The following is a 48,667-nucleotide window of genomic DNA, read 5'->3' on the forward strand; positions in this document are numbered from 1 at the left end:
CGGCCCGAATCGCCGCGGAGTTCCTGCTCGGCGCCAGGTAGCCTGCGGCGATCTCCGGCGGCACCGGGCGCTTGGCCACCCAGCCGAAGGCGATCGGCAGCGGTTGTAGCGCCCTGATCTTCAGCAGCTCGGTGGCGGCGCGCACCACGCCGGGTACCCGGGCCAGCACGGCGAGCCCGTTGAACGGCGGTGGCGGGAAGCGGTCGTAGCAATCCACCGAGGCCAGGACGACCCGCGCGATCCGGGCCGGATTGCGGGCCAGCAGTACCTGGGTGATCGCGCCGCCGGTGTCGTTCGCCACCAGGGTGACGTCGGTGAGGTCGAGCCGCTCCAGGAAGGCCGCGATCAGGTCGGCGACGCCGGGCGGGGAGAGGTCGGCCTCCGGCACCGGGACGGTATGCGCGCCGAACGGCCAGTCCGGGGTGATGCAGCGGTACCCCGCCGCCGCGATCGCGGGCACGACCCCGCGCCACAGGTTGCCGTTGACCAGCAGGCCGTGCACGAACACGACCGGCGGGCCCTCCCCCGCCTCGTGGTAGCGGATACGTCCTCCCGGCAGCTCGATCTCGTGCTGCTCGCCCAGTGCCGCGCTGTGTGTCATCGTCTCGTCCCCTTCGTCGCCGCGATCGGTCCGCTCGATAGTTACATACATTCCGAATGTATGTCTACGGCGGCGGCCGAATCCGGCTAGCATCGGGCCATGCCGCGCAACAGACGCCCCCGGGATCGGGAGGAGAAGCGCGCGGAGATCGTCACCGCCGCGCGCACCCTCTTCGTCGACGACGGCTACGACGCGGTGTCCATGGCCCGGATCGCGCGGGCGGCCGGCGTCGTCTCCAACACCGTCTACTGGTACTTCGGGGACAAGGACGGCATCCTGATCGCGGTGCTGGACGAGGTGCTCGCCGACGCCCTCGAGCGCTCCGGCGAGCTGACCCTGCTGGAGCCTGCCGACCGGCTGCTCTGGGTGCTCACCGAGCTGGAGCAGCTGAGCCGGTTGGTCACCACGGTGCACGCGCGCAGCAAGGAGTCCGCGAGCATCCGGGAGTGGCACGAGCGGTTCCACGCGCTCACCGATGCCCTGCTCCGGCTGGAGCTGGCCGGCCTCGGCGTGCCGGACGACGGCGTGGACGAGGTGACCACCATCGCGATCTACGTGCTGGAGGGGTTGCTCATGCACCCCGTCGAGCAGGCCCGCAAGCGCGCGGTGCTGGCGACCCTGCTGCGCGGCGCGAAGGGCAGCGCGGTCAGCTGAGCCGCGCGGCCAGGAAGTCGATCTGGTCGGCGACGGCGCGCTCGAACTCGACGCCCACGTAGATGCCGAAGTGCCCGCACGGATAGTTCCGCACCTCGACGTGCGGCAGCCCGGCGGCGTACCGCTCGGTGGTGGCCGCGGGCGCGGCGACGTCGGCGTCGCAGACGCAGAGCAGCGTCGGGGTGGTGCCGCGGCGCAGATCGCGGCCGGGGCGGTAGAGCGGGAGCCGCAGTACCAGCCGCGCGGAGAGCGCGTTGGCGGCGGTGAATTCGTCGTCCGGGCCGGTCAGGACGCCCCAGATCGAGTCGCGGCCCGCGAGGCGGCCGGTGCCGGTGAGCGTCAGGACGTCGGCCAGCCGGGCGCGCACCCGGGGCAGTCTGCGCAGTGCGCCGCTGGCGCGCGCGGAGACCCTGGTGCCGGGCGGCAGCAGTGCGGAGGCCCCGGACAGGGCGTCCGGCGAGACCAGAAACGCGGGCATCCAGGCGGCGCCCGCCATCGGCACCAGCACCGGACGCGCCCCGAACCGGGCGGCGACGGCGTCGGCCAGCCCGGCCGCGGTGAGCGCGAGCGCGCTCGGGAAGCCGGTCCGCAGCCGCGACCGCAGCGAGGCGGGGCCGTCGGTGAACGGGCACTGCGCCACCACCGCGGCCACCGCGCCGTCCTCGGCCGCGATCCGCAGCACGTGGCCGCCGCCGAACGAGCTGCCCCACAGCGCGATCCGCCCGTGATCGATGCCGGGCAGGGTGCGCGCGCAGGCCAGCGCCGCGTGCCAGTCGGCGAGCTGGCGACCGATGTCGAGCAGCTGGCGCGGCTCGCCGCCGCTGGCGCCCAGGTGCCGGTAGTCGAAGACCAGCACCGCCCAGCCGCGCGCGGCGAACCGCTCGGCGTAGGCGTCGAGCCGCATCTCCCTGACCGCGCCGAGCCCGTGACCCATGATCACCAGCGGTTTCGGGGCGCCCGCCGGCTCGGCGCCGTAGAGCCAGGCGGCGCAGTCGTCGGTGCCGGAACGGAAGGTGATGTCCCGCCGCGCTGTGGTCATGGAGGCTCCTTTTTCTTGGGTGACGGCCAAGAAACTAGAGCGTTCTTGATCGTGAGTCAAGATCGCGGAGAGATTGCCCACGCCCCGCCGCGTGCCGGAAACTGGTCGCTCATGAGCGACCTCACCGACGACGGCGTGCACCTGCTCCCCGCCGCCGAGACCGCGCGCAGGCTCGGCGCGAGCCCCGGCACCTGGGACCGGTTCCGCAGGCACTGGGAGGAGCTGCGCGTTGATCGCACCCGCACCGGCGTGCACAGCAGGACGCTGCACCGCTGCGGCCACTTCCAGGTCTCGCTCACCGGCGCCTTCGAATTGCTCGCACACCGCCCGCGCGGCGCGGCACAGCCCGAGGCGCTCACCGACTCCTTCGCCACCGACCCGGTGCTCGCCGGGCTTCTCCGCCTGCTGCTCGAGTTCGCCGCCGAGCTCGACGACGCCACGCTCTGGGACGTCCACGTGCACCCGCTCCGCGAACTGGCCGCGATCGAGACCGCCGCCGCTCCCGCACGCCGACCGGACGTCACGCTGGCGGCACAGCTGCTGGTGACCCGCGACAACGCCGAAGGCGGGGCCCGCACGCTCACCACCTCCGACGGAACGCCGGTGCGCACCGTTACGCCGGACGAGCCGGGCACCCTGCTGCTCACCGACGACCGGCGGATCCTGCACGCGCAGAGCGCGATCCGCCCGGTGACGGCGAGCCGCCCCGCGCTGCGCGACCTGCTCGAGGTGACCTACTCCCCGGCCTGACCTGCCCGCCGAGAAGATAAGAGAGTGAAAGCCAACCTTTCTCACCGTCGCCGTGCTAGACATACCGCGAACGGCGAGGAGGCGGTTGTGACAGGTCCGTATCGGCTCATCATCTGGGGGCCGGGCGACATGGGCGGGCGGGCACTGCGCACCGCGCTGGAGTCGCCCGATTTCGAGGTCGTCGGGGTGAAGGTGTTCAGCCCGCACAAGCACGGAACGGATATCGGCGAGCTGGTCGGGCTGCCGCCGGTGGGGGTCGCCGCGACCACGTCGAAGGCGGAGATCCTCGCGCTCGACGCGGACTGCGTGGTGCACACCCCCACCACGCCCGCGCTGGTGCAGGGCGCCGACGCCGACGTGCTCGAGCTGCTGGAGTCCGGGAAGAACGTGGTATCGGCGGCCGCGTACCACAACCCGGCCATGCCGACCTGGCTCGACGAATCCCGCTCCGCGCTCGACGTGCTCGGCACGGTCTCCCGGATGCGGGTCACCGGCAATGCCTTCGGGCCGCAGCTGCCGAACGCCCTCGCGGCGCTGAGAACGCTCATGCGCGTCGCCGATTCGGGCCCGGCGCGCCCGGCCCGGCCGGTGCTGGAGCGGCTGGCCGGGCCGGTGGCCGACCGGGCGATCCCGCGCCGGGCCTCCGGCGCCCGGCTGCAGGCGGCCTGCCTGCAGGGCGGGGTCTCGCTGCACGGCACCGGGCTGCACCCGGGGCTCATGGTCGAGCAGCTGCTGCTGCGGCTCGCGGGGCTGCTGGACGAGGTGCGCGAGGTGCGGTTCCTGGAGGTCGGCGATCTGTCGGCGGCGCCGGACGGCATGTGGGGCGGGCTCGCCAGCCTCGGCTTCGGCATGCCGCTCAGCGCGGTCGACTCCGACCACGCCATCGCGCTCATGCAGCACTTCTACTTCGACGCGGTGCTCTCGAACGTCGGGCACGCGCTGTTCGGGGCGAGCGCCGACCAGGTGCGGGTGGAGCGGCACGTCTACCCGGTGCCCGCCCGGGTGCGGATCGAGGCGGGCGGCAGCGTGATCGAGCCGGGCTCGGTCGGCGCCATCCACATGAGCTACCGCGGGTACATCGGCGACCGGCTCTTCATGACCAATGCCGAGTGCTGGCACGTCGGGCCAGGCAACGCGCACCTCGGCCCGGACCATCCGCGCAGCCTGGCGGGCGGCCACGTGATCACGCTGGACGGCAGCCCGGCCCGGATCGAGATGCGCAACGAACTGGACGACGAGACCTACAGCGGCGACTGGTCGGCGGTCACCGACATCTCGGTCAAGGCCATGCTCGACGTGGTGCCCGCGCTCTGCGCCGCGCCGCCCGGCGTCGCCACCCCCGACCTGACCCCCCGCTACCGACTGGAGCAGGCATGACCTCCCCGATCCCGGTCGCGGTGCTCGGCACCGGGCCGCTGGCCGACCGGATCGCCGCGCATCCCGGCCTCGTCGTCACCGAGCACTCCCCCGTGGTGCTGCACCTCTCCCCCGACCCGGCCGAGCTGACCGCCCTGCTCGGCGCGGGCCGCAACGTGGTCACCGCGCTCCCGCTGCACGACCTGTCGCTGGCCGAACTCGCGGAAGCCTGCCGCGCCGGGGCGGCCACGCTGCACGCCACCGGCGGCCATCAGTCGGCGGTCGCGGCCCGCCTCACCCGCTCGCTCGCCGCCGCGACCAGGGAGATCACCCGGATCGAGCTCATCGAGGAGATCGTCGTGCCCGAGCTCGGCGCCGACGCCGACAGCGCGCGGACCGCGGCCGAAGCGGCGGCCGGCTACTACATCGACGGCCTCCGCACGCTCGCGGACGGCGCCTTCGCCCGGCACGGCACCCCCACCCCGGCCGGCACCGGCGAGCACGCCACCCCCACCGGCGAGCGCGCCACCGCTACCCCGACCGTTACCGTCGCGGTGACCACCGACGGGTCCGGCGCGGTCGAGCGGGTGACCGCGGACCACGCGCTCGGCGACCGCGTGCACTACCGCTCGGTCCGGAGCCGCAGCGGCGCCGTGCCGCTGCGCTACCGCCTGGTCAGCACCACCGCGGCCGGGACAGGCACCGCCACCGTCGACTTCCACCCGGTCGACGGGGTGCCCCCGGCCGAGCACCTCGCCCTGGTCGAGCTGCTGAACGCGGCCCGCGCGATCGACGCGAGCCCGCCCGGCATCGCGCTGCGCGACCTCGCCATCACTTACCTCGCCCGAGACGACCGCCTGGTCAGGTAGCGCACCCCTCCCGTAGTATCGTCCGGACAGCTGTCCATCAAGCTGTCCAGGACGCCGGAGAGGGGGCCATCGATGGCCTACGTCATCACCCAGCGCTGCTGCAACGACGCGAGCTGCGTCAGCGAGTGCCCGGTCGACTGCATCCGGCCGCGGCCCGACGACCCCGAGTTCGCGACCGCCGAGATGCTCTACATCGACCCGGACACCTGCATCGACTGCGGCGCCTGCTTCGAGGCCTGCCCGGTCGGCGCGGTCTACGCGGAGGAGGACCTGCCGCCCGCGCTGGCCCGCTACCCGGAGATCAACGCCGGGTACTTCCAGCGGCACCCGCTCGAAGCCGACGTCACCGCGCCCGCCCCGCAGCGGCGGCTGCCACGGGACCGGGAGCCGCTGCGGGTGGCGATCGTCGGCACCGGCCCGGCCGCCTGCTACGCCGCCGAGCACCTGCTCGGCACCGGCCGGGTCGAGGTCGAGATGTTCGACCGGCTGCCGACCCCGTGGGGGCTGGTCCGCTACGGCGTCGCCCCCGACCACAGCGAGACCCGCGGCGTCGCCGACATGTTCACCGCCGCCTTCAAGCGCGACGCGCTGCGCATGCACCTCAACACCGAGATCGGCACCCACCTCACCCACGACGACCTGCTGGCCAATTGCCACGCCGTGCTCTACGCGGTCGGCGCGAGCGCCGACCGCAGGCTCGGCATCCCCGGCGAGGAGCTGCCAGGCAGCCACGCGGGCACCGACTTCGTGGCCTGGTACAACGGCCACCCCGACCACGCCGGGCACACCTTCGACCTCTCCGGCGGGCGCGCCGTCGTGGTCGGCAACGGCAACGTCGCGCTGGACATCGCCCGGGTGCTCACCGCCGGCCCGGAGTACCTGGCCCGCACCGACATCGCCGACCACGCCCTGGCGGCGCTGCGGCACAGCGGCATCCGCGAGGTCACCGTGCTCGCCAGGCGGGGCCCGCTCGACGCCGCCTACACCGCCGCCGAGTTCCTCGCGCTGCGCCACCTCCCCGGCGTCGACGTGGTGATCGACCCGGCCGACCTCGCCGGCCTCACCGCCGACGGCCACGCCCCGGCGTGGAAACTCCGCCTGGCCCGCGAGTACGCCGAGCAGCCGCGCACCGATGGCAACCGCCGCATCCGCTTCGCCTTCCACTCCGCGCCGATCGAACTCGGCGGCACGGGCCGCGTCGAAACCCTCACCACCGCCCGCACCGAGCAGCTCGACGGCGGCACCCGGGTCACCGACCAGCGGGAAACCTTCGACACGGCACTCGTGCTGCGCGCCATCGGCTACCGCGGCAGACCCGTCCACGGGCTGCCCTTCGACGAGGCCGCCGGCATCGTCCCCAACGACGGCGGGCGGGTCGCCCCCGGCGTCTACGTGAGCGGCTGGATCAAGCGCGGCCCGCGCGGCGTGATCGGCTCGAACCGCGCCGACGCCGCCGAGACCGTCCGCGCCCTGCTCGACGACTTCACCGCGGGCAGCCTCAGCACCCCCACCGCCGACCGCGAGACCTTCGCCGAGCTCATCCGGGAGCGCAACCCGGACGTCGTCGACCGGGCCGGCTGGCAGATCCTGGACCAGGCCGAGCGCACCCGCGGCGCGGCGGCCGGACGCCCGCGGGTGAAGATCGCGAGCGTCGCGGAGCTGCTGGCCACCGCCCGCGGGCGTTAGGCGCCCACGTACTCCGCGAGGTGCGTCCCGGTCAGCGTCTTCCGGTCCGCCACCAGCTCCGCCGGCGTCCCCTCGAACACCACGAGCCCGCCGTCGTGCCCGGCCCCCGGCCCCAGGTCGATGATCCAGTCGGCGTGCGCCATCACGGCCTGGTGGTGCTCGATCACGATGACCGTCTTCCCGGAGTCGACCAGCCGGTCGAGCAGCCCGAGCAGCTGGTCCACGTCGGCCAGGTGCAGGCCGGTGGTCGGCTCGTCCAGGACGTAGACGCCGCCCTTCTCGGACATGTGCGTGGCGAGCTTGAGCCGCTGGCGCTCGCCGCCGGAGAGCGTGGTGAGCGGCTGGCCGAGCTTCAGGTAGCCGAGCCCGACGTCGGCGAGGCGGTCCAGGATCTTGTGCGCGGCGGGGGTGCGGGCGTCGCCGTCGGCGAAGAACCGCTCGGCCTCGGCGACCGACATGCCGAGCACCTCGCTGATGTCGCGGCCGCCGAGCTTGTACTCCAGCACCTCGGCCATGAAGCGCTTGCCCTCGCAGGTCTCGCAGGTGGTGGCGACGCCGGCCATCATGGCCAGGTCGGTGTAGATCACGCCCGCGCCGTTGCAGGTGGGGCAGGCGCCCTCCGAGTTCGCGCTGAAGAGCGCCGGTTTCACGCCGTTGGCCTTGGAGAAGGCCTTGCGGATGGGGTCGAGCAGCCCGGTGTAGGTGGCGGGGTTGGAGCGGCGGGAGCCCTTGATCGCGGTCTGGTCGACCACGACGACGCCCTCGCGGCGGGCCAGGTTGCCGTGGATCAGCGAGCTCTTGCCTGACCCGGCCACGCCGGTGACCACGGTGAGCACGCCGGTCGGCACGTCGACGTCGACGCCGCGCAGGTTGTTCTGCTTCGCGCCGCGGATCTCCAGCGCCCCGGTCGACTTCCGTACCGAATCGTTCAGCTCGGCCCGGTAGCCGAGGTGCTTGCCGGTGCGGGTGTCCGATCCGCGCAGCCCGGCGATGTCGCCCTCGAAGCAGACGGTGCCGCCCTCGGTGCCCGCGCCGGGACCGAGGTCGACCACGTGGTCGGCGATCACGATGGTCTCCGGCTTGTGCTCGACCACGAGCACGGTGTTGCCCTTGTCCCGCAGTCGGAGCAGGAGCTCGTTCATGCGCTGGATGTCGTGCGGGTGCAGCCCGATGGTCGGCTCGTCGAAGACGTAGGTGACGTCGGTGAGCGCGGAGCCGAGGTGCCGGATCATCTTGGTGCGCTGGGCCTCGCCGCCGGAGAGCGTGCCGGAGGAGCGGTCCAGCGAGAGGTAGCCGAGCCCGATCTCGACGAAGCCGTCCAGGGTCTGCCGCAGCGTCTCCAGCAGCGGGGCCACCGAGCGGTCGTCCAGCCCGCCCACCCACTCGGCCAGGTCGCTGATCTGCATGGCGCAGGCGTCGGCGATGCTGACGCCGCCGATCTTCGACGACCGCGCCGCCGCGCTCAGCCGGGTGCCGCCGCAGTCGGGACAGGCGCTGAAGGTGATCGCCCGGTCCACGAAGGCGCGGATGTGCGGCTGCATGGCCTCGCGGTCCTTGGACAGGAACGACTTCTGGATCTTCGGGATCAGCCCCTCGTAGGTGACGTTGATGCCGTCCACCTTGATCCGCACCGGCTCCTTGTAGAGCAGGTCGTTCAGCTCGCGCTTGGTGTACTTGCGGATCGGCTTGTCCGCGTCCAGGAACCCCGAGCCCATGAAGATCCGGCCGTACCAGCCGTCCATGCTGTAGCCGGGGATGGTGAGCGCGCCGTCGGCCAGCGACTTGCTGTCGTCGTAGAGCTGGGTCAGGTCGAAGTCGGAGACGTTGCCCATGCCCTCGCAGCGCGGGCACATGCCGCCGGTGACGCTGAACTCGCGGCGCTCGCGCACCTCCTGGCCGCCCGCCTTGGTCACCGTCACCGCGCCGGCGCCGCTGATCGAGGCGACATTGAAGGAGAACGCCTGCGAGCTGCCGATGTGCGGCTGCCCGAGCCTGCTGAACAGGATGCGCAGCATCGCGTTGGCGTCGGTCGCGGTGCCGACGGTGGAGCGCGCGTTGGCGCCCATCCGCTCCTGGTCGACGATGATGGCGGTGGTCAGCCCCTCCAGCACGTCCACGTCCGGGCGCGCCAGGTTCGGCATGAAGCCCTGCACGAAGGCGCTGTAGGTCTCGTTGATCATGCGCTGCGACTCGGCCGCGATGGTGCCGAAGACCAGCGAGCTCTTGCCGGAGCCGGAGACGCCGGTGAAGACCGTCAGCCTGCGCTTCGGGATCTCGACGCTGACGTCCTTCAGGTTGTTCTCCCGCGCCCCCCTGACCCGGATCAGGTCGTGGGTGTCGGCGGCGTGCGCGGTCGTGGCCGAGGTGGTGGCCGTGCTCATCGTTTCTCCCTGGGTCAGCGCAGCTGCTGGATGCGGACCATATTGCCCGCCGGGTCGCGAACGGCGCAGTCGCGCACGCCGTACGGCTGCTCGGTCGGCTCCTGCACGATCTCGATCTCGTCCGTCGCCGACACCTTCGCGAAGGCGCCGTCCAGGTCCTCGGTGGCGAGCAGCACGCTGGCGTAGGTGCCCTTCGCCATCATCTCGGCGATGGTGCGCTTCTCGTCCTCGGTGACGCCGGGGTCGGCCCCCGGCGGGTAGAGCACGATATTGATGCCGGGGTGCTCGGCCGGGCCGACCGTGATCCAGCGCAGGCCGTTGTAGCCGACGTCGTTGCGCACCTCGAAGCCGAGCGTGTCCCGGTAGAAGGCGAGCGAGGCCTCCGGATCGGTGTGCGGCAGGAAGCTCGAGTGGATGGTGATGGTCATGCGGTTCACGCTAGAGGGGCAGCGGGGACCGGCGCTTCTCGATTCCTGACCGGTCGGGTGACCCGCTTGGCCACGCAGGACGGCATGCCGGCGGTCGCGTCCGCTGCCTCCCTGCGATAGACGCTCGGCGGCACCCCGACCAGCTCGGTGAACCGGGTGCTGAAGGTGCCGAGCGAGGAGCAGCCGACCGCGAAGCAGACCTCGGTGACGCTCAGGTCGCCGCGGCGCAGCAGCGCCATCGCGCGCTCGATCCGCCTGGTCATCAGGTACGAGTAGGGCGACTCCCCGTACGCCTGGCGGAACGCCCGGCTCAGGTGCCCGGCCGACAGGTGCACGCCGCGCGCGAGCGCCTCGACGTCGAGCGGCCGCTCGTACTCCCGATCGATGCGATCGCGCACCCGGCGCAGCAGCGCGAGATCGCGCAGCCGCTGGTCCTCGCCTCGGGTGCCCACGGGTGCATCGTGCCACGTCAGCGGGCGCTTGCCCAGCACCGGGAAGTGGGGGCGGCCATTGTGGGCTGTCACAGAACCGGCCGGAAACCGCCCGGATATGCACCAAGGGATCACATCACGACTGGTGCTCACGCAACCGAATCGTTACCGTCGAGGTCGGTGTTTCAGAGCTAGGACGTTATCGAATGACTCTTTCCACGTGGCCCGATCAGGACCTCCCCCTGCTGCGCGAGGTCGCCGGCCGCATCGCCGTCGTGATCCAGGGCAGCACCGACAGTCGGCAGGCCCTGGCCGACTTCACCGAAGCGCTCCCGCACGCCGGGCAATTGGCGCGGGTGCTCATCGAGTACTCCAGCCGGTGGTTCGACCGCTCCAGCGGGGACTCGACCATGATGGGCCCCGAGCTCTTCTGGACCCTCACCGAGTTCGTGCCGCCCGCGCTGCCGCAGAACCGGGAGCAGGGTGGTACCGAGTACCACCACGTCGAGCGGACCAGGCATTTATTGCTCATCTGCGTGCTCGAGCAGCTGGCCGTCACCCAGTTCGCCCCCTCCCAGGGCGGCGATGCCTCGACGCGGCACCGCTACGGCGACAACGCCGTCCCGGTCCTCACCTCCCGCCTCCGCTCGGCACCCGACGTCGAGGGCACCGCTTAGGTCTTTCCCGTGCGGCGGGCTCGAGTCAGTAGTGGGGCGCCTATGCCGTGCACTACGACGCTGATCAGGACGGTTACGCCGGTCACGGTGAGGGCGTAGCCGCCCAGGTCGTCGTCGAGGGCGTTGTAGGCGAGCAGGCCGAAGACGATGGTGGCGGTGCCGCGCGGGCCGAGCGCGCCCACGAGTAGCCGCTCCCGGTGCGGGAGCGGGGAGCCGAGCAGGGCGAGCAGGACCGGGCCGAGGCGGATCACGGTCAGCGCGAGCACGGCGAAGAGGACGAGCCCCCAGTCCAGCAGCGGGGCGGCGCCGAAGACGATGACGAAGCTCGCGCCGAAGGCGAACCACAGGATCAGCCCGGCCACCAGGCTCACGTCGTCGATCAGCCCGAGCTCGCGCTCGGCCGGGCGCCGCCGCAGCATCCGCACGGCGTCGCGGGAGCGCACCGCCTTGAAGGCGAGCCCGCAGGCGAAGGCGGCGACGAAGCCGTTGGCGTGCCAGGCCACCGCGGCGCCGTAGGCGAGCAGGGGTAGCGCGACCAGCCCGATCCGGAACGCCTGCGGGTCGGTGAGCCCGCGCAGGTGCGCCCGCGTCCCGGCCCACGCGGTGACCCCGCCGAGCACCAGCCCGACGGCGACCGCCGTGCCGAAGGCCGGGATCGCGTCGCGCAGCGCCGCCAGCGGGGTCGCCTCCGCACCGGTCCCGGACGCCAGCGTCAGCGCGAAGGCGAAGACCGGGGCGACGATGCCGTCGTTGTACCCGCTCTCCACCGCGATGAGGTGCCGCACCCGGGCCGGGATCCCACGCTCCCGCACGATCTCGGCGGCGGGCGCGAAGTCGATCGGCACCACGATGCAGGCGATCAGCACCAGCACCGCCGCCGAGACCTCGGGGATCAGCAACCACCCGGCGAGCACCGCGAGCCCGATGCTCAGCGGCAGCGCCAGGAAGAGCAGCCGCGCCGCCGCCCGCGGCTCACCGCCGAAGATCCCGCCGCGCACCTCGGTGGCGTCGACGAAGAGCAGCACCGCCAGGATGATCTCGGCGGCGTGCAGCGCCACCTCGCTGTTCAGGAAGGGCGCGACATCGGTCGAGGAGAAGGTCCCGAACACCGCGCCGGCGGCGACCATGGCGAGCGGGGCGTGGATCAGCCCGCGCCGCAGCAGCGTGGCGCTCAGCGACCACAGCACGACGACGCCGGTGAAGACCACCAGCACCAGGACCATGGGGTGTGATTCTGCCCCGGCCCCCGGCTACGCGCTCGGGGCGCGCCCGGCCTCCTTGCCGACGGTGTGCAGGTGCCCGAGCGCCTCGCGGTACGAGGCGACGAAGCCGGTGGCCCGGTAGGGCAGCCCGATCTCGGCGCAGTACGCGGCGACCATGGGCTGCGCCCGGCGCAGGTGCGGCCGCGGCATGGACGGGAAGAGGTGGTGCTCCACCTGGTAGTTGAGCCCGCCGAAGGCGGTGTCGAGCAGCCGCCCGCCGAGCACGTTGCGCGAGGTGAGCACCTGCTTGCGCAGGTGGCCGGTGGTGTCGTCGGCGGAGAGCACCGCCATGCCCTTGTGGTTCGGCGCGAAGGTGGTGCCCATGTAGAGCCCGAAGAGCGCCTGGTGCACCGCGATGAAGACCAGCGCCTTCACCGGCGAGAGCACCAGGAACACCAGCAGCAGGTAGCCGAGCGCGTGGCTCGCGAGCAGCGCCGCCTCCCAGCCCCGGTTCGGGATCGGCCAGCGCAGCACCCCGCGCCAGCTGGAGATCCGCAGGCTCAGCCCCTCGAGGGTGAGCATGGGGAAGAACAGCACCCCCTGGTGCCGCACCACGAGGCGCTTCACCCCGCTCGCCATCCGGGCGCGGGCGCCGGAGTGCGCCAGGATGCCCATGATGTCCGGGTCGGCGTCCTCGGTGTTCGGGTGCGCGTGGTGCTTGTTGTGGTTGCTGGTCCACCAGCCGATGCTCACCCCGATCAGCAGGTTGCCGACGAGCGCGCCGTAGACGTGGTTGGCCTTGCGGCTCGCGAAGATCTGCTTGTGCCCGGCGTCGTGGCCGAGGAAGGCGAACTGCGCGAAGAGCGCCGCGAGCGCGACGGCGATCCCCAGCGTCCACCACGAGTCGCCGAGCCCGATCAGCAGCGCGTAGCACCCGAGCAGCAACCCGACGGTCACCGCGGTGTAGGTGATGTACTGCGGCACAGCCGGTTCCAGCAACCCGGCATCGCGCACCCGGCGCAGCAGCACCGCGAACTCACTGCCGCGGGCCGCATCGGCCCGTTTCTCCGCCACCGGTCGCATCACGTCCCGCTCTCGCCGTCGTCCCTCGGCCGTTCATGCGCCAGGGAACGACAGCGATCTGCCCGGCGGGGTGTCACGCGGCCACGAACCGGCGACCGGTACATGAACAATAGCGCGCTACCGGTCACCTCACCGCTGCGGCTCGGCACCCTCGATCAACGCGACCCGGGCCAGCACCTGTTCGGCCATCTTGACGTGCGCCGCGTCCACCAGGACGCCGCCGACGCCGACCGCGCCGCGGCCCGCCGCCTCGGCCTCCCGGTAGGCCTTCATGTTCCGCTCGGCCAGCGCGATCTCCTCCGGCGTCGGCGAGTAGACGGTGTTGGCGATCGGCACCTGCACCGGGTGGATGGCCCACTTGCCGGTGTAGCCGAGCAGCGAGGCGCGCTTGGCGTCGCGCTCGTACCCCTCGGTGTTGCCGTAGTCCGGGAAGGGGGCGTCGATGGCGTCGATGCCCGCGATCCGCGCCGCGACGATGACCTTGGCCCGCGCGTAGTGCCAGAAGTCGCCGGGGTAGTCGCCGAGCGGCTCGAAGTTGGTGTCCACCCGGGCGCCCTGGGAGAGCGAGAAGTCGCCGACGCCGAAGATGATGGCGTCCACCCGCGGGCTCGCGGTGGCGATGGCCTCCGCGTTGGCCAGCCCCTCGACCTCCTCGATCAGCACCTCGAGCCGGATCTGCCGCTCCAGCCCCAGTTTCAGCTCCAGCTGGGTGAGCAGGACATCCACCCACCAGACGTCCGCGGCGGTCTTGGCCTTGGGCACCACGATGGTGTCCAGGTTGCGCCCGGCCCTGGTGACGACCTCGATGATGTCGTCGTGGCACCACTCGGTGTCCAGCCCGTTGATCCGGATGGCGCGCGCGGTGCGTCCCCAGTCCAGCTCGTTGAGCGCGGTGATCGCCTTCTCCCGCGACCCCTCCTTGAGGCTCACCGGGGTGGCGTCCTCCAGGTCGAGGAAGACCAGGTCGGCGCCGAGCGTGACGGCCTTGGCGAACATGTGGTCGTTGCAGGCGGGCAGCGCCAGCTCCGAGCGGCGGAGCAGCTTCGTCATCGGAAAAAGTTCCCTTCGTAGGAGAGTCAGAGCACGCCGCGGGCGCGCAGCTCGGCCAGCTCGGCGTCGCCGAGCCCGAGCAGCTCGCCGTAGACGGCGGCATTGTGCTCGCCGAGCCGGGGCCCGAGGTGGGCGACCTCGCCGCGGGTTCCGGAGAACCGCGCGACCGGCGCCTGCACCGTCACGGTGCCGAGCTCGGGATCCTCGACCGGGACGAAGACCTCGCGGTGCTTCATCTGGTCGTCGGTCACCAGGTCGGCGATGTCGTAGATCGGGGCGGCGGCCACCTCGAACTCGTCGAAGACCGACATGGCCTCGGCGAGCGTGTGGGTCGAGACCCAGGCCGCCACCGCCTCGTCCACCTCGGCGGCCCTGGCGAGCCTGCGCTGCGGGTCGGAGAAGTCGGCGTCGGCCACCAGGTCGTCGCGGCCGATGGCGCGGAACACCCGCAGCGCCAGCGCGGGCGAGCTGCCGGACATGGCGAGCCAGCGGTCGTCCGAGGTGCGGTAGGTGTTGCGCGGCGCCGAGATGTCCCAGCGGTTCCCGGCCCGCTCGGGGATCAGCCCGAGCTGGTCGTAGGAGAGCAGGGTCTGCTCCAGCAGCCGGGCCAGCGGGTCGATGAGGTTGATGTCGATGAGCTGCCCCGGCCCGTCGTGCACGTCCCGGTGGTAGAGCGCCATCGCCACCGCGTAGGCCGCGTTCAGCGAGGCAACGCCGTCGGCCAGCATGAACGGCGGCAGCGTCGGCGGCCCGGCCGCCTCGCCGGTGAGGTGCGCGAACCCGCTCATGGCCTCGCCGAGCGTGCCGAAGCCGGGGCGCTCGCTCTTCGGGCCGGTGAGCCCGAAGCCGGTGATGTGCAGCATGATGATCTTCGGGTTCTCCGCGCGCAGGCTCTCGTAGTCGAGCCCCCAGCGCTCCAGCGTGCGCACCCTGGTGTTCGCGACCACCACGTCGGCGTGTCTGGCCAGCTGCCGCAGCAGCGCCTGCCCCTCGGCCACCCGCAGGTCGAGGGTGACCGACTTCTTGTTCCGCGACACCGACTTCCACATGAGCCCGACGCCGTCGCGCTGGTGCCCCCACGAGCGGATCGGGTCGCCGCCCTTCGGCTGCTCCACCTTGATCACCTCGGCGCCGAATTCGCCCAGGTAGGTGGCGGCCAGCGGCGCCGCGGCCAGCGTGGCCATGTCGAGTACCCGGATGCCGTCCAGCATGGGACGGCCCGCCGCGGTCATCTACGCGCTCGTTCCGGCGACCGAGCGGGACGAGTTCGGCACCGGCAGCCCGAGGTGCTCGCGCAGCGTGCTGCCCTCGTACTTGGTCCGGAAGAGCCCGGCGCGCTGCAGGTGCGGCACCACCATCCGGGTGACGTCCTCGAAGGCGCCCGGCATGTGTGTGGCGGCGAGCACGAAGCCGTCGCAGGCGTCGCCGTGGAACCACTCCGCCATCTGCTCGGCCACCTGCACGCCGGTGCCGACGAAGCGCGGCCCCTGCAGCAGCGTGGCCCGGTGCCCGGCCAGGTCGCGCAGCGTGACCGTGCGGCCGAGGTGCTCGCGCAGGTTCTGCACCAGGCCGCGGATGCCGGAGACCGAGGCGATCAGCTCGTCGGTGACCGGGTCGTCGATGCCGTGCTTCGAGAAGTCGTAGTTCATCAGCTCCGAGAGCAGCGTGAGCGAGGCCATCGGGTGCACCAGCTCGTGCAGCAGCATCTCCTCGCGCTCGCGGGCGTGCGACTCCGTCTCGCCGACCACGGCGTAGGCCATGGGACAGATCTTGACCGAGCGCGGGTCCCGCCCGGCCGCGTCGATCCGCGCCTTCTGGTCGGCGTAGTGCGACTTGGCGACATCCAGCCCGGGGTCGCCGGTGAAGATCAGCTCGGCCCAGCGCGAGGCGAACTCGCGGCCGCGCCCCGACGAGCCGGCCTGGATCACCACCGGGCGCCCCTGCGGGGTGCGCGGCACGGTGAGCGGGCCGCGGGCGGAGAAGAAGCGGCCGCTGTGGTTCAGCTCGTGCACCTTGGCCGGGTCGGCGAAGTCGCCGGTGCGGTCGTGCAGCAGCGCGCCCTCCTCCCAGGTGTCCCAGAGCCCGGCGACCACCTCGAGGAACTCGTCGGCGCGGTCGTAGCGCTCGTCGTGGCCGAGGTGCGCGTCGACGCCGAAGTTCTGCGCCTCGCTGTCGTTCACCGAGGTCACCACGTTCCAGGCGGCCCGGCCGCCGGAGAGGTGGTCCAGCGTGGCGAAGGTGCGGGCCACGTGGAACGGCGGGTAGTAGGTGGTGGAGTAGGTGGCGCCGAGCCCGATCTTCGAGGTGGCCTGGGCCAGCACGCCGAGCACGACGCTCAGGTCCAGCTTCACCGGGCGGGCGCCGTAGCGCACCGCCTCGGCCACCGAGCCGCCGTAGATGCCGGGCATGGCCAGCCGGTCGTCGAAGAACATGAGGTCGAAGCAGCCTTCCTCGAGCTGCCTGCCGACCTTGGCGTAGTAGGACGCGTCCAGGTATCCGTGCTCGGTGGCCGGGTGCCGCCACGACCCCGAGTAGACCGAGGTACTGCCCGCCTGCATGAATGCGACCAGCGTCATCCGGTCGTCTCGTCGTGTCGTCATGCAGGGAATTTAACATCTGATATATCAGATGCCAACCCTTACATGCGTTCGTTGCTAGACTCCGGCACATGGCAGGAAGCGTCGACATCGCGGGCACCGTGCGGGAACGGGCGGCACGGGAACTGCGTGACCGCATCCTCACCGGGGCCATGGCACCGGGGTCGCGCATCGACCTGGACGCCATCACCGAGGAGTTCGCCACCTCCCGCACGCCCGTGCGCGAGGCGCTGCTGGAGCTCTCCTTCGAGGGGCTGGTCCGGGTGGCGCCGCGCAGCGGGATCACCGTGATCGGGATCGGCGCGGACGACGTGCGGGACAGCTTCACCCTGCTCGGCGTGCTCACCGGCCAGGCGGCGGCCTGGGCCGCCGAGCGCAGCACCGACGCCGAGCTGACCCGGCTGCGCGAACTCGCCGCCGCGGTGGCGGCGCGCTCCGGCGACGACGGCATCGGCGAGGCGAACTGGAAGTTCCACCAGGCCATCCACCGGGCCGCGCACTCCCCCCGGCTGCTCACCCAGATCAAGCAGGCGTCCCGGGTGGTGCCGACCAACTTCCTGCGGCTCTTCCCCGATCACGAGAAGCACTCGCTGCACGAGCACGACGAACTGCTCGACGCGCTGGAGGCGCGGGACGCCGACGCCGCGCGGCGGATCGCCGAGCGGCACGTGCTGGAGGCGGGGATCTCGCTGGCGGCGTGGCTGGAGAACGTGGCCGCCGACGGCTGAACGCGGCAGGCCGGCGTCAGGCAGCGGGGGCCTGCAGGATGCCGAGCACCCGCTTGGCGGCGGCGTTGAAGCGGCCCAGGTTGACCGTCGGCGCGCTGGTGACCACCAGGAGCAGCGACGAGCTGAGCGGGAAGACCCCGACGCAGCCGCGATCGGCCTCGAAGACCGCGGATTGCAGCCTGCCCTGGGTCACCAGGTTGGTGAAGTGGTCACCGATGCCGATGGCCGCGGCGGCCATGGCCGAGCTGCGCATGGCGATCGAGTCACCGTCCGCCATCGTCCCCGAGACATCGTCGGCGGCGATGACGAGCCCGTCCCGGCTGGTCATCACGGCGTGCTCGACGTCGGCGATCTCCTCGCAGGCGCGCTGCAGCAGCACTCCGACGGCACGGGGGTCGCCGAGGGCGATCGCGTGCCGGTCGAACGCCCGGCTCACAGCCGGATCGCCTGCTCGATCCGGCGCAGCTGGTGGCGGGCCAGCGCCAGATTGCCGCGCGCCTTGTCCAGCGCGAGGTAGAGGAAGAGCTCCTCGCCGTCGTTCCGGATCAGCGGCATGATCAGGTGGTACTGCGCCCCGAGGGTGACCAGGATGTCCTGGACGCTGTCGCCGAGCTGCAGCGCCTCGACCGCGCGCAGCTTGGCGCGTAGCACCTCGGTGTTCAGCGCGCCCGCCATCTCCAGGTCGAAGAGCTGGTTACCGCCCTGCTTACCCAGCAGCATCCCGCTGCGCATATCGACGAGGGCGATGCCGATGGCGCCGTCCACGCTCATGCCGTCCCGCAGGGCGTCGTCGAGCTTCATATCTGGTGCACTCCTGAATCCCTGCGCCCGCGTCATCTCCGGCCGCCGATGGGACATTCTCGGTACCGCCCGGAAGGCGCGCTCGTCATCGATCATGGCTATGAACGCGTCTCCAGGTCGGCGTCATGTTTTGTGGCAGAAACTCGGAAAACCGGTCGGTTCTCGTGAGCAGCGACAGCTTAGCAACGTCCCTCAGGTTGGTCGATAGCCCAAAAACTTGACGTACGGTCTGAAATATGTCCTTTTAATTAGTTCGGAGCCCGTGATGCCGGGGTCATCCCGCAACCGTGCCAACCCGCCTACCTGGGGGTTCATCGGCGCAGGTCAATCGGTTTTCGAAAATTGCGAAGACGGTGAATCTCGGCGCAGAACGTGACGCCGATCACAAAGCTCAGCGGCGTAGCACGCGGCGAGCCAGCCAGTTGCCGAAAAATTGGATGCCCTGCACCCCGGCGATGATGAGCAGGGTGGCGACCAGCGTCACTTCCCAGTCGAACCGCTGATATCCCTGCACCAGCGCGAAATCGCCGAGCCCGCCGCCGCCGACGGTGCCCGCCATGGCCGACATGTCCACGATGGCGATCACCACGAAGGTGTAGCCGAGCACGAGCGGGCCGAGCGCCTCCGGGATGAGCAGCGTCAGGATGATCCGCAGCGGCCCGGCGCCGACCGCCCGCGCCGCCTCGATGACGCCGGGGTCGACGGTGACCAGGTTCTGCTCCACGATCCGCGCGATCCCGAAGGAGGCGGCGACGATCATCACGAAGGCGGCCGCGTCGGTGCCGATGGTGGTCCCGACCACCTGCAGCGTCACCGGGCCGAGCGCGGCGAGCAGGATGATGAACGGGATCGGCCGCACCACGTTCACCAGCACGTTCAGCAGCCAGTGCAGCGGCGCGTTGGCGAGCAGCCCGCCCCGGCGCGTGGTGTAGAGCGCGGTGCCGAGCACCAGCCCGATCAGCCCGCCCACCACGAAGGTGATCAGCACCAGGTAGACGGTGGTGCCGATGGCCTCGGTGAGCAGCGGCCGCAGCCGCTCCCAGTCGGTCTCCATGGTGTCCCTAGCGTCGTCCGAGTTCGGCGATCACCGATTCGACGGCCGGGTCGGGGCCGTCCAGTGCCAGCGTGATGCTGCCGAAGGTCTTGTCCTGCAACGTCCCGACCCCGCCGTAGACCACCTCGAACCGGACCCCGGCCCGGACGGCGGCGGCCAGCGCCTCCCCCACCCCGCGCCCGTCGTCCACGTCGACGGTGACCAGCCTGCCCGGGTGCCGCGCACCGAGGGTGCGCAGCTCGCCGTCGCCGGGGCGGTTGTGCAGCACGGTCTGCACGAATGCCCGCGCGGGCGCCGAGCGCGGTGCCGCGAAGACGTCGAAGGTGCGCGCCAGCTCGACGATCCGGCCCTCGGCGAGCACCGCGACCCGGTCGGCGACCGCGCGGATGACGTCCATCTCGTGCGTGATCACCACGATGGTGACGCCGAGCTCGGCGTTGATGGTGCGCAACAGCTTCAGCACCTCCCGGGTGGTCTCCGGGTCCAGCGCGGAGGTGGCCTCGTCGGCGAGCAGCAGCGCGGGCGAGGTGGCCAGTGCCCTGGCGATCCCGACGCGCTGCTTCTGCCCGCCGGAGAGCTGGTCCGGGTAGCTCTTGGCCTTCTCCGCGAGCCCGACGAACTCCAGCAGCTCGGCCACCCGCGCCTTGCGCTTCGCGCGCGGCCAGCCGGCCACCTTCAGCGGGTACTCGACATTGCCCGCCGCGGTGCGCGAGCGGAAGAGGTTGAACTGCTGGAAGATCATCCCGATATCGCGGCGCAGCCTGCGCACCTCGGCCTCGGCGACGCCGGTGATCGGGGTGCCCGCGATCTCGATGGTGCCGCTCGTCGGCTTCTCCAGGCCGTTCACCAGCCGCACCAGCGTGCTCTTGCCCGCGCCGGAGTAGCCGATCACGCCGAAGATCTCGCCGCGCTCGATGCGCAGGTCGATATCGGTCAGCGCGGCGTGCTCCCGCTTGCCCGCGCGGAAGACCTTGCCGACCCTGCGGAATTCGACGGCGGGTGGCTGCTCGCTCACTTCCCGTCGCGGATGGTCTGCTGCACCCGCGTCAGGATCTGCTGCAGCGCGGGGCCGTCCCGCCTGACCTCGACCGAGGTGCCCTTGGACGACTCGGTGAGTGCCTGCTGCACCTCGGGGTCGTGCCAGATCTCGACCAGCTTCAGGTACTTCTCGTTGTCCCTGTCCTCGGCCCTGGTCACGAAGGTGTTGATGTACGGCTCGGCGCCGGGGCTGTTCGGGTCGTCCTTGGCGAGCGCGGACTTCGGGTCGACGCCGGAGCGCTCCAGGAAGGTGTTGTTGATGATCGAGCCGTCCACCGAGGCCAGCGAGAGCGCGGTCTGCGCGGCGTCCACCGGGGTCACCTTCACCTTGGAGGCGTTGCGGTCGACGTCGGCGATGGAGGGCGCCCTGGTGTCCGAGGCGAGCTTGACCAGCCCGGCGGCCTGCAGCACGAAGAGCGCGCGGGCCTGGTTGGACGGGTCGTTCGGGATGGCGACCTCGCCGCCCTGCGGGATGTCGCCGACCGCCTTGTGCTTCTTCGAGTACAGCCCGAGCGGGACGATCTGGGTGGCGCCGATCGGGGTCAGGTCGGCGTTGTTGGCGACGTTGTACTGGCCGAGGAACTGCAGGTGCTGGAAGAGGTTGACGTCGATCTGCTTCTGCGCCAGCGCGATATTGGGCTGCGAGTAGTCCGAGTAGTTCTGGATCTGCAGCGTGATGCCCTGGTCCTTCGCCTTCTGCTCGAAGACGTCCCAGGCCTTGTCGCTCTCGGTGGTGCCGATCCGCACCACGTCGCCGGAGCCGTCGGCGCCGCCGCCGCACGCGGTGAGGGTGAAGGCCGTGGCCACCGCCAGGGCGGGGATCGTCAGTGCCCGGAGGATTCGCAACGCATGCTCCCAATCGTTCGTGCGGACTACGCCTCCATGCAATCCGCGCGCCGGTGCCGCGGGCAACGGTTGGGATTGTGGCGAGCGAAAGCCTGGCGGCTACGCCGGAATCGCCGGTTTCCAGCCGAGCGCGGGGCCGACCAGCTCGACCGCGTCGTGCAGGATCTGCTCGTACTCGGCGCGGTGGAACTCGTAGGGCAGCTCCAGGCGCAGCTCGGTGGTCTCGGCCAGTACCGGGTCGGCCGCCAGCCGCTGCACGATCTCCTCGGCCGGGCCGACCAGGTCGGGGGCGAAGAGCACCCGGCGCTCGCCCTGCGGGCCGAGCGTGCGCTCGTGCCTGGACTCGGCGTAGCGCCGATACCGTTCGCGGGTGGCGCGATCCGCACCGTCGGTCGGCACGATCACCCGGCCCACCGCGACCCGGCCCGGCCGCGCCTGGTCGATCCGCTCCCGGTAGGCGGCGATGAGCGCGAGCTGGCTCGTACCGAAGTCGTCGCTCTGCTCGCCGAGCACGATATTGCCGGTGAGCAGGTTCAGCCCGTGCTCGCCGGCCCAGCGCACCGAGCGGCCGCTGGAGCCGCCGTACCAGAGCCGGTCGATCAGCCCGGGATCGTGCGGTTGCAGCCGCGGCCGCTGGGTGTTGCCCGGTGAGTGGATGACGGTGTCCGGCCCGCCCAGGTACCCGCCGCGCAGGTTCTCGACGAGCCGCTCGATCCGGGTGTGCGAGAGGTCGTACGAGCGCCAGTCACCGTCGAAGACCAGGTCGCCGAGGAGCTCCGCGTGCGGCGGGGTGCCCGCGCTGAACCCCGGCTGCAACCGGCCGCGGGAGAGCACGTCGGCCAGCGCCAGATCCTCGGCCAGCCGGAACGGGCTCTCGTAGCCGATCGGGATCACCGCCGAGCCCAGCTCGATCCGCTTCGTGCGCTGCGCCGCCGCGGCCAGGAAGACCGCCGCCGAGCCGACCCCGTGCTCCAGGTGCCGCTGCCGGATCCAGCCGCCGTCGAAGCCGAGCCGCTCGCCGTACTCGAAGAGCTGGAGCGTGTCCTCCAGCCCGGTGTAGGGGTCGTCGTCGGCGAAGTTGCCCGGCGTGAGGAAGGCGAGGGTCGCGATACGAGGTGCCACCCTGCCAGGCAACCCGCCGGAGGCGGCGCGCGCCACCCTTGCGTTCGGCCGGAACGCAACCCTTCCCCGCGCGGCTGACCGGGCGTCCACGAATGTCCGCCGAACGAGTGACGACCGCGAGCGCGGTTGCGCCTACGATGCTGGGCGGACGAAGCATTCGAAATGGGAGGTTCGGGGCGATGGACGGCGGCAATTCGGCGCTGCACCTGGCGGCCGCCGGTGGCGACGGTGCCGCGCTCGGCACGCTGCTCGACCAGGTGAAACCCTTCGTGACCAGGTACTGCCGGGCCCGGCTCGGCACCGATCCCGCGGACGCCGTCGCCACCGGAATCTGCGCCGAGCTGCTCACCGCGCTGCCCCGGTTCGCCGAATCCGGCGGCTCCTTCCTCGCCTTCGCCTACCGGATGACCTCGCGCACCGTCGCCGACGTACTGCGCCGCCGCGGTACGCGCAGCCCGGAACCCCTAGGGGAACTCCCGGAATCGCAGCGCGAGGTGCTCGTGCTGCGGCTGGTGCTCGGGCTCTCCGCCGACGAGACCGCCAGCGCGCTGCACACCACCATCGGCGCGGTCCGGGTCACCCAGCATCGGGCGCTGGACACGCTCCGGACCACGCTGGCGGCCTGAGCCGCCTCAGCGCCGCTCGAACGGGATCTGCTCGCCCGCCTCCACCGCGACCGCGAGCCGATTGCGCGCGGGCGGTAGCGGGCAGGTCGCCAGGTCGGTGTAGGCGCAGGGAAGGTTGGCGGCCCGGTTGAAGTCGAGCACGACGCTGCCGTCGGCGGCGGGTGCGGGCACCTGCAGCGCCCGGTTCGCCGCGTAGGTGGTGACGCCCGAGGTGGCGTCGGTGAAGAGCACCGTCAGCGAGCCGGGCGCTTTGCCGGGGAAGGCCGTGAGCCGCTGCTCCGCGCCCGCCAGCTCGAAGGTGATCTCGCCGGGTGCGTCGTAGACGTGCTCCAGCCCCTCCACCGAGGCGCCGACGGTGGTCGGCTCCGGCTCGGCGAAGGCCCGGTACTGCCCGGTGACCACCCACTCCCGGCTCGGCGGGTAGGCCGGGGTGCCGCGGAAGGCGGTGCGCAGGGCATTGCCCGGGTGCCTCGGCCGCACGATGTCGAAGCCACCGCGCTTGGCCACCTCGATCACCGCGTCGCCCCAGACCGCGTTCACCCCGCCGCGCTCCGGGATCGGTGCGAACCGGTACGTCCCGGTCACCGGCTCGCCCTCGATCACCAGCTCCTCGCCCGCGTCGAGCACGACGGTGACGCCGTCCGGCCCCGCCGACCACGCACCGGGCGCGTCGTCGAACCGCTCCGGCTCCGGGCCGAGCCAGTGCAGCGCGGTGATCGCCAGGAACCCGTGCGGGTCGGCCAGCCGCGCCTCCTGCCCGCGGTGCCACTCCGCCCAGTCCGCTTCGAATGCCGTCCCGATCGCCGACGTCGTCATTTCCGCTCCTCGCGCTCGCCGGGCAAAGAATCATCGTCGCAGCGCGCGGGGACGGCGGCCGAGGGTTGGGCTCAGCGGGAACCGAACTCGGGCGGCTGGAAGGCGCGGACCGGGGGCGGGGCGCCGTCGAACTTCTCGACCTGGACCAGGCAGCTGTTCGGTGACGGCCCCTGGGCCAGCGGGCTGGTGCCGATGTCGGGGGTGACGACATTCGGGTTGCCGTGCCGCTCCAGGCCGAGCTCGTCGTCCGGGTCGTACCAGGCGCCGGTGGCGATCTGGGCGACGCCGGGGAGCAGGGCGTCGGAGGTGGCGACGCCGGCCAGGAAGGCGCCGCGGTCGTTGAAGACGCGGGCGAGGTCGCCGTCGCGGAGGCCGCGGGCGGCGGCGTCGGCGGGGTGCAGGCGCAGCGGCTCGCGGTCGGCGATCTTGGCGTCGCGGCTGGTGGCGCCGTTGTCGAGCTGGCTGTGCAGGCGGGTGGCAGGCTGGTTGGAGAGCAGGTGCAGCGGAAAGCGTTCGGCGCGGGGGTCGCCGAGCCATTCGCGGTCCGGGTACCAGGCGGGGTGGCCGAGGAGGTCGCCGGCCTCGGCGATGGTCTGCGAGTAGATCTCGATCCGGCCGGAGGGGGTGCGCAGCGGGTGCCGCTCCGGGGCGGCACGGAAGCGTTCGAGGTCGTGTTCGCGCTCGGGGAGCAGGGGGCGCAGGTCGAGCGGCGGGCCGGCGCGGAAGGCGCGGTAGGCGGGGAGTTCGACGCCTACCGCCGCGGCGTCGGATCGGGTTGTCTCCCAGACGTGTTCGACCCACTCGGCGGTCGAGCGCCGCTCGGTGAAGGCGGCGCCGAAGCCGAGCCGCTCGGCCAGCGCGGCCAGGACGGCGTGGTCGTCGCGGGCCTCGCCGTACGGCTCGAAGACGCGGTGCATGGGGGTGAGCCAGTGGTCGCTGCTGCTGCCGGCGAAATCCTCGCGCTCCAGGGCGGTGGTGACCGGGAAGACGATGTCGGCGTGTCTGGCGGTGGCGGTCCAGCTGTGCTCGTTGACGATCACCGTGCCGGGGCGGGTCCAGGCGCGGCGCAGCCGGTTCAGGTCCTGGTGATGGTGGAAGGGGTTGCCGCCGGCCCAGTAGACGAGGTCGATCTGCGGGTAGACGCGGTCGGCGCCGTTGTAGCGGTAGGGCTCGCCGGGGCGCTCGAGCAGCTCGGCGATCCGGGAGACCGGGACGGCGTCCGAGACCGGGTTCGGGCCCTGCGGGATGGTGCCGATCCGGAACGGCGGCACCCGGCGCTGCAACGTGGTCCCCTTGCCGACGCCGGACCCCATCTGCACGCCGCCGCCGGGCAGCCCGATGTACCCGAGCGCGGCGGCGAGCGCCCACGCGGCCCAGTACGGCTGCTCGCCGTACCTGGCGCGCTGCACCGCGTAGGAGAGGCCGATCAGGCTGCGTCCGGAGGCGAGTTTCCTTGCCAGCGCGCGGATCTCGGCCGCGGGGACGCCGGAGAGCCCGGCCGCCCACTCCGGCGTCTTCGGCACGCCGTCGCCGCCGCGGACATAGCGCGCGAACTCGTCGAAGCCGACAGTGTAGCGGGCCAGGAAATCGTCGTCCTGCCAGTTCTCGGCAAGCACCGTGTGCACCAGCGCGAGCAGCACCGGGACGTCGGCGTTCGGGCGGCAGGGCAGCCAGCGGGCGCCGACCGCGGCGTCCACGTCGTCCCGGAGCGGGCCGACGTGCACGATCTCCACCCCGGCCGCGCTCAGCTCGGCCAGGTGCCCGCGGTCGTCGTGCGCGCCGATGCCGCCCGGGTTCACCTGGGTGTTGCGGCTCGGCGCGCCGCCGAAGAGGACCAGGCAGCGGCAGTGCTCGGCCACCTCGGCGGTGGTCGGCGCCTGCTTGCCCGCGTAGTAGGCGTTCAGCCCGATGATGTGCGGCACGATCACCTCGGCCGCGGCGAAGGAGTAGGTGTCGACCGAGTCGGTGTAGCCGCCCGCCAGCCGCAGGAAGCGGTGCAGCTGGCCCTGCGCGTGGTGGAAGCGGCCCGCGCTGGCCCAGCCGTACGAGCCGCCGTAGATCGCGCTGTTGCCGTGCGCGGCGATGGTGTCGCGCAGGGCGCCTGCCGCGAGGTCGAGCGCCTCGTCCCAGCCGACCTCGACGAACGGCTCGCGGCCGCGGCCGGAGCGGTCCCGGTCGCGCAGGTAGCCGCGGCGCACCGCGGGCCGGGCGATCCGCACGCCCGGATCCCGCGCGGCGGCGAGCGACCGGCCGATCGGCGACGGTTCGGGGTCACCGGCGGCGGGCCGCACCGCGATGCTGCCGTCCGGCGCGGCGCCGACCAGGTAGTTCCCCCAGTGCGTCGCGGTGAGCCGCGGCTCCGACATGTGCTCCCCCTCGGGTTACGGCGAAACCCAGAGGTTACCGGCGCTCAGGGCAGGACCAGGCAGGTGATCCCCAGGTCGATGCCGGTACCGACCTCGACCCGCACCGATCGCTCGCCGCCGATCTGCACGGCGTGCAGGGTGTGCGCACCGCGCTCCTGCGGGGTCCAGATCGCGGTGGCGATCCCGCTCGGCCCGACCGGGATGGCCCACGGCGGGTCGAACGAGCCGCGCTGGCTGTCGTAGAAGCTCACGTACTCGCCGGGCGCCGCGTTCGCGGTGACGGTGTAGGCGCAGCCGGTGCCGTACGGGGACGAGCTGCCGCTGGAGATTCCCGGTTCCACGGTGATGCCGGTGATCTCCGCTCCCGCGGGTGCGGCCGCGATCGCCAATACCGCCGCCACCGCTACCCCGGTCGTGCACAGTGCCCTCATTGCTGTCCCTTCCGTCGCGCTCTCCCCCAGGGTGCCCGCGCACACCCCCACCCGAAACGCCGCTACCCCAACCGGACCGGAACGTGCGTCCAGCCCGCGACGCTGGTCTCCCGCGACCGGCGCAGACCACTCGGGTCGACGGAGAACGCGGGCATGGCGTCGAGCATGGCGTCCAGCCCGATCCGCCCCTCCAGCCGGGCCAGCGCGGCGCCGAGGCAGCGGTGGATGCCGTAGCCGAAGCCGAGGTTGTTGCCGCTGAACGCGCGGGTGATGTCGAAGCGCTCGGCCTCCGGGATCGAGCGCGGGTCCCTGGTCGCCGCGGCCAGCAGCATCAATACGGGGCTGTGCGCCGGGATCGTGCGGCCGTGCAGTTCGACGTCGCGCAGCGTGTAGCGCACGTCGTACTGCACCGGCCCCTCGTACCGCAGCACCTCCTCGAAGGCGCCCGCCAGCAGCGAGCGGTCCGCGCGCAGCGCCAGCCACTGCTCGGGGTGCGCGCCGAAGAGCACCGCCGCGCTGCCGAGCAGTTTGGCGACGGTCTCCGCGCCCGCCCCGGCGAGCAGCGAGATGAAGCCGAGGATCTCGCGGTCGGTGAGCCGGGTGGCGGCGCCGTCCTCGCGATCCACCTCGACCTCGATCAACCTGCTGATCATGTCGTCGAGCGGCCGCGCCCTGCGCTCGGCGATCAGCGCGGCGTAGTACCCGGTGCTGGCCTGCGCCGCCGCCCGCCCCGCCTCGCTCATCCCCATCTGCCCCGGCTCGCGCTCCAGCGGGGTCGCCAGCCACTGCCGCAGCTGCTGCCTGTCCTCCGGCGGCACCCCGAGCATGGTGGTGATCACCTCGATCGGGAAGAGGTTCGAGTAGTCGGCCACCACGTCGAAGGAATCCCCGCGCAACCGCTCGGCGAAGGCGCGCACGGTCTCCCGGATCATGGGTTCGAGTCCCGTGATGGCGCGCGGCGTGAAGACCGCGCTGACCAGCTTGCGCATCCGGGTGTGCTCCGGCGGGTCTATCATGATGATCATGGGAATCCGCTGCTCCGGCGGCTCGGGGGCGAGCACCTGCTCCAGGGTGACCCCGCGGCCCGAGGAGAAGGTGTCGAAGTCCTTCATCCCCGGGACCACGTCGGCGTAGCGGGAGAGCGCCCAGAAGCCGTAGCGGGCACTGTGATAGACCGGCGCGTCGTCGCGCAGCCGGCGGTAGACGGCCTGCGGGTCGTCGTGGAATTCGGCGGAGAAGGGATCGAAATCGATGGCGTCGTCGGCAACGAGCGAGTGATTCATGGCATACCTCTTGTCTATCCGGCCGTCGCCAGGATTACACTTCTTACAGAATCCGTAAAGGTTGTAAAGTGCCCTCGATTTCCTCCGCCGACCACGGCACCCGTACCCGCATCCTCCGGGCAACCTTCGAGGTGCTCGCCCGCAAGGGCCACGGCAAGCTGAGCCTCTCCGAGGTCGCCGTGCAGGCCAAGGTCTCGCGCCCGACGCTGTACCGCTTCTTCGCCTCCAAGGCCGAGCTGCTCGCCGCCTTCGGCGCCTACGAGACGGCGAATATCGAGGCCGGGCTGCGCGCCGTCACCGAGGGGCTGGAAGGGCATGCCCGGCTGGACGCGGTGCTGCGCTACATGGTCGAGCACCAGGGGTCGTACTCGCTGAGCCGCGTGGTCGACATCGAGCCGGACTACGTGCTCGTCCAGCTGGAACGGGTCATCCCGATCATGCGGCGGCTGCTCGAACCGGCTGTCACGCAGGGCGATCCGCGCGTCGTCGCGGGCACGCTGGTCCGGGTGGCGGTCGCGCACTACCTGGTCGGCGGGGACGACCGGGCTGAGTTCCTGGCGCAGCTGCGGCAGGCGGCGGGCATCGCCGCGCCCTGACCCCGCCTATCGGCCGATCGAAAGCGGGAATGCAGCGGCTCGGCGCCGCCCGCGGTTCACCCGCCGCTGGTCGAATGGGGTGGCATCGTCCGCGACGAAGGAAGAGGCCATGACCAGCACCGATACCCACGCCGGTGAGACCGTCGGCAAGCGCGTGCACGAGTTGACCACGATCTTCGAGCGGGGGCTGACCGAGAATCTCGGCGTCGGCGCGTCGCTCGGCATCCGGCTGGAGACGGCGGGCGAGGGGTACACCCGCTACTACCTCGACCCGAACCCGGCCACCATCAACGCCATGTTCACGGTGCACGGCGGCGTGCTCGCCACGCTCATGGACACCGCCATGGGCAGCGCGGTCTTCACCAAGCTCGGCGACGGCGTCGCCTACACCACGCTGGAGCTCAAGCTGAACTTCATCCGCTCGGTGACGCTGGACGGGTCGCGGCTCACCTGCGAGGCGAATGCCGTGCACCTCGGGCGCCGCACCGCGACCGCGGAGGGCAAGATCACCGACGCCGCGGGCAAGCTGATCGCGCACGGCAGCACCACGATCCTGGTCCTGCAGCCGGAGGGGTGACCCGACGCCGACGGCCCCCGCCCGGAAGGGGCGGGGGCCGTCTGCTTCTGAAAGATCAGGCCACGGTGCGGCATTCGGCGATGAAGCGCGCCAGTTCGTCCACCCGATCGGTCCTGGCGTCCACCGCGCGGTCGATCACCCTGATCAGGTGCTCGTACGCCTCGGTGTGGTCGTAGGACGCCACGTCCGCGATCTCCAGCGCCCAGCGCCAGTATCCGCGCATCGTATCCGCCAGCGGCATGCGGAAATTGGCGATCACGTCGCGCAGCGGGTCGACCACGTCGTCGCCGTGCACGCGCAGGTAGCGGCTCACCACGTCCGCCATGAAGCTGAAGTGCCGCGCCTCGTCGCGGGCCAGCCTGCCGAGCACGGCGGCCAGCACCGGCTCGTCGACCACGTCGCGCAGGTGCTGGTAGTACATCTGCGTCGCCTTCTCCTGCACCAGGGCGTAGGCGAAGAACTGCACCGGGTGGTCGTAGGGCAGGCCGAAGGGTTTCCGCCCCTCGATCGCGAGTTCGTCGCGCAGGGCGCCGCGCTCGGCGATGCCGGCGGCGTCCTGGTAGCGGGCGAGCGCCCTGGCGTGCGTGTCCTCCTCCAGTGCCCAGCGCACGGTGAAGTGGTAGAGCTCGCGGTTGTGCGTGAAGGTGGCGAGGTCGACGGTGTCGTCCACCGGGAAGTGCCGATGGTAGACGTCGAAGTAGCCGGGCAGGTGGTCCTCGATCAGGGTGACGAAGCGGACCGCGGAGCGCTGCCCGCCGGTGAGCCGGTCCGCGTCGGCGCGGGCCCAGTCGAAGGCGGTCTCCACGTCCCAGGCGCGGGCGGCGGGCGAGGCGGCGAGGAAGCCGTCCACCGCCGCCGCCACCTCGGTGACCGGGATGAGCGCCGTCATCGGGCGTTCCGGCAGGTCAGGGCGTAGTGCTTGGTGGTGTAGCCCCACCCGGCGTTGGCGATCTCCAGGTAGTGCCGCAGCTGGGCGGCGAGGCCGGGGCGGTGTGCGTCGATGCGCTCGGCGGCCGCGTCCACGTTGCCGATCCAGTCCTCGATGGTGCGGTGGTAGTGCGCGGTGAGGTCGTCGACGGCGGTGATCGAGAAGCCGGCGTTCTCGGCGGCGGTGAGCAGGTCGGAGAGCGGGCGCAGGTCGCCCCAGCCGAAGATGTCCGCGCGCACGAACTCGGTGCCTGCCCTGGTGTCGAAGGCATCGCGGGCGGCGGCGTTGCGGAAACAGCTCTCCGAGACATAGAGCGAACCACCGCGGCGCAGTACCGTTTTCGCGCGGCGGAAGACGGCGTCCAGGTCCGGCATGTGCACGATCGAGCCGAGCAGCGTCACCGCGTCGAAGCTCTTCGCGGGCAGGTCGAGCTGCTCGAAGTGCCCGACCCGGGTGTGCACCCGGTCGGCGACGCCGCGCGCGGCGGCCTGCTCGGCGATGTACCCGTGCTGGCGCGGCGCCGGGCTGATCCCCGTTGTCGCACAGCCGAATTCCGCCGCCATGAACAGGATCAGCGACCCCCACCCGCAGCCGACGTCGAGCAGTCGCTCCCCGCCGGTGAGCCCGAGCCGGTCCGCCACGAACCGCAGCTTGGTGCGCTGCGCCTGCTCGAGCGTGTCGGACTCCGACTCGTACAGCGCCGAGCTGTACTTGCGCAGCGGGTCGAGGAACTGCCCGAAGATGTCCGGGTCGAGGTCGTAGTGCTGATTGGTATCGGCGGTGACGGTCACGCGGCTTCCTCACGCAGGGCGCGGTCCACCACGGTCACGACGTCGTCCAGGCTGGAGAGGCCGAAGACCTCCTCGTCCTCCATCTCGATGTCGAAGGCGCGCTCGATCTTGGCGACCATGCGCAGCACCCGCACCGAGTCGACGCCCTCCATGCCGCGCAGGTCGGCGTCGGGGCGCAGCTCGGTGCCGGGGATCCCGGTCTCGGCGGTGGCGATCTCGGTGACGGTACGCAGGATGTCGGCGGTGCTGGTCATGGCTGGACTCCGTTCGCGAGGGCGGTGGCGAGCAGGGCGACCTCGTCGTCGCCGAGGGTGAGCTGGTGCCGCACGGCGGCCAGCTCGAAGGGCTGGTAGCTGGCGGTCGAGGTGGCGCAGACCGCGCCGTCGGCGTCCCGCACCTCGGCCGATGCCCGGATCGGGCCGGGCGCGGTCGCGGCGAGCGACGCGACGCAGTGGTAGTCGCGGTCGATCAGCAGCGGGGTGAGGAAGCGGGTCCGCTGGCTGACGGTGAAGGCAGGCCGCTGCCCGGCGAGCACGATGAGGTTGCCCATCAGCTCGTCCGCGATCACCCCGATCATGCCGCCGTGCACCACGCCGGGGTACGACTCGAAGGCGCGGCCGAGCCGGAAGTCGGTGCGCAGCCCCTCCGGGTCCGGGGTGAAGCGCAGCCGCAGCCCGCCCGCGTTGTGCGGGGAGCAGCCGAAGCAGTGGTAGTCCGGGATCACCGACCACGGGACCCGCACGGTGCCTGCCACGATCAGGCGATCACGTCGGCGAGCGCGCGGCGTACCCGCGCGTTGCTGGAGAGATCCAGCCCGGTCAGGTTTCCGAAGGTGCGGCGGATCTTGTCGTGCAGCACGTCCAGCTCGCCCTCGGCGGCCACCTGCTCCAGGAACAGGTCGAAGCCGGTGTCGATGGTCTCGTGCTCGCCGAGCTCGCTGATGCCCGCCTTGAAGGTGCTGACCGGGTGCTTGATCTTCGCCTCCGAGCTGTAGACGTAGAGCGTCTCCAGCACCGACGGCAGCTCCTCCGGCTTCTTCTTCAGCCGCTCGGTGGTGTAGTGGATGAACTCGCGGGCGTGCCCGGCCTCGTCCCGGCTCGCGCTGAGCAGCAGCCCCTTCAGCACCGGCTCCCGCACCCACGCCGCCACCGCGCGGTAGATGTGGTTCACCGTGAGCTCGGAGATGATGTTGGTGGCGAGCGTCGCCGACGGCGTGGTACCCGGCGCGTAGGGCTCGCGCATGGCGTCGACCGCCTCGGCGTCGACCGCCTCGCCCACCGCGTCCAGCCAGGCCCGGAAGGCGTAGTGGTGCTGCACCTCCTGGAAGCCCCAGACCACGGCGAAGGTGGAGAAGTCGTAGTCGTCGACGAACTCGTTCATGAAGCCGTGCACGGCCGCGATGACATTGGACTCGCCCATGGTCGCGCTCTTGGCCAGGGTCACGTACTCGGGCTCGACCAGGTCGAGGTCGACGGCGCCGAGGTCGAGGTCGGCGAGGCGCCAGTGCAGGCGCTCGTAGTGGCGGAAGACGTCGTAGCTGTGCACGGGTGCTCCGATTCCGTTGGGTGGTTACTGTCCGACGAGCCGGCGGGCGGCCTGGCGCTGCAGCTTGCCGCTGCTGGTCCGCGGGATGCTGCGCGGCGCGACCAGGTGCACCTCGACCGCGGTGAGCCCGAGCTCCTCGCCGGTGGCCGCCCGGATCCGCTCGGCGAGCCGGTCGGCGGCGGTGCCGGTCAGCTCGGTCTCCGCGATCAGCGTGATGACGTCGGCGTCCGGCTCGGCGGCGGCGGTGCAGCGGCCCCGGTACAGCCCGGGCAGGCCGCGCACCGTGGCCTCGACGTCCTGCGCGTAGTAGTTGACGCCGCGCACGGTGATCATGTCCTTGCAGCGGCCGGTGACGAAGAGCTCGCCGGCGCGCAGGTAGCCGAGGTCGCCGGTGCGCAGCCAGCCGTCGGCGAAGAGCCCGGCCACGCTCGCCGGGTCGGCGGTCAGGTAGCCGTCGGTGACCGAGCCGCCCCGGATCAGGATCTCGCCGACCCCGCCGTCCGGCAGGTCGGCGCCGTCCAGGTCGACCACGCGCAGCCGCATGCCGTCCACCGGGGCGCCGACCCCGGCCACCGCCCGCGCGCTCGGCAGCTCCGGCGCCACCGGGAGCGCCACCGCGTCGTCGGCGAGCCAGGTGCGGTCCACCCATTCGAAGTGCGGGGGGCGGCCGAGCGGCGGGAAGGCGACGGCCAGCGTCGCCTCGGCCATGCCGTACACGCCGAACATGGTGGCGTCACCGAAACCCGCCGGCGCGAAACGCTTCCGGAAGGCGTCGACCACCTCGTAGGAGATCGGCTCGGAGCCGTTGAAGGCGATCCGCCAGCGGCTCAGGTCGTACCCGGTCACCTCCGCGGGCGGGACGGCGGCGAGCAGCGCCTCGTAGCCGAAGTTCGGCATGGCGGTGATGGTGCTGCCGGACTCGGCGAACTGGGCCAGCCAGCGCGCCGGGTCCTTCACGAAAGCGAGCGGCGACCACACGTGCGCCTGGATGCCGCGCAGGATCGCCGACAGCGTGCCGAACAACCCCATGTCGTGGAAGAGCGGCAGCCAGAACCCGCCGCGGTCGTCCAGATCCAGCGCGATTCCGGTGCGAATGGCGGCCAGCCCGGTCAGCACGTTCCGGTGCGTGAGCCGGACGCCCTTCGGGGTCGCGGTGCTACCCGAGGTGAATTGCACGACGGCGAGGTCGTCGGCGCCGATCGCGGGCAGCAGCGTTTCCGCGCTGTGGTCCTCGGCCGTCAATTCGCCGATATCGAGGAAATTCACGGTGGAATCACCGGCGAGCGCGGGCACCATCGCGGCGAAGCGGTGCGAGACCAGGACGGTGCGCATTCCGGCGGCAACGGTGATCGCGGAAAGTTTCCGCGGGAATGCGGCGGTCTGTTTCGCCCCGGCGGGCAGCGGCAGCGGGGTCGCGGCGCCGCCGGCGGCCGCCGCGGCGAAGAGCGCGACCAGGAATTCCGGCGCGTTCGGGCACAGGATGCCGACCGGCTCGCCGCGGGCGACGCCGTGCCTGACCAGCGCGGCGGCCAGCACGCCCGACCGGCGGTGCAGCTCGGCGTAGGGAACGGTCTCCGACACCGACCAGAAAGTCGCAGGCACCGCGGGAAACGCGGCCGCGATCTCGGCCAGCCTGCCGGGAAGTGTTTCCGCGGAATGCATGCGGGCAACGACACCAGCGCAGTGTGACGGCACCGCGAATGCACTGTGAACTACAGTGTTCGATAAACAGGGCCGATCGCCCGATCACGCTGCGCGATAACGAAGTTCGGCTATGGTGCGATAGAAGCGGCCGATCACCACCGCGGCCGGGCTCGCGAGTTCGCGACGATTGCACCGAAATTGTTCTCCGCATTCAGGAGTCACCGGTGAGTTCGGAACAATCCGCGGTACAAGAATTGTCGCCGGTACAGCTGGCGGTCATCGACAGCATCGCCCCGCACCTGCGGCACAACCCGTACGACAGCTACGCGGTGCTCCGCGCGGCCGGACCGTTCGTGTCCGGCCCGCACGAGACCCACCTGGTGACCACGCACCGCGAGGCGCAGACCATTCTGCAGGACCCGCGCTGGAGCCACGCCGAGGAGCCGCAGCTGCTGCACGGTGACAGCGATGTCGAGCTGCCCGGCTCGTTCCTCTGGATGGAGCCGCCGGAGCACACCCGGCTGCGCGGGCTGGTGAGCAAGGCGTTCACCGCGCGCACCGTGCACGGGCTGCGCGAACGGGCCGAGCGGCTGGTGCACGAGCTGTGCACCGCGGCGCTGGCCCGCGGCGAGGTCGACCTGCTGGACGCGCTCGCCTACCCGCTGCCGCTCACCCTGGTCTGCGAGCTGCTCGGGGTGCCCGCCGAGGCGCACGAGCACGTGCGCCGCATCTCCGCCGACATCGCCCGCGGCCTCGACCCCGACGTGCTGCTCTCCCCCGCCGAGCTCGCCGCCCGCAGCGCCGCGGTGCACGCCTTCCTCGAGTTCTTCGGTGACCTCACCGACCGGCGCCGACGCACCCCCGCGGACGACCTGATCACCGCGCTGGTGCAGGCCGACGACGCCGGCGCCCGGCTCACCCGCGCCGAGCTGCTCGGCACCCTGCTCATCCTGGTGGTCGCCGGGCACGAAACCACGGTCAACCTGATCGGCAACGGCGTGCTCGCCCTGATCCGGAACCCGGAGCAGTTCGAACGGCTGCGCGCCGCCCCCGACCTCGCCGGGCCCGCGGTGGACGAGGTGCTCCGCTACGACGCCCCCGTGCACCTCACCACCCGCACCGCGCACGCCGAGATCACCGTCGGCGAGCGCATCTTCGCCCCCGGTGACGCCGTGATCGTGCTGCTCGGCTCCGCCAACCGGGACCCGGTGGCCTTCCCCGACGCCGCCGCCTTCGACATCGCCCGCTACACCGGGGGCCGAAAGGTGGAGCGGCACCTGTCCTTCGGGCTCGGGCTGCACTACTGCCTCGGCGCGCCGCTGGCCCGGCTGGAGATGGAGCTGGTGTTGCGCGCGCTCGCCGCGCGGGTCGGCGCGGTGACGCTGCTGGAGGAACCCCCGTACAAGCCGAATGTGGTCGTGCGCGGAATGTCGCGGCTGCTCGTACATCTGGAGGGCACGTGACCGCCGCCGACGAGATCACCTTCGACGCCTTCGAGCCGAGCGAACGCGCCGACCCGTACCCGGCCTACCGCCGGGCCAGGGACGCCGCCGCGCTGCTCCCCTACGCCTTCGGCGACGTCCCGGTCACCCTGGTCACCCGGTACGAGGAGTGCGCCGCCATCCTCACCGGGAACGACTGGGGCCACGGCTACGCCGCGGGCATCAGCCCGTTCCGGGACACCACCGCCGCCATCCCCGGCTCCTTCGTCCGGATGGACCCGCCCGAGCACAGCCGCTACCACAAGCTGGTGGCGCGGGGCTTCACCCCGCGGGTCATGGCCGGCCTCGCACCGGTGGCGGGGCAGGTCGTCGGCGAGCTGGTCGACGCGGCGCTCGGCCGCGGCGAGCTCGACATCCTGAACGACCTGGCCGTGCCGCTCGCGGTGGCCATGGTCCCGGTCCGGCTGCTCGGCGCCGACCCGGCCGACGGCGCGCTCTTCCGAGCCTGGCAGCTGGCGATCGCCCGTGGCACCGACCCGGACTCGATGCTCGGCGACGCCGAGGTGGCGGCGCGCGGCGCGGCAGCGCTGGAGTGCATGGGGTACTTCGCGCGGGTCGTGGCGCAGCGGGCCGGGAACCCCGGCGACGACCTGCTCGGCACGCTGATCGCCGCGGTCGGCGACGGCGCGCTCACCGAGCCGGAGGTGATCGGCATCGCGCTGCTCACCCTGGTCGCCGGGATGGAGACCTCGATCAACCTGATCGGCAACGGCATGCTCGCGCTGCTCCGCAACCCGGACCAGCTGCGGCTGCTGCGGGCGAACCGGGAGCTGATCGGGCCCGCGCTGGACGAGATGCTGCGCTACGACGCGCCGACGCAGTTCACCATCCGGGTCGCGCTGCGGGACACCGTGGTCGGCGGGCACGAGTTCCGGCGCGGGGACGGCGTCGTCGTGCTCACCGCGTCGGCGAGCCGGGACGACCGGGTATATCCGGAGGCGGATCGCTTCGACATCACCCGGTATGCCGGGAACCGGCCCGCGCGGCGGCATCTCGGCTTCAGTCTCGGGATCCACTACTGCGTCGGTGCGCCGCTGGCGCGGATCGAGGCGGAGGCGGCGATCGGGGCGCTGCTCGATCGGGCGCCCGCGCTCGCGCTCGCCACCGGCGCGGTGCAGTATCGGCCGAGTCTGATCCATCGCGGGATCGTCTCGCTGCCGGTGACGCTGTGAAGGCGGTCGTGCTCGGGGCCGGGATCGCCGGGTTGCTCGCGGCCAGGGTGCTGGCCGATCACTGCACCGAAGTGGTTCTCGTGGAGCGGGATTCGCTGGACGCCGGGTGGCGGCGCGGGGTGCCGCAGGGGCGGCACCTGCACGGGCTGCTCGATCGGGGGCGGGCGGTGCTGGAGGAGCTGTTTCCCGGGTTCACCGGCGAGGCGGCCGCGCGTGGTGCGACCACCGCGGAGGCGTTGGTCGGCACCAGGTGGTACCTGGGCGGGTCCCGGCTTGCGGCGACGCCGACCGGGCTGACCTCGGTCATGGCGACTCGGCCGCTGCTGGAAGCCATTGTCCGGGAGCGGGTTCTGGCGCTACCGGGGGTTCGGCTGCACACCGGCACCGTGCGCGGGCTGGTCGGTGACGCGGGCGCGGTGCGCGGCGTCCGGGTGGCCGGCGACGGGCAATCGACCGTCCGATATCCCGCTACCGCGGCCGGTCCCGACGGGGCACCGGTGCCTGCGCGGTCGCGCGGCACCACCGACCCCGGTACCACCGACCCCGGTACCACCGACTCCGGTACCACCGACTCCGGTACCACCGACTCCGGTACCACCGACTCCGGCACCGCCGACCCCGGTACCGCCGACCCCGGTACCGCCGACCCGGCCGTCGGCGTCATCGAACTCCCGGCCGACCTGGTGGTCGACGCGACCGGCCGTGGTTCGCGCGCACCGCAGTGGCTCGCCGACCTCGGCTTCCCCGCCCCGGCCGAGGAGCGGCTCGAGGTCGACCTCGGCTACGCGTCGGCACTGTTCCCGCGCACCGAGGGGCAGCTGGACAACCAGTCCTCGGTGATCATCTCGACCGGCCCGGACGGGCGCGGCGGCGGCGCCATCCGGGTGCAGGGCGACCGCTGGCACGTCACACTCGCGGGCATGCTCGGCGACCACCCGCCCACCGACCCCGCAGGCTTCACCGCCTTCGCCGCCACCCTCGCGGCACCCGACATCCACGACCTGGTCGACGGCATCGAGCCGCTCGGCGAGATCACCCCGCACCGCTTCCGCTCCCCGCTGCGCCGCCGCTACGAGCGGCTGCGGACCGTCCCGGCCGGTTTCCTGGTGCTCGGCGACGCCCTCTGCAGCTTCAACCCCCTGTACGCCCAGGGCATGGCGGTCGCCGCCCAGCAGGCGCTGGTGCTGCGCGACTGCCTGGCCGCCGACCCCGCGGTAGCCGGCGACGACGCCGCGCGCGCTGCCACCGGCCCCGCGTGCCGGGTGCCCGGCGTCCAGGACCCCGACCTCCCCGCCCGGTTCTACGCGGCGGCGAGCGCGGTGGTCGATGTCGCCTGGCGCCTCTCGGCCGGCTCCGACCTGGCCAACCCCGGGGTGCGGGGCACGCGCACGGTCCGCACCCGACTCACCAACGCCTACGTGGCGCGCGCACACCGCGCCGCGCACGCCGACCCGCTGGTCGCCCGCGCCTTCCTGCGCGTCGGCAACCTCGTCGACCCGCCCGCGGCCCTGCTGCGGCCCACCCTCGCCCGCCGAATCCTGCTGCCGAGCAGCGCGAACGGCGCGAGCGAGCCGACCGGGTGACCGGCCGCAACGTCGCGGCCGATCACCGGAATCGAACGACACCGGAGGGACCAATGGACTCGACAACGGCGGTCGCGGAGCAGGATTCCGCGATCGAGAACGCCATCGCCCACCTGTTCGGCCCGGAGGGGAGGGCCGACCCGTATGCCGCCGCGCGCGTGCTGCGCGAGGCGGGTCCGATGCACCGGACCCCGCTCGGCCACTACGTGCTCACCCGCCACGAGGACTGCTCCGCGGTGCTCTCCACCACCGCGTGGAGCCACGCGGAGGAGGCCGGGATGATGCACCCGACGGTGAAGCCGGAGGACGCCCCCGAGGAGCTGCCCACCTCGTTCCTGTGGATGGAGCCGCCGGACCACACCCGGCTGCGCAACCTGGTGACCAAGGGCTTCACCCCGCGCATGGTGACCAGGCTGCGCCCGCGCATCGAGGAGCTCACCGAGCAGTTGGTCGACGACTGCCTGGCGGCGGGCGAGTTCGACCTGATCGAGAAGATCGCCTACCCGCTGCCGCTGATCATCGCCTGCGAGCTGATCGGTGTGCCGCACGAGGCGTACGACCAGGTGCACCGCTGGTCGCAGGATCTGGCGCGCGGCTTCGACCACGACTACACGCTGCCCGCGGAGGCGCTGACGGCGCGCTCGGCCGGGTCGCGCGGCTTCATGGGGTACTTCCGGGAACTGCTGAACGAGCGCCGGGCGAACCCGAAGGACGACCTGCTCAGCGCGCTCTCCCAGGTGGAGGACCGCGGCGACGTGCTCACCGAGCAGGAGCTGCTCGCCACCTGCATCACCACCTTCGTTGCCGGGCACGAGACCACCGCCAACCTGATCGGCACCGGCATGCTGCAGCTCATGCGGAACCAGGACCAGATCGCCGCTCTCCGCGCCCGCCCCGAGCTCACGCAGACGGCCCCCGACGAGCTGCTGCGCATGGAGCCGTCGGTGCAGATGACCACCCGCGCCGCCACCAGGCCGATCACGGTGGCGGGCCGGGAGTTCGAGCAGGGCGAGGGCGTCGTCATCCTGATCAACTCGGCGAACCGGGACCACGCGGCGTTCCCGGACGGCGACCGGCTCGACGTCGCGCGCTACTCGGACCCGAAGAATCCGGCGAAGAAGCATCTCGGCTTCAGCCTCGGCATCCACTACTGCCTCGGCGCCCCGCTGGCGCTGCTGGAGATGGAGGTGCTGCTCGACGTGCTGCTGCGCAAGGTCGCGGACATCGAACTGCGGGACGACGCGCCGGTGTACAAGCCGAATGTGGTGATCCGCGGGCTGGAGTCGCTGCCCGCGCGCTTCACCCCCGCCTGATCATCGCGAACCAGGCGGCGGCGCCGTTCGCGTGGAACCGGGTCATGATCCGGTCCGGTTCCACGGCGGTGATCCGCCAGCCGGTCGATTCGCCGAAGGCGGCGGCCAGGTCGGCCCGGGAGACCGGGTGCGGGCCGGGGTCGTCGCCCTCGTCGGCGAAGCACAGCAGGAACAGGGTCCGCTCGGTCACCGCGGCGAGACTCTCGGCGTAGGCGCGCTGCTCGGCGGTGTCGAAGGTGTGGAAGAGGCCGCAGTCCAGCACCTCGGGAAAGGTGCGGCCGAGGTCGGCCGGGCGCAGGGCGTCGGCGGTGGTGAATTCGGCGGTCAGGCCGCGCTCGGCCGCGCGTTCCCGCGCCAGGGCGATGGCCGTCTCCGCCACGTCGACGCCGCACACCTCGAGTCCGCGTCCGGCCAGGAAGAGGGCGTTCTCGCCGCTGCCGCAGCCGGCGTCGAGCACCGGCCCGGTGAAGGCATCCGCGCGGCGCACCACGGCGGGTTGCGGCCCGCCGAAGTCCCAAGGCGCGGGGCCGTCGCGGTACGAGGCGTCCCAGGGCAGCCCGGTCATTCGCTCGTGGCTGGTCGGGGTGCGTTCGGTCATCTCTGCTCCTCCGGTCGTCGCCATCCTGGCAGCGATAGCCTCGCGGGATGTCGTTGCGCACGAATCTCGCCGTGGTCTTTTCGCTGCTGCTCGGTATCGCGTTCGTGGTGGCGCCGGAGTGGCTCGCGGCGAGCGATGCCGCCCGGTTCGCAGACGAGGGCGCGCTCCGGCAGGCGCTGAGCGGGGCGTACGCGGAGTACCGGCTGGCCGGGCAGCGGGCATTCACCCCGGCGCTACGCGACATCGTCGGCTACTGGGCCCGCTACCACCTGGTGAAGGCGGTCATCGCGGTGACGCTGCTGCTCGTGCTCGCCGTGCTGGTCCGGTGGGCAGGGAACACCGCGGCGAAGGTGCCTGCCTCCGTGCTCGCGCTCGGCGCTCTCGCCCTGGCGGCGGCGAATATCCAGGGCGCCGCGGCGCCGTTCGCCGCGGTGCTCCCGATGCTGCCCGGTGCCGAACTCGCGGCGGCGGAGCGGCAGTTGGGCGCCGGTGAACGCGCACCGGCGCTCGCGGTGATGATCGACGACTTCGCCCGGTTCCACGCGGTTCTCGCGGTGCTCGCCGCCGTCGTCGCGCTCTGCTTTCTCGGCGCGGGGCTCGCGCTGTTCGCGAGGCGCGCCCTGCTGCTCGGCGGGATCGGCATCGTGCTCGCACTCGGCATCGGCACGGTCGCCGTCGCGAACGCGACCACCGCGCGCGATCCGGAGCCCGCGTTCGCCGCGTTCCTCGAGGGCAGCTGGTAGCGCCTCCGCGCACCCATGGCGCTCGCTCGGCGCCACCCGGTCCGTCACGGCAGCGCGGCGAGATCCTCCGCGGTCAATCGCCACGCCCCGGCGGCGACGTTCTGCCGCACCTGCTCCGGCGTGGTCGCGCCCGCGATCACCGAACTCACCGGCTGCTGCGCGAGCAGCCAGCCGATGGCCAGTTCGAGCAGCGTGTGCCCGCGCTCGGCGGCGAACTCGGTCCACCGCTCGACCCGGTCGAAGTTCTCGTCGGCCGCGTACCGGTCGGCGAACCGGGCGGCGAGGGCGAACCGCGAGCCGGGCGGGAAGTCCGCCCCGCGCCGGTACTTCCCGGTGAGCAGCCCGGACGCCAGCGGGAAGTACGGCACGATGCCGAGGTGCTCGGCCCGCGCCGCGGGCACCACCTCGCGCTCGACCTCGCGGACCAGCAGACTCCACTCGACCTGGGTGCCGGTGAACCGCGCGCCACCGGATTTCTCGGCGGCCCGCGCCGCGTCGGCGATCTGCGCGCCGGAGACGTTCGACGAGGCCAGGTGGCGGACCTTGCCCGCCCGCACCAGGTCGTCCAGCGCCGCCAGCCCCTCCTCGACCGGCGCCGCCGGGTCGGGGTAGTGCTGGTAGTAGAGGTCGATCCGGTCGGTGCGCAGCCTGGTCAGGCTGGCCTCGCAGGCGGCGACGATGCGGTCCCGCAGGATTCCCGGCCGGTACGGCTCGTCCTGCGGCCGCGGGGTGAACTTGGTGGCCAGTACCACGGCGTCGCGGCGGGTGCCGAGCGTGGCGCCGATGATCTCCTCGGAGGCGCCCTGCCCGTACATCTCCGCCGTGTCGAAGTGCGTGATCCCGGCGTCCAGCGCGGCCTCGATCACCGCCGCGCCCGCCGCGAGATCCAGTTTCATGCCGAAGTTGTTGCAGCCGAGCCCGACCACCGAGAGGTCGGGTCCGTCGCCGCCGAGCCGACGAGTCTCCATGAGTCCCGACTCTACGAGGGCGCCGGGCTCAGTGCGCGAGGATGTCGCGCAGGGCGGCGGCGAAGGCCTCGGGCTCGCCGTACTGCCCGTGCTCCCCGCCGAGGAACCCGACGTGCCCGCCGGGCAGCAGCACGTGCTCGAAACCGCCTGCGGCGGCGAAACTCTCGGCTCCGCGCGCGGCCATCTCCGCGCCCGACTCGGCGCCGGAGGCGAGCACGATCCTGGTCGGCGCGGCGCGCAGCGCGTCCAGGTCGTGCTGGTACCGCCCGCAGCCGCGCATGTTCACCCCGAGCAGCGGATTCGTCCGCGACCCGTCGTCGGTGTCCGGGAGCCCGAAGGTGGCCGGGTCCGGCCCGGGCGCGTCGGCGTACCCCGCGGGCAACGGCCCCTGCTGGGAGACGAGCGCGATGAACTTCGCCATCGCCGCCCCCTCCCCCTTCGCCCGGTAGGTGGCGTGGATGTCGGCACAGACCGCGTTCACCTCGTCCCGGTCCGGCAGGAACTGCGCGACCGGCGGCTCGTGCGCGACCAGGGTGCGCACCGACTCCGGCCGGTGCCTGCCGATCCAGGCCAGCGCGTTCACCGCGCCCCCGCTGGTGGCGAAGACGTCGATCGGGCCGAGCGCGGCCGCATCCAGCACCGCCTGCAGGTCGTCGGCGTGCTGGGCCGGATCGGCTTCGGCGCCGGGCTCGTCCTGCGGGCTGCGCCCGGCGCCGCGCGGGTCGTAGGTGAGCACGGTGCGGTCGCCGAAGTGCCCGGCGAGCGTGCCGAACGCGGCCGCCTCCATGGGCGAGCCGAGAAGGAACAGGGCGGGGCCGGAGCCGGGACGCACGTCGTAGGTGATGGTGGCGCCTGCGGTGGCGACGGTACGGGTGTCGGGCACGGTGACTCCTCTGCTCGGGGGCTGTGCTGTATTCGACGGCGCGGCCCGCGCGGATTCATCGCCTCAGCCGAACGCCGCCGCGGCGACGATGCTCGGGGTGAAGAGCGCCCAGTCGTTGAGGATGTGCGCCCCCGAGCAGACCCACAGGTTCTTGGTGCGGATCCAGGCCAGCGTGAGGACTAGCCGGGCGCCGCCGATCACGATGAAGCACTGCGCCACGTTCCAGTCGTAGGTGGGCAGGTGCGCGGCGCCGAACCAGACCGCCGTCACCAGCCAGGCCACCACGATCGCGGACTTCCTGGAGAGCGTCCCGCGCCGGGTGAGGAAGTAGAGCAGCGCCAGGAACGGGATGACGGTGAACAGCTCCTCGCCGACCAGCTGGATGCCGGTACCGAGGTAGAACGCCAGCACCTGCACCGCGCCGTCGATATCGTCGGTGGCCGCGTTGGCCGACGCCCCGAAGACGGACGCGACCAGGGTACCGAGCAGCAAACTGACAACGATGTTCAGCAGCGCGAAGCCGGCCATGGTGAGCAGATCCCGGCCGCGCACCGGCCGGAACAACGCCGACCAGTACGGCCGGGCCAGCACCGCGAGCACCGCCAGCGGGATCACCACGAAGAGCGCGCGCGGCACCAGCGCGGCGACATTGTCCGGCTCCGGCAGCAGCACCAGCGCGGCGAACCCCGCCGCCACCGAGAGCCAGGCCAGCGCCCACCGCACGGCGCCGAGCCCGACCGGCTCGCCCGCGTAGTACGGGAAGTCGACGCCGTCCGGCCGCTCGATCCACGGGCCGAAGCGGTCCGCGGGCGTTGCGTGCAGTGTCTCGGCCATGCGGCTCCTCGATCCGTTCGGCTAACTTTCAGCCATTCTCGCCCATGACACCCCTGTGCCGCTTCACAGCGGAGAACCGGATGGGATTGTGAATCCGGACGATCCCGGGGCGGTACCGTCCGGTGGCACCGCCGAGCGGGGTTGCATGTGCGGATCACGGCCGAAGGGACAGCGACGATGCGGGGTCGAGTGGCGAGCGCGGTGTGCGCGCTGCTGGTGGGGGTTTCGGCCGCGAGCGCGGCGCCCGCGGCGGCGGAGCCGGGGCGCACCGAATCCGGGTACGGGTCCAGCTCCCCGGTGACCTCGGTGATCTCGACCGTCGTCACCCGCGACGTCCCGCTGCCGCCCACCGCGCTGCCGCATCCGCCGGAGTGCGACCGGCTCTCCTACCTGCGCTGGCGCTCCGCGTCGGGGCCGAGCGAGTCCGCGGCGGCGGACCGGATCCTGGTCGCGCAGCCCGGGATCTTCGAGGGCGCGGGCGCTTTCGACAGCGTCGCCCGCAATACCGTCGAGCTGGCCGCGCGCTTCGGCATCCACCTCGAGTTCTGGGCGCTCGACCGGCGCTCCAACTGCCTGGAGGACCACACCGGCACCCGCGCGGCGCTCGCCACCGGCGACCTGGACACCGCGACCGGCTACTACTTCGGCGGCGCCGAGGTCGACGGCCGCCGCTTCGCCGGCTACGCCGACGGCGCCGCCACCGACTGGCTACGCGACCAGGGCCTCGAGCAAACCCTGCGCGACCAGTACGACCTGCTCCGCCTCGAGCTGCCCGACCAGCAGCTGCGGCAGCGGAAACTGCTGTGCGGCGGGCACTCCCTCGGCGGCTTCCTCACCGGTTACTTCGCCGGCTGGGACTTCGACGGCAACCCGGCGACCACCGACGACGCGGGCTACAACCAGTGCGGCGGCTGGTTCGCGCTGGACACCGTCATCCGGGTCGGGCTCGGGCTGCGCGGCATCGACATCCCCGCCATCCCCCCGGGGATCGCGGGCGGCGTGGAGAACCTCTCGCTGCAACTCGACACCGCGCTGCCCGTGCTCCGGCTGCCCGCCGTGATCAACCCGGAGACCACCAACCTGCTCGCGCTCGCCGGGCTCGCCGCCCGGCTCGCCCCCGACGGCGTCAACGACCTCGTCAGCCGCCTCCCCGACAACCCCAATATCGACCTCACGCTGCGCACCCTCCTCTCGCAGAACGCCGCAGCCTTCCTCACCGGCTCCCCGGACGCCCGCGACCTCACCGCCACCAACGAGGCCGTGCTCGGCGCGCTGCTCGACGACAACTCGCAGCCGCTCGGCTTCCTCCAGGCCAGCACCGGCTTCGTCACCGGCGGCCCGATCGGCCCGAAGGACTTCCCGCTGCCGGACGCCATCGCCCGCGGCCCGCTCGGCTTCGGCGGCTTCGGCGACGCCCCGAAGGTCTCCCCGACCCGCTACTCCCCCGACACCGTCTACCGCTGGCTGGACTGGGACGAGGTCACCGGTTCCACCTCGCCCGCCACCAACCCCGGCAGCGAGGTCACCTCGATCGCTCAGCTCGCCCGCACCCTCTGCGAACCGCCGCTCGACTTCACCGAGTGGTACTTCCCCTCCCGCATCGCCTTCGACCTGCAGCAGACCACCGCGCCCTCGATCACCGCGCACCACCTGCACCCGCAGGGCATCGACACGCTGCCCATGCTGACCCTGCAGGGCAGCGGCGGCATCCCGCTGCCCGATTCGGGCAGCCCGCTGGACACCAGGATCGAACTGGCCGGCTACAACCACCTCGACCTGGTCACCGCCGACCCGGATTCGCGCAGGGACGGATCACCGGAGCCGGTCTCGGCCCGGCTCGTCGAATTCGCGACCCGCTAGCGCCGGAAGCGGCGCGCGACCGCGGCCCGCGCCCTTGCCAGCCGCGACTCGGCGGCGGGCGGCGGGGCCGCCTCGACCTCCGCTGCCTGCGCGAACCGGCTGTGCAGCTGCTCCCTGACCTGGTCCGGGGTGTAGGCGCGGCGGCGTCGCTCGCCGCGCACCACGACCGCGCCGGTGGCGACGACGCCCGCCGCACCAGCCAAACCCAACACCTTCCACCACCTCATACCGCCTAGGCTACGGGTATGGCGGGTGTGGACATCGATCTCGATCGGGCAGTCGAGATCACCAGGACAGGTGACATCTGGTTGTTCCGTGGTCATTCCACGGCCGATCGGATGATCCGGACGCTGACCAATGCCCCGGTCAACCATGTCGGCATGGCCGTGGTGATCGACGATCTACCGGCGCTGATCTGGCATGCCGAGCTGGGCCGCTCGCTCCCCGACATGTGGTCGGGCACCGCGCACCGCGGCGCCCAGCTGCACAATCTGCGCGACGCGGCCATGGTCTGGGCGAATCGCTACGGGCAGCAGGCGTGGCTGCGGCAGCTGGAGCCGCCGGCCGACCGGGAGCTCGAGGACGGCGCGCTGCGCGCCATCGCCCGGCTGAACGGCACCCCGTTCCCGTCGACCGCGACGCTCACCGCGCGCTGGTTCCGCGGCCGGGTGAAGCTGCCGCGCAGGTCGTCCCGGCCGCCGAAGGCGAGCGAGGTGGAGAACGCCTACTGCGCGGAGATCGTGGCCGCCACCTACCAGGCGATGGGGCTGCTCAGCGCGAAGCGCAGCCCGGACTGGTACGACCCGGGCAAGTTCTGGAGCGGCGACCGGCTGAAGCTGCTCGACGGGCACACGCTCAGCGGTGAGATCGCGGTGCGGACGCCGCCGGACTAGAAGAAGGTGCCGCTGAACGGCGGTGCGGCGGTGCCGAAGAGCGCGTCGGCGGCCGCCGCGGCGCCGGGCCGCTGCTCCGCGGCGCGTCCGGCGAGGACCAGGTGCCGCCAGGGGGTGCCGCCGAGGTAGGCGGCGGCGAGGGCCGAGACGTCGGCGGTGAGTTCGGGTTCGGCGTCGGTGCGGGCGGTTTCCCCGGCGCTCACCCGGTAGGTGCCGGAGTTGCCGGGCAGGATCGGGTCGGTGATGCCGAGCAGCACCGGCTCGGCGGGCCGGTAACCGCGGCTCGCCAGCGCGGCGGGCACGTCGACCAGGCGCAGCCAGGTCTCGTCCCCGATGCCGGTGACGGTGACCGCGCGCTCGTCGGTCACCAGCTCTGCGAGCGGGAAATCGGTTGCCACCATGGGGAATTCGACCCGGTGCACGATATCCAGCGCGAAGAGATGGCGGAGCAGCCCGAGCAGCGCCACCGGTGAGCCCGCCACCAGGTCGCCGACGCGCACCGCGCGGCCGGTGCTGCGCGGCCAGTCGGTGGTGTCGACCGCACGGTATCGGAGGAAGCCGTCCTCGGCGCCGGGCTCCCCGTGCAGCACGACGTGCGAATCGCCGCTGTCGAAGAGTTCGCGGGTGCGCCACCAGTACGGGGAGCGGTCGATCTCGCCGGGCCGCGAAAGCTCGAGCCGCGCGTGAATTTTCGCGAGCGTCGCGAAGGCGGTGGCGCGTTCGGCGTAGCGCACCGGCCCCGACGGCGGCAGGGTCGGCCGCAACCGAGCCGCGGCGGTGTCGACCCGCACCGCGGCCGAGCGGCTCGCCACGCCGTAGCCGAACCGCTCGTAGATGCCGCCCTGGGTAGCGCGCAGCCCGGCCACGACCTCGCCCCGGTCGGCGATATCGGCGAGCTGCCGCCGCAGCAGCGCGCTCCCGACGCCGCGCCTGGCGTGCGTCGGCAGCACCCCCACCCGGGTGACCCCGGCGTGCGGCACCCGCGCGCCGCCGGGCACCACCAGCCTGCCGGTGTACGCCGTGGCCGCACCGGCCGGGATGCCGTCCACCCTGGCCAGCAGGGTGCGGCCGGGTTCGTTCACCTCGCCCGCCGGAACGTCTCGCGGCGGGATCCCGACCATGGCGACCCGGAACACCTCCGCCGCCGCCTCGACCTCGGCCTCGCTCGACGCCACCCCGATCTCGATCGTCACCGCATCGACTCTACGACCGACGTGGTGCGGGACCGCCCGTTGCGATCACGACGAGCCGGGTACTCCGCGATACGCAGTAGCGGATCAGTTCGCTACTTGGTTTGGTGATTGCGCCGATAAGATCCCATCGGACTCGCATCTGCGGGTCACAGCTGGACGGGATGAGGTCACACATGATGCGCAAACTGGGAGCCGTCGTCGCCGCGGTGGCCGTGATCGCCGGGTGCGGGACCGAGGACACCGGGTCATCGGACTCGGTCTCCGGCACCGTCACCGTCTTCGCCGCCGCCTCGCTGACCGAGACCTTCACCGAGCTCGGCAAGCAGTTCGAGGCCGCGCACCCCGGCGTGCGGGTGGTCTACAACTTCGGGGCCAGCTCGGCGCTCGCCCAGCAGATCGGCCAGGGCGCCCCCGCCGACGTCTTCGCCGCCGCGGCGCCGCGGAACATGCAGCAGGTCCAGGACGGCGGCGACGTCACCGCCGCGCCGGTCACCTTCGTCCGCAATCGCCTCGAGATCGCCGTCCCGGCGGGAAATCCCGGCGGCATCACCGGCTTGGCCGACTTCGGCAGGGCCGAGCCGAAGCTCGCGCTCTGCGCCGAGCAGGTGCCGTGCGGGGCCGCCGCGGCCACCGTCTTCGAGACCGCGGGCATCACCCCGCAGCCGGATACCAGGGAGGCCGACGTCAAAGCCGCGCTCACCAAGGTCACGCTGGGCGAGGTCGACGCCGCGCTCGTCTACCGCACCGATGTGCGCGCGGCGGGCAGCAAGGTGCAGGGCATCGACTTCCCGGAGGCGGCGAGCGCGATCAACGATTACCCCATCGCGCCGCTCGCCGCGGCGCCCAACGGCACGGCCGCGGCGGCGTTCGTCCAGTTCGTGACGTCCGAGCAGGCCCGGCCGGTGTTCGCCGCGGCGGGGTTCGACCAGCCCTGACGAGAACACCATGCTCTCGCTTAGAGAATGATGCTAGTGCAGAATGAGAGCGGTCCCCCCGGCCACGGCACTGACACGAGGAGCGAGCGCATGGCTTACGTAATCACGCAGCGTTGCTGTAACGACGCGAGTTGCGTCTCCGAGTGCCCGGTCGATTGCATTCGTCCGACTCCGGATCAGCCGGGTTTCGCGTC

At 72.2% G+C, this 48,667-nt stretch carries 51 protein-coding genes (1 of these 51 cut by a window edge); 19 read left to right on the forward strand and 32 right to left on the reverse strand.

Translation table 11 applies throughout. The features are described 5' to 3' along the window. Positions 1–601: the 5' portion of an alpha/beta fold hydrolase gene (locus ACFUJ1_RS13010; protein ID WP_378645283.1), read on the reverse strand. 266 nt of this gene lie to the left of the window's left edge; the window shows 601 of its 867 coding nt (coding positions 1–601); its start codon is at positions 599–601; its stop codon lies beyond the left edge, outside the window. 99 nt (positions 602–700) lie between these two features. Between ACFUJ1_RS13010 and ACFUJ1_RS13015 the strand changes: the two genes are divergently transcribed. Continuing rightward, positions 701–1,255, forward strand: coding sequence for a TetR/AcrR family transcriptional regulator (locus tag ACFUJ1_RS13015; protein WP_378645284.1), 555 nt, complete (start codon positions 701–703; stop codon positions 1,253–1,255). Here the strand turns inward: ACFUJ1_RS13015 and ACFUJ1_RS13020 are convergent. Continuing rightward, positions 1,248–2,294, reverse strand: coding sequence for an alpha/beta hydrolase (locus ACFUJ1_RS13020; protein ID WP_378645286.1), 1,047 nt, complete (start codon positions 2,292–2,294; stop codon positions 1,248–1,250). The genes ACFUJ1_RS13015 and ACFUJ1_RS13020 overlap by 8 nt on opposite strands. Before the next feature lie 111 nt (positions 2,295–2,405). On the opposite strand from ACFUJ1_RS13020, the gene ACFUJ1_RS13025 reads away from it, so the two are divergent. The 4 genes from ACFUJ1_RS13025 (at position 2,406) to ACFUJ1_RS13040 (ending at position 6,955) form a co-directional block, all read left to right on the forward strand. Continuing rightward, positions 2,406–3,044, forward strand: a complete 639-nt coding sequence (locus tag ACFUJ1_RS13025) for a 2OG-Fe dioxygenase family protein (RefSeq protein ID WP_378645287.1) — start codon at positions 2,406–2,408, stop codon at positions 3,042–3,044. 87 nt (positions 3,045–3,131) lie between these two features. Further along, complete coding sequence (locus ACFUJ1_RS13030; protein ID WP_378645288.1) at positions 3,132–4,421, forward strand: hypothetical protein; 1,290 nt, start codon at positions 3,132–3,134, stop codon at positions 4,419–4,421. Continuing rightward, positions 4,418–5,269: a hypothetical protein gene (locus ACFUJ1_RS13035; RefSeq protein WP_378645289.1), complete on the forward strand. Its 852-nt coding sequence runs from the start codon at positions 4,418–4,420 to the stop codon at positions 5,267–5,269. Before ACFUJ1_RS13030 ends, ACFUJ1_RS13035 begins: the two co-directional genes overlap by 4 nt. A 72-nt stretch (positions 5,270–5,341) precedes the next feature. Next, positions 5,342–6,955 (forward strand): FAD-dependent oxidoreductase, encoded by a 1,614-nt coding sequence (locus tag ACFUJ1_RS13040; RefSeq protein ID WP_378645290.1) that lies wholly within the window; start codon positions 5,342–5,344, stop codon positions 6,953–6,955. Here the strand turns inward: ACFUJ1_RS13040 and ACFUJ1_RS13045 are convergent. The 3 genes from ACFUJ1_RS13045 to ACFUJ1_RS13055 are packed head-to-tail and all read right to left on the reverse strand — an operon-like array spanning position 6,952 to position 10,216. Further along, positions 6,952–9,336 (reverse strand): ATP-binding cassette domain-containing protein, encoded by a 2,385-nt coding sequence (locus ACFUJ1_RS13045; RefSeq protein WP_378645291.1) that lies wholly within the window; start codon positions 9,334–9,336, stop codon positions 6,952–6,954. The genes ACFUJ1_RS13040 and ACFUJ1_RS13045 overlap by 4 nt on opposite strands. 14 nt (positions 9,337–9,350) lie before the next feature. After that, positions 9,351–9,764 (reverse strand): VOC family protein, encoded by a 414-nt coding sequence (locus ACFUJ1_RS13050; protein WP_233017144.1) that lies wholly within the window; start codon positions 9,762–9,764, stop codon positions 9,351–9,353. Between the two features lie 5 nt (positions 9,765–9,769). Then, complete coding sequence (locus ACFUJ1_RS13055) at positions 9,770–10,216, reverse strand: helix-turn-helix transcriptional regulator (protein WP_233017143.1); 447 nt, start codon at positions 10,214–10,216, stop codon at positions 9,770–9,772. Between the two features lie 185 nt (positions 10,217–10,401). On the opposite strand from ACFUJ1_RS13055, the gene ACFUJ1_RS13060 reads away from it, so the two are divergent. Next, a complete protein-coding gene (locus ACFUJ1_RS13060) occupies positions 10,402–10,872 on the forward strand; it encodes a hypothetical protein (RefSeq protein ID WP_067657928.1) in 471 nt (156 codons plus the stop codon). Here ACFUJ1_RS13060 and ACFUJ1_RS13065 read toward each other — a convergent pair. From ACFUJ1_RS13065 to ACFUJ1_RS13085, 5 genes are all read right to left on the reverse strand, one after another. Next, positions 10,869–12,095: a cation:proton antiporter gene (locus ACFUJ1_RS13065; protein WP_378645292.1), complete on the reverse strand. Its 1,227-nt coding sequence runs from the start codon at positions 12,093–12,095 to the stop codon at positions 10,869–10,871. The genes ACFUJ1_RS13060 and ACFUJ1_RS13065 overlap by 4 nt on opposite strands. A gap of 27 nt (positions 12,096–12,122) precedes the next feature. Beyond that, positions 12,123–13,157, reverse strand: a complete 1,035-nt coding sequence (locus tag ACFUJ1_RS13070; RefSeq protein ID WP_378645352.1) for a fatty acid desaturase family protein — start codon at positions 13,155–13,157, stop codon at positions 12,123–12,125. Between the two features lie 129 nt (positions 13,158–13,286). After that, positions 13,287–14,207 carry an HpcH/HpaI aldolase/citrate lyase family protein gene (locus ACFUJ1_RS13075; protein ID WP_378645293.1) on the reverse strand — a complete coding sequence of 307 codons (921 nt, stop codon included), beginning with the start codon at positions 14,205–14,207 and terminating at the stop codon, positions 13,287–13,289. 26 nt (positions 14,208–14,233) lie between these two features. After that, positions 14,234–15,418 carry a CaiB/BaiF CoA transferase family protein gene (locus ACFUJ1_RS13080; RefSeq protein ID WP_378645353.1) on the reverse strand — a complete coding sequence of 395 codons (1,185 nt, stop codon included), beginning with the start codon at positions 15,416–15,418 and terminating at the stop codon, positions 14,234–14,236. Between the two features lie 21 nt (positions 15,419–15,439). Then, on the reverse strand, positions 15,440–16,807 hold the full coding sequence (locus ACFUJ1_RS13085; protein ID WP_378645294.1) for an LLM class flavin-dependent oxidoreductase: 1,368 nt from the start codon (positions 16,805–16,807) through the stop codon (positions 15,440–15,442). Positions 16,808–16,875: 68 nt separating this feature from the next. Here ACFUJ1_RS13085 and ACFUJ1_RS13090 point away from each other — a divergent pair, with 68 nt between their 5' ends. Continuing rightward, positions 16,876–17,532 carry a GntR family transcriptional regulator gene (locus ACFUJ1_RS13090; RefSeq protein WP_378645295.1) on the forward strand — a complete coding sequence of 219 codons (657 nt, stop codon included), beginning with the start codon at positions 16,876–16,878 and terminating at the stop codon, positions 17,530–17,532. 16 nt (positions 17,533–17,548) lie between these two features. Here ACFUJ1_RS13090 and ACFUJ1_RS13095 read toward each other — a convergent pair whose 3' ends face one another. The 6 genes from ACFUJ1_RS13095 to ACFUJ1_RS13120 all read right to left on the reverse strand — a co-directional run bounded on the left by ACFUJ1_RS13095 (position 17,549) and on the right by ACFUJ1_RS13120 (position 22,393). Next, positions 17,549–17,968, reverse strand: coding sequence for a roadblock/LC7 domain-containing protein (locus tag ACFUJ1_RS13095; protein WP_233017136.1), 420 nt, complete (start codon positions 17,966–17,968; stop codon positions 17,549–17,551). After that, positions 17,965–18,333: a hypothetical protein gene (locus tag ACFUJ1_RS13100; protein ID WP_067657947.1), complete on the reverse strand. Its 369-nt coding sequence runs from the start codon at positions 18,331–18,333 to the stop codon at positions 17,965–17,967. The genes ACFUJ1_RS13095 and ACFUJ1_RS13100 overlap by 4 nt, the downstream gene beginning before the upstream one ends. 391 nt (positions 18,334–18,724) lie before the next feature. Then, the gene (locus tag ACFUJ1_RS13105) at positions 18,725–19,387 is read right to left on the reverse strand and encodes a methionine ABC transporter permease (protein ID WP_378645296.1); all 663 of its coding nucleotides are present in this window, start codon (positions 19,385–19,387) and stop codon (positions 18,725–18,727) included. A gap of 7 nt (positions 19,388–19,394) precedes the next feature. After that, the gene (locus ACFUJ1_RS13110) at positions 19,395–20,402 is read right to left on the reverse strand and encodes a methionine ABC transporter ATP-binding protein (RefSeq protein WP_378645297.1); all 1,008 of its coding nucleotides are present in this window, start codon (positions 20,400–20,402) and stop codon (positions 19,395–19,397) included. Further along, entirely contained in the window at positions 20,399–21,271 is an 873-nt protein-coding gene (locus ACFUJ1_RS13115; RefSeq protein WP_378645298.1) for a MetQ/NlpA family ABC transporter substrate-binding protein, read from the reverse strand. Before ACFUJ1_RS13115 ends, ACFUJ1_RS13110 begins: the two co-directional genes overlap by 4 nt. A 99-nt stretch (positions 21,272–21,370) precedes the next feature. Beyond that, entirely contained in the window at positions 21,371–22,393 is a 1,023-nt protein-coding gene (locus ACFUJ1_RS13120; RefSeq protein WP_378645299.1) for an LLM class flavin-dependent oxidoreductase, read from the reverse strand. A 179-nt stretch (positions 22,394–22,572) separates the two neighbouring features. Here ACFUJ1_RS13120 and ACFUJ1_RS13125 point away from each other — a divergent pair, with 179 nt between their 5' ends. Beyond that, positions 22,573–23,019, forward strand: a complete 447-nt coding sequence (locus tag ACFUJ1_RS13125; protein WP_378645300.1) for a sigma factor-like helix-turn-helix DNA-binding protein — start codon at positions 22,573–22,575, stop codon at positions 23,017–23,019. A gap of 6 nt (positions 23,020–23,025) precedes the next feature. Here the strand turns inward: ACFUJ1_RS13125 and ACFUJ1_RS13130 are convergent, their stop codons facing one another. The 4 genes from ACFUJ1_RS13130 to ACFUJ1_RS13145 form a co-directional block, all read right to left on the reverse strand. Further along, positions 23,026–23,835, reverse strand: coding sequence for a DUF1684 domain-containing protein (locus tag ACFUJ1_RS13130; RefSeq protein ID WP_378645301.1), 810 nt, complete (start codon positions 23,833–23,835; stop codon positions 23,026–23,028). A 71-nt stretch (positions 23,836–23,906) separates the two neighbouring features. After that, positions 23,907–26,201 (reverse strand): molybdopterin-dependent oxidoreductase, encoded by a 2,295-nt coding sequence (locus tag ACFUJ1_RS13135; protein ID WP_378645302.1) that lies wholly within the window; start codon positions 26,199–26,201, stop codon positions 23,907–23,909. A 44-nt stretch (positions 26,202–26,245) separates the two neighbouring features. Beyond that, positions 26,246–26,632 (reverse strand): hypothetical protein, encoded by a 387-nt coding sequence (locus ACFUJ1_RS13140; protein ID WP_378645303.1) that lies wholly within the window; start codon positions 26,630–26,632, stop codon positions 26,246–26,248. 62 nt (positions 26,633–26,694) lie between these two features. Next, positions 26,695–27,915, reverse strand: coding sequence for a cytochrome P450 (locus ACFUJ1_RS13145; RefSeq protein ID WP_378645304.1), 1,221 nt, complete (start codon positions 27,913–27,915; stop codon positions 26,695–26,697). A gap of 68 nt (positions 27,916–27,983) precedes the next feature. Here ACFUJ1_RS13145 and ACFUJ1_RS13150 point away from each other — a divergent pair, with 68 nt between their 5' ends. Both ACFUJ1_RS13150 and ACFUJ1_RS13155 read left to right on the forward strand, forming a co-directional pair. Continuing rightward, positions 27,984–28,511: a TetR/AcrR family transcriptional regulator gene (locus tag ACFUJ1_RS13150; RefSeq protein WP_378645305.1), complete on the forward strand. Its 528-nt coding sequence runs from the start codon at positions 27,984–27,986 to the stop codon at positions 28,509–28,511. 109 nt (positions 28,512–28,620) lie between these two features. After that, entirely contained in the window at positions 28,621–29,088 is a 468-nt protein-coding gene (locus ACFUJ1_RS13155; RefSeq protein ID WP_378645307.1) for a PaaI family thioesterase, read from the forward strand. A 55-nt stretch (positions 29,089–29,143) separates the two neighbouring features. Here the strand turns inward: ACFUJ1_RS13155 and ACFUJ1_RS13160 are convergent, their stop codons facing one another. From ACFUJ1_RS13160 to ACFUJ1_RS13185, 6 genes are read right to left on the reverse strand one after another with little or no spacing between them, the layout of a single operon-like run. Then, positions 29,144–29,977, reverse strand: a complete 834-nt coding sequence (locus tag ACFUJ1_RS13160) for an acyl-ACP desaturase (protein ID WP_378645308.1) — start codon at positions 29,975–29,977, stop codon at positions 29,144–29,146. After that, positions 29,974–30,807: an SAM-dependent methyltransferase gene (locus ACFUJ1_RS13165; protein WP_378645310.1), complete on the reverse strand. Its 834-nt coding sequence runs from the start codon at positions 30,805–30,807 to the stop codon at positions 29,974–29,976. Before ACFUJ1_RS13165 ends, ACFUJ1_RS13160 begins: the two co-directional genes overlap by 4 nt. Next, positions 30,804–31,061, reverse strand: a complete 258-nt coding sequence (locus ACFUJ1_RS13170; RefSeq protein ID WP_378645311.1) for an acyl carrier protein — start codon at positions 31,059–31,061, stop codon at positions 30,804–30,806. The genes ACFUJ1_RS13165 and ACFUJ1_RS13170 overlap by 4 nt, the downstream gene beginning before the upstream one ends. Beyond that, on the reverse strand, positions 31,058–31,561 hold the full coding sequence (locus ACFUJ1_RS13175) for a PaaI family thioesterase (protein WP_378645313.1): 504 nt from the start codon (positions 31,559–31,561) through the stop codon (positions 31,058–31,060). Before ACFUJ1_RS13175 ends, ACFUJ1_RS13170 begins: the two co-directional genes overlap by 4 nt. Before the next feature lie 2 nt (positions 31,562–31,563). Next, positions 31,564–32,352 (reverse strand): ferritin-like domain-containing protein, encoded by a 789-nt coding sequence (locus ACFUJ1_RS13180; protein WP_378645315.1) that lies wholly within the window; start codon positions 32,350–32,352, stop codon positions 31,564–31,566. Between the two features lie 24 nt (positions 32,353–32,376). Beyond that, positions 32,377–34,014: an AMP-binding protein gene (locus tag ACFUJ1_RS13185; RefSeq protein ID WP_378645316.1), complete on the reverse strand. Its 1,638-nt coding sequence runs from the start codon at positions 34,012–34,014 to the stop codon at positions 32,377–32,379. 206 nt (positions 34,015–34,220) lie between these two features. Here ACFUJ1_RS13185 and ACFUJ1_RS13190 point away from each other — a divergent pair, with 206 nt between their 5' ends. From ACFUJ1_RS13190 to ACFUJ1_RS13205, 4 genes are read left to right on the forward strand one after another with little or no spacing between them, the layout of a single operon-like run. Continuing rightward, entirely contained in the window at positions 34,221–35,459 is a 1,239-nt protein-coding gene (locus tag ACFUJ1_RS13190) for a cytochrome P450 (protein WP_378645318.1), read from the forward strand. Continuing rightward, a complete protein-coding gene (locus ACFUJ1_RS13195; RefSeq protein ID WP_378645319.1) occupies positions 35,456–36,670 on the forward strand; it encodes a cytochrome P450 in 1,215 nt (404 codons plus the stop codon). The genes ACFUJ1_RS13190 and ACFUJ1_RS13195 overlap by 4 nt, the downstream gene beginning before the upstream one ends. Then, positions 36,667–38,253 (forward strand): FAD-dependent oxidoreductase, encoded by a 1,587-nt coding sequence (locus ACFUJ1_RS13200; RefSeq protein WP_378645320.1) that lies wholly within the window; start codon positions 36,667–36,669, stop codon positions 38,251–38,253. Before ACFUJ1_RS13195 ends, ACFUJ1_RS13200 begins: the two co-directional genes overlap by 4 nt. 53 nt (positions 38,254–38,306) lie before the next feature. Further along, entirely contained in the window at positions 38,307–39,566 is a 1,260-nt protein-coding gene (locus ACFUJ1_RS13205) for a cytochrome P450 (RefSeq protein WP_378645321.1), read from the forward strand. Here the strand turns inward: ACFUJ1_RS13205 and ACFUJ1_RS13210 are convergent. Next, on the reverse strand, positions 39,553–40,164 hold the full coding sequence (locus ACFUJ1_RS13210) for a class I SAM-dependent methyltransferase (RefSeq protein WP_378645323.1): 612 nt from the start codon (positions 40,162–40,164) through the stop codon (positions 39,553–39,555). The genes ACFUJ1_RS13205 and ACFUJ1_RS13210 overlap by 14 nt on opposite strands. Positions 40,165–40,211: 47 nt before the next feature. On the opposite strand from ACFUJ1_RS13210, the gene ACFUJ1_RS13215 reads away from it, so the two are divergent. Beyond that, a complete protein-coding gene (locus ACFUJ1_RS13215; protein ID WP_378645324.1) occupies positions 40,212–40,907 on the forward strand; it encodes a hypothetical protein in 696 nt (231 codons plus the stop codon). Between the two features lie 44 nt (positions 40,908–40,951). Here the strand turns inward: ACFUJ1_RS13215 and ACFUJ1_RS13220 are convergent, their stop codons facing one another. The 3 genes from ACFUJ1_RS13220 to ACFUJ1_RS13230 form a co-directional block, all read right to left on the reverse strand. After that, a complete protein-coding gene (locus ACFUJ1_RS13220; protein WP_378645326.1) occupies positions 40,952–41,875 on the reverse strand; it encodes an aldo/keto reductase in 924 nt (307 codons plus the stop codon). Positions 41,876–41,903: 28 nt separating this feature from the next. Further along, entirely contained in the window at positions 41,904–42,758 is an 855-nt protein-coding gene (locus ACFUJ1_RS13225; RefSeq protein WP_378645327.1) for an alpha/beta fold hydrolase, read from the reverse strand. 63 nt (positions 42,759–42,821) lie between these two features. Next, entirely contained in the window at positions 42,822–43,592 is a 771-nt protein-coding gene (locus ACFUJ1_RS13230) for a CPBP family intramembrane glutamic endopeptidase (protein ID WP_378645329.1), read from the reverse strand. A gap of 177 nt (positions 43,593–43,769) precedes the next feature. On the opposite strand from ACFUJ1_RS13230, the gene ACFUJ1_RS13235 reads away from it, so the two are divergent. Continuing rightward, on the forward strand, positions 43,770–45,452 hold the full coding sequence (locus tag ACFUJ1_RS13235) for a hypothetical protein (protein WP_378645330.1): 1,683 nt from the start codon (positions 43,770–43,772) through the stop codon (positions 45,450–45,452). Here the strand turns inward: ACFUJ1_RS13235 and ACFUJ1_RS13240 are convergent. Then, a complete protein-coding gene (locus ACFUJ1_RS13240) occupies positions 45,449–45,679 on the reverse strand; it encodes a hypothetical protein (RefSeq protein WP_378645332.1) in 231 nt (76 codons plus the stop codon). The two genes, ACFUJ1_RS13235 and ACFUJ1_RS13240, sit on opposite strands and share 4 nt — an antisense overlap. A gap of 18 nt (positions 45,680–45,697) precedes the next feature. Between ACFUJ1_RS13240 and ACFUJ1_RS13245 the strand changes: the two genes are divergently transcribed. Beyond that, positions 45,698–46,345 carry a hypothetical protein gene (locus ACFUJ1_RS13245; RefSeq protein ID WP_378645333.1) on the forward strand — a complete coding sequence of 216 codons (648 nt, stop codon included), beginning with the start codon at positions 45,698–45,700 and terminating at the stop codon, positions 46,343–46,345. Here ACFUJ1_RS13245 and ACFUJ1_RS13250 read toward each other — a convergent pair. Then, the gene (locus tag ACFUJ1_RS13250) at positions 46,342–47,538 is read right to left on the reverse strand and encodes a GNAT family N-acetyltransferase (RefSeq protein ID WP_378645335.1); all 1,197 of its coding nucleotides are present in this window, start codon (positions 47,536–47,538) and stop codon (positions 46,342–46,344) included. The genes ACFUJ1_RS13245 and ACFUJ1_RS13250 overlap by 4 nt on opposite strands. 173 nt (positions 47,539–47,711) lie before the next feature. Here ACFUJ1_RS13250 and modA point away from each other — a divergent pair, with 173 nt between their 5' ends. Both modA and ACFUJ1_RS13260 read left to right on the forward strand, forming a co-directional pair. After that, the gene (gene modA / locus ACFUJ1_RS13255) at positions 47,712–48,473 is read left to right on the forward strand and encodes a molybdate ABC transporter substrate-binding protein (RefSeq protein ID WP_378645337.1); all 762 of its coding nucleotides are present in this window, start codon (positions 47,712–47,714) and stop codon (positions 48,471–48,473) included. Positions 48,474–48,563: 90 nt separating this feature from the next. Then, the coding region (locus ACFUJ1_RS13260; RefSeq protein WP_378642980.1) for a hypothetical protein at positions 48,564–48,667 on the forward strand (104 nt) is incomplete at its 3' end.

Source organism: Nocardia sp. NPDC057227, assembly GCF_042669725.1.
Classification (GTDB): Bacteria; Actinomycetota; Actinomycetes; order Mycobacteriales; family Mycobacteriaceae; genus Nocardia; species Nocardia asteroides_A.

Excerpts from the sequence above, each read along its gene's own strand:
- ACFUJ1_RS13105 (WP_378645296.1), bottom strand. The coding sequence starts at position 19,387 with ATGGAGACCGACTGGGAGCGGCTGCGGCCGCTGCTCACCGAGGCCATC.
- ACFUJ1_RS13025 (WP_378645287.1), top strand. The coding sequence starts at position 2,406 with ATGAGCGACCTCACCGACGACGGCGTGCACCTGCTCCCCGCCGCCGAG.
- ACFUJ1_RS13215 (WP_378645324.1), top strand. The coding sequence starts at position 40,212 with ATGTCGTTGCGCACGAATCTCGCCGTGGTCTTTTCGCTGCTGCTCGGT.
- ACFUJ1_RS13240 (WP_378645332.1), bottom strand. The coding sequence starts at position 45,679 with ATGAGGTGGTGGAAGGTGTTGGGTTTGGCTGGTGCGGCGGGCGTCGTC.
- ACFUJ1_RS13040 (WP_378645290.1), top strand. The coding sequence starts at position 5,342 with ATGGCCTACGTCATCACCCAGCGCTGCTGCAACGACGCGAGCTGCGTC.
- ACFUJ1_RS13135 (WP_378645302.1), bottom strand. The coding sequence starts at position 26,201 with ATGTCGGAGCCGCGGCTCACCGCGACGCACTGGGGGAACTACCTGGTC.
- ACFUJ1_RS13235 (WP_378645330.1), top strand. The coding sequence starts at position 43,770 with ATGCGGGGTCGAGTGGCGAGCGCGGTGTGCGCGCTGCTGGTGGGGGTT.
- ACFUJ1_RS13050 (WP_233017144.1), bottom strand. The coding sequence starts at position 9,764 with ATGACCATCACCATCCACTCGAGCTTCCTGCCGCACACCGATCCGGAG.
- ACFUJ1_RS13155 (WP_378645307.1), top strand. The coding sequence starts at position 28,621 with ATGACCAGCACCGATACCCACGCCGGTGAGACCGTCGGCAAGCGCGTG.
- ACFUJ1_RS13125 (WP_378645300.1), top strand. The coding sequence starts at position 22,573 with ATGGACGGCGGCAATTCGGCGCTGCACCTGGCGGCCGCCGGTGGCGAC.
- ACFUJ1_RS13080 (WP_378645353.1), bottom strand. The coding sequence starts at position 15,418 with ATGCTGGACGGCATCCGGGTACTCGACATGGCCACGCTGGCCGCGGCG.
- ACFUJ1_RS13145 (WP_378645304.1), bottom strand. The coding sequence starts at position 27,915 with ATGAATCACTCGCTCGTTGCCGACGACGCCATCGATTTCGATCCCTTC.
- ACFUJ1_RS13140 (WP_378645303.1), bottom strand. The coding sequence starts at position 26,632 with ATGAGGGCACTGTGCACGACCGGGGTAGCGGTGGCGGCGGTATTGGCG.
- ACFUJ1_RS13130 (WP_378645301.1), bottom strand. The coding sequence starts at position 23,835 with ATGACGACGTCGGCGATCGGGACGGCATTCGAAGCGGACTGGGCGGAG.
- ACFUJ1_RS13205 (WP_378645321.1), top strand. The coding sequence starts at position 38,307 with ATGGACTCGACAACGGCGGTCGCGGAGCAGGATTCCGCGATCGAGAAC.
- ACFUJ1_RS13070 (WP_378645352.1), bottom strand. The coding sequence starts at position 13,157 with ATGCGACCGGTGGCGGAGAAACGGGCCGATGCGGCCCGCGGCAGTGAG.
- ACFUJ1_RS13065 (WP_378645292.1), bottom strand. The coding sequence starts at position 12,095 with ATGGTCCTGGTGCTGGTGGTCTTCACCGGCGTCGTCGTGCTGTGGTCG.
- ACFUJ1_RS13100 (WP_067657947.1), bottom strand. The coding sequence starts at position 18,333 with ATGAAGCTCGACGACGCCCTGCGGGACGGCATGAGCGTGGACGGCGCC.
- ACFUJ1_RS13015 (WP_378645284.1), top strand. The coding sequence starts at position 701 with ATGCCGCGCAACAGACGCCCCCGGGATCGGGAGGAGAAGCGCGCGGAG.
- ACFUJ1_RS13230 (WP_378645329.1), bottom strand. The coding sequence starts at position 43,592 with ATGGCCGAGACACTGCACGCAACGCCCGCGGACCGCTTCGGCCCGTGG.
- ACFUJ1_RS13075 (WP_378645293.1), bottom strand. The coding sequence starts at position 14,207 with ATGACGAAGCTGCTCCGCCGCTCGGAGCTGGCGCTGCCCGCCTGCAAC.
- ACFUJ1_RS13045 (WP_378645291.1), bottom strand. The coding sequence starts at position 9,336 with ATGAGCACGGCCACCACCTCGGCCACGACCGCGCACGCCGCCGACACC.
- ACFUJ1_RS13210 (WP_378645323.1), bottom strand. The coding sequence starts at position 40,164 with ATGACCGAACGCACCCCGACCAGCCACGAGCGAATGACCGGGCTGCCC.
- ACFUJ1_RS13090 (WP_378645295.1), top strand. The coding sequence starts at position 16,876 with ATGGCAGGAAGCGTCGACATCGCGGGCACCGTGCGGGAACGGGCGGCA.
- ACFUJ1_RS13035 (WP_378645289.1), top strand. The coding sequence starts at position 4,418 with ATGACCTCCCCGATCCCGGTCGCGGTGCTCGGCACCGGGCCGCTGGCC.
- ACFUJ1_RS13060 (WP_067657928.1), top strand. The coding sequence starts at position 10,402 with ATGACTCTTTCCACGTGGCCCGATCAGGACCTCCCCCTGCTGCGCGAG.
- ACFUJ1_RS13170 (WP_378645311.1), bottom strand. The coding sequence starts at position 31,061 with ATGACCAGCACCGCCGACATCCTGCGTACCGTCACCGAGATCGCCACC.
- ACFUJ1_RS13185 (WP_378645316.1), bottom strand. The coding sequence starts at position 34,014 with ATGCATTCCGCGGAAACACTTCCCGGCAGGCTGGCCGAGATCGCGGCC.
- ACFUJ1_RS13160 (WP_378645308.1), bottom strand. The coding sequence starts at position 29,977 with ATGACGGCGCTCATCCCGGTCACCGAGGTGGCGGCGGCGGTGGACGGC.
- ACFUJ1_RS13020 (WP_378645286.1), bottom strand. The coding sequence starts at position 2,294 with ATGACCACAGCGCGGCGGGACATCACCTTCCGTTCCGGCACCGACGAC.
- ACFUJ1_RS13220 (WP_378645326.1), bottom strand. The coding sequence starts at position 41,875 with ATGGAGACTCGTCGGCTCGGCGGCGACGGACCCGACCTCTCGGTGGTC.
- modA (WP_378645337.1), top strand. The coding sequence starts at position 47,712 with ATGATGCGCAAACTGGGAGCCGTCGTCGCCGCGGTGGCCGTGATCGCC.
- ACFUJ1_RS13245 (WP_378645333.1), top strand. The coding sequence starts at position 45,698 with ATGGCGGGTGTGGACATCGATCTCGATCGGGCAGTCGAGATCACCAGG.
- ACFUJ1_RS13085 (WP_378645294.1), bottom strand. The coding sequence starts at position 16,807 with ATGACGACACGACGAGACGACCGGATGACGCTGGTCGCATTCATGCAG.